Source organism: Nocardiopsis sp. NPDC006139 (assembly GCF_040614155.1).
Taxonomy (GTDB): Bacteria; Actinomycetota; Actinomycetes; order Streptosporangiales; family Streptosporangiaceae; genus Nocardiopsis; species Nocardiopsis changdeensis.
On record NZ_JBEXTT010000012.1, the window covers coordinates 1 to 55,991 of the forward strand.

53 protein-coding genes, 2 tRNA genes, 1 pseudogene, 1 CRISPR repeat array and 1 riboswitch (1 of these 58 running past the window's edge) are annotated in these 55,991 nt (G+C 72.7%); of the genes and pseudogenes, 34 read left to right on the top strand and 22 right to left on the bottom strand.

What is annotated here, in order from left to right; all coding sequences use genetic code 11:
• Positions 1 to 121: 121 nt before the first annotated feature.
• Positions 122 to 1,939 carry a methionine--tRNA ligase gene (gene metG, locus ABZ249_RS17285; protein WP_355263546.1) on the bottom strand — a complete coding sequence of 606 codons (1,818 nt, stop codon included), beginning with the start codon at positions 1,937 to 1,939 and terminating at the stop codon, positions 122 to 124.
• Positions 1,940 to 2,125: 186 nt separating this feature from the next.
• Between metG and ABZ249_RS17290 the strand changes: the two genes are divergently transcribed.
• Both ABZ249_RS17290 and secD read left to right on the top strand, forming a co-directional pair.
• Complete coding sequence (locus ABZ249_RS17290) at positions 2,126 to 2,569, top strand: hypothetical protein (RefSeq protein ID WP_255647171.1); 444 nt, start codon at positions 2,126 to 2,128, stop codon at positions 2,567 to 2,569.
• A gap of 136 nt (positions 2,570 to 2,705) precedes the next feature.
• The gene (gene secD / locus ABZ249_RS17295) at positions 2,706 to 5,339 is read left to right on the top strand and encodes a protein translocase subunit SecD (RefSeq protein WP_355263549.1); all 2,634 of its coding nucleotides are present in this window, start codon (positions 2,706 to 2,708) and stop codon (positions 5,337 to 5,339) included.
• 76 nt (positions 5,340 to 5,415) lie between these two features.
• On the opposite strand, the gene ABZ249_RS17300 is transcribed toward secD, so the two are convergent.
• Positions 5,416 to 6,081 (bottom strand): AIM24 family protein, encoded by a 666-nt coding sequence (locus ABZ249_RS17300; protein WP_220564811.1) that lies wholly within the window; start codon positions 6,079 to 6,081, stop codon positions 5,416 to 5,418.
• A 66-nt stretch (positions 6,082 to 6,147) separates the two neighbouring features.
• Positions 6,148 to 7,050: a 16S rRNA (cytidine(1402)-2'-O)-methyltransferase gene (rsmI, locus tag ABZ249_RS17305; protein ID WP_355263553.1), complete on the bottom strand. Its 903-nt coding sequence runs from the start codon at positions 7,048 to 7,050 to the stop codon at positions 6,148 to 6,150.
• 107 nt (positions 7,051 to 7,157) lie between these two features.
• Between rsmI and ABZ249_RS17310 the strand changes: the two genes are divergently transcribed.
• The 3 genes from ABZ249_RS17310 to ABZ249_RS17320 all read left to right on the top strand — a co-directional run bounded on the left by ABZ249_RS17310 (position 7,158) and on the right by ABZ249_RS17320 (position 9,846).
• Complete coding sequence (locus ABZ249_RS17310; protein WP_355263556.1) at positions 7,158 to 8,807, top strand: phospholipid carrier-dependent glycosyltransferase; 1,650 nt, start codon at positions 7,158 to 7,160, stop codon at positions 8,805 to 8,807.
• 298 nt (positions 8,808 to 9,105) lie between these two features.
• Positions 9,106 to 9,312 carry a cold-shock protein gene (locus ABZ249_RS17315; RefSeq protein ID WP_220564808.1) on the top strand — a complete coding sequence of 69 codons (207 nt, stop codon included), beginning with the start codon at positions 9,106 to 9,108 and terminating at the stop codon, positions 9,310 to 9,312.
• 219 nt (positions 9,313 to 9,531) lie between these two features.
• A complete protein-coding gene (locus tag ABZ249_RS17320; protein WP_220564807.1) occupies positions 9,532 to 9,846 on the top strand; it encodes a sec-independent translocase in 315 nt (104 codons plus the stop codon).
• 6 nt (positions 9,847 to 9,852) lie between these two features.
• Here the strand turns inward: ABZ249_RS17320 and ABZ249_RS17325 are convergent, their stop codons facing one another.
• Positions 9,853 to 10,377 carry a hypothetical protein gene (locus ABZ249_RS17325; RefSeq protein WP_355263560.1) on the bottom strand — a complete coding sequence of 175 codons (525 nt, stop codon included), beginning with the start codon at positions 10,375 to 10,377 and terminating at the stop codon, positions 9,853 to 9,855.
• Between the two features lie 928 nt (positions 10,378 to 11,305).
• Here ABZ249_RS17325 and ABZ249_RS17330 point away from each other — a divergent pair.
• Positions 11,306 to 12,031, top strand: coding sequence for a response regulator transcription factor (locus ABZ249_RS17330; protein ID WP_355263563.1), 726 nt, complete (start codon positions 11,306 to 11,308; stop codon positions 12,029 to 12,031).
• Between the two features lie 835 nt (positions 12,032 to 12,866).
• Here ABZ249_RS17330 and ABZ249_RS17335 read toward each other — a convergent pair.
• The 7 genes from ABZ249_RS17335 to galU all read right to left on the bottom strand — a co-directional run bounded on the left by ABZ249_RS17335 (position 12,867) and on the right by galU (position 18,336).
• Positions 12,867 to 12,940, bottom strand: a tRNA-Ala gene (locus tag ABZ249_RS17335).
• A 69-nt stretch (positions 12,941 to 13,009) separates the two neighbouring features.
• Positions 13,010 to 13,597 (bottom strand): hypothetical protein, encoded by a 588-nt coding sequence (locus tag ABZ249_RS17340; protein WP_355263566.1) that lies wholly within the window; start codon positions 13,595 to 13,597, stop codon positions 13,010 to 13,012.
• Between the two features lie 392 nt (positions 13,598 to 13,989).
• On the bottom strand, positions 13,990 to 14,709 hold the full coding sequence (locus ABZ249_RS17345; RefSeq protein ID WP_355263569.1) for a GNAT family protein: 720 nt from the start codon (positions 14,707 to 14,709) through the stop codon (positions 13,990 to 13,992).
• Positions 14,710 to 14,916: 207 nt separating this feature from the next.
• Positions 14,917 to 15,429, bottom strand: coding sequence for a MogA/MoaB family molybdenum cofactor biosynthesis protein (locus ABZ249_RS17350; protein WP_355263572.1), 513 nt, complete (start codon positions 15,427 to 15,429; stop codon positions 14,917 to 14,919).
• Positions 15,422 to 15,925, bottom strand: coding sequence for a cyclic pyranopterin monophosphate synthase MoaC (gene moaC, locus ABZ249_RS17355; protein WP_355263575.1), 504 nt, complete (start codon positions 15,923 to 15,925; stop codon positions 15,422 to 15,424). Before moaC ends, ABZ249_RS17350 begins: the two co-directional genes overlap by 8 nt.
• Before the next feature lie 100 nt (positions 15,926 to 16,025).
• Positions 16,026 to 17,252: a gephyrin-like molybdotransferase Glp gene (glp, locus tag ABZ249_RS17360; protein WP_355263578.1), complete on the bottom strand. Its 1,227-nt coding sequence runs from the start codon at positions 17,250 to 17,252 to the stop codon at positions 16,026 to 16,028.
• A 130-nt stretch (positions 17,253 to 17,382) separates the two neighbouring features.
• Positions 17,383 to 18,336, bottom strand: coding sequence for a UTP--glucose-1-phosphate uridylyltransferase GalU (gene galU, locus ABZ249_RS17365; RefSeq protein WP_220564800.1), 954 nt, complete (start codon positions 18,334 to 18,336; stop codon positions 17,383 to 17,385).
• 138 nt (positions 18,337 to 18,474) lie between these two features.
• Here galU and ABZ249_RS17370 point away from each other — a divergent pair, with 138 nt between their 5' ends.
• From ABZ249_RS17370 to mscL, 4 genes are all read left to right on the top strand, one after another.
• Positions 18,475 to 19,083, top strand: a complete 609-nt coding sequence (locus ABZ249_RS17370; protein ID WP_355263581.1) for a 5-formyltetrahydrofolate cyclo-ligase — start codon at positions 18,475 to 18,477, stop codon at positions 19,081 to 19,083.
• Positions 19,084 to 19,255: 172 nt separating this feature from the next.
• Entirely contained in the window at positions 19,256 to 19,597 is a 342-nt protein-coding gene (locus ABZ249_RS17375; RefSeq protein ID WP_220564798.1) for an FmdB family zinc ribbon protein, read from the top strand.
• Between the two features lie 479 nt (positions 19,598 to 20,076).
• Complete coding sequence (locus ABZ249_RS17380) at positions 20,077 to 20,730, top strand: Flp pilus assembly protein CpaB (RefSeq protein ID WP_355263585.1); 654 nt, start codon at positions 20,077 to 20,079, stop codon at positions 20,728 to 20,730.
• A 166-nt stretch (positions 20,731 to 20,896) separates the two neighbouring features.
• Positions 20,897 to 21,304, top strand: a complete 408-nt coding sequence (gene mscL / locus ABZ249_RS17385) for a large conductance mechanosensitive channel protein MscL (RefSeq protein ID WP_220564796.1) — start codon at positions 20,897 to 20,899, stop codon at positions 21,302 to 21,304.
• An 80-nt stretch (positions 21,305 to 21,384) separates the two neighbouring features.
• Here mscL and ABZ249_RS17390 read toward each other — a convergent pair whose 3' ends face one another.
• Positions 21,385 to 22,497 (bottom strand): D-alanyl-D-alanine carboxypeptidase family protein, encoded by a 1,113-nt coding sequence (locus ABZ249_RS17390; RefSeq protein WP_355263588.1) that lies wholly within the window; start codon positions 22,495 to 22,497, stop codon positions 21,385 to 21,387.
• A gap of 433 nt (positions 22,498 to 22,930) precedes the next feature.
• Here ABZ249_RS17390 and ABZ249_RS17395 point away from each other — a divergent pair.
• Positions 22,931 to 23,003: transfer RNA gene (locus tag ABZ249_RS17395), tRNA-Arg, on the top strand.
• 236 nt (positions 23,004 to 23,239) lie between these two features.
• On the opposite strand, the gene ABZ249_RS17400 is transcribed toward ABZ249_RS17395, so the two are convergent.
• Both ABZ249_RS17400 and ABZ249_RS17405 read right to left on the bottom strand, forming a co-directional pair.
• Positions 23,240 to 23,464, bottom strand: coding sequence for a hypothetical protein (locus ABZ249_RS17400; RefSeq protein ID WP_355263591.1), 225 nt, complete (start codon positions 23,462 to 23,464; stop codon positions 23,240 to 23,242).
• Between the two features lie 84 nt (positions 23,465 to 23,548).
• On the bottom strand, positions 23,549 to 23,875 hold the full coding sequence (locus ABZ249_RS17405) for a DUF4352 domain-containing protein (RefSeq protein WP_355263594.1): 327 nt from the start codon (positions 23,873 to 23,875) through the stop codon (positions 23,549 to 23,551).
• Between the two features lie 189 nt (positions 23,876 to 24,064).
• Between ABZ249_RS17405 and ABZ249_RS17410 the strand changes: the two genes are divergently transcribed.
• Positions 24,065 to 24,295 (top strand): calcium-binding protein, encoded by a 231-nt coding sequence (locus ABZ249_RS17410; protein ID WP_220564794.1) that lies wholly within the window; start codon positions 24,065 to 24,067, stop codon positions 24,293 to 24,295.
• 80 nt (positions 24,296 to 24,375) lie between these two features.
• Here ABZ249_RS17410 and ABZ249_RS17415 read toward each other — a convergent pair whose 3' ends face one another.
• From ABZ249_RS17415 to ABZ249_RS17430, 4 genes are all read right to left on the bottom strand, one after another.
• Positions 24,376 to 25,146, bottom strand: coding sequence for a class I SAM-dependent methyltransferase (locus tag ABZ249_RS17415; protein ID WP_355263597.1), 771 nt, complete (start codon positions 25,144 to 25,146; stop codon positions 24,376 to 24,378).
• A 113-nt stretch (positions 25,147 to 25,259) separates the two neighbouring features.
• The gene (locus ABZ249_RS17420; RefSeq protein ID WP_355263600.1) at positions 25,260 to 26,495 is read right to left on the bottom strand and encodes a phospholipase D-like domain-containing protein; all 1,236 of its coding nucleotides are present in this window, start codon (positions 26,493 to 26,495) and stop codon (positions 25,260 to 25,262) included.
• Positions 26,496 to 26,632: 137 nt separating this feature from the next.
• Positions 26,633 to 27,418: a class I SAM-dependent methyltransferase gene (locus ABZ249_RS17425; protein WP_355263603.1), complete on the bottom strand. Its 786-nt coding sequence runs from the start codon at positions 27,416 to 27,418 to the stop codon at positions 26,633 to 26,635.
• 52 nt (positions 27,419 to 27,470) lie between these two features.
• Entirely contained in the window at positions 27,471 to 28,088 is a 618-nt protein-coding gene (locus ABZ249_RS17430; protein WP_355263606.1) for a methyltransferase domain-containing protein, read from the bottom strand.
• A 98-nt stretch (positions 28,089 to 28,186) separates the two neighbouring features.
• On the opposite strand from ABZ249_RS17430, the gene ABZ249_RS17435 reads away from it, so the two are divergent.
• The 15 genes from ABZ249_RS17435 to ABZ249_RS17505 all read left to right on the top strand — a co-directional run bounded on the left by ABZ249_RS17435 (position 28,187) and on the right by ABZ249_RS17505 (position 45,888).
• Positions 28,187 to 28,654: a MerR family transcriptional regulator gene (locus tag ABZ249_RS17435; protein WP_355263609.1), complete on the top strand. Its 468-nt coding sequence runs from the start codon at positions 28,187 to 28,189 to the stop codon at positions 28,652 to 28,654.
• Between the two features lie 214 nt (positions 28,655 to 28,868).
• Positions 28,869 to 29,873 (top strand): STM4015 family protein, encoded by a 1,005-nt coding sequence (locus ABZ249_RS17440; RefSeq protein WP_355263612.1) that lies wholly within the window; start codon positions 28,869 to 28,871, stop codon positions 29,871 to 29,873.
• Between the two features lie 96 nt (positions 29,874 to 29,969).
• Positions 29,970 to 30,992, top strand: a complete 1,023-nt coding sequence (locus ABZ249_RS17445; protein ID WP_355263615.1) for an STM4015 family protein — start codon at positions 29,970 to 29,972, stop codon at positions 30,990 to 30,992.
• A 193-nt stretch (positions 30,993 to 31,185) separates the two neighbouring features.
• Positions 31,186 to 32,178, top strand: coding sequence for an STM4015 family protein (locus ABZ249_RS17450; RefSeq protein ID WP_355263618.1), 993 nt, complete (start codon positions 31,186 to 31,188; stop codon positions 32,176 to 32,178).
• Between the two features lie 58 nt (positions 32,179 to 32,236).
• On the top strand, positions 32,237 to 33,235 hold the full coding sequence (locus ABZ249_RS17455) for an STM4015 family protein (RefSeq protein ID WP_355263621.1): 999 nt from the start codon (positions 32,237 to 32,239) through the stop codon (positions 33,233 to 33,235).
• A 168-nt stretch (positions 33,236 to 33,403) separates the two neighbouring features.
• Complete coding sequence (locus ABZ249_RS17460) at positions 33,404 to 34,423, top strand: STM4015 family protein (protein ID WP_355263624.1); 1,020 nt, start codon at positions 33,404 to 33,406, stop codon at positions 34,421 to 34,423.
• Between the two features lie 2 nt (positions 34,424 to 34,425).
• Entirely contained in the window at positions 34,426 to 35,547 is a 1,122-nt protein-coding gene (locus ABZ249_RS17465; protein WP_355263626.1) for an STM4015 family protein, read from the top strand.
• A gap of 1,234 nt (positions 35,548 to 36,781) precedes the next feature.
• Positions 36,782 to 37,609 (top strand): hypothetical protein, encoded by an 828-nt coding sequence (locus tag ABZ249_RS17470; protein ID WP_355263629.1) that lies wholly within the window; start codon positions 36,782 to 36,784, stop codon positions 37,607 to 37,609.
• A gap of 41 nt (positions 37,610 to 37,650) precedes the next feature.
• Positions 37,651 to 38,472: direct repeats of the CRISPR family, unit length 29 nt; unit sequence GGAGCCATCCCCGCGTGCGCGGGGAGCAG.
• A 342-nt stretch (positions 38,473 to 38,814) separates the two neighbouring features.
• Positions 38,815 to 39,864, top strand: coding sequence for an STM4015 family protein (locus tag ABZ249_RS17475; RefSeq protein WP_355263632.1), 1,050 nt, complete (start codon positions 38,815 to 38,817; stop codon positions 39,862 to 39,864).
• 5 nt (positions 39,865 to 39,869) lie between these two features.
• Complete coding sequence (locus ABZ249_RS17480; RefSeq protein ID WP_355263635.1) at positions 39,870 to 40,931, top strand: STM4015 family protein; 1,062 nt, start codon at positions 39,870 to 39,872, stop codon at positions 40,929 to 40,931.
• Positions 40,928 to 42,049 carry an STM4014 family protein gene (locus tag ABZ249_RS17485; RefSeq protein ID WP_355263638.1) on the top strand — a complete coding sequence of 374 codons (1,122 nt, stop codon included), beginning with the start codon at positions 40,928 to 40,930 and terminating at the stop codon, positions 42,047 to 42,049. Before ABZ249_RS17480 ends, ABZ249_RS17485 begins: the two co-directional genes overlap by 4 nt.
• An 8-nt stretch (positions 42,050 to 42,057) precedes the next feature.
• Positions 42,058 to 42,903: an STM4013/SEN3800 family hydrolase gene (locus tag ABZ249_RS17490; protein WP_355263641.1), complete on the top strand. Its 846-nt coding sequence runs from the start codon at positions 42,058 to 42,060 to the stop codon at positions 42,901 to 42,903.
• The gene (locus ABZ249_RS17495) at positions 42,900 to 44,219 is read left to right on the top strand and encodes an STM4012 family radical SAM protein (RefSeq protein ID WP_355263644.1); all 1,320 of its coding nucleotides are present in this window, start codon (positions 42,900 to 42,902) and stop codon (positions 44,217 to 44,219) included. The genes ABZ249_RS17490 and ABZ249_RS17495 overlap by 4 nt, the downstream gene beginning before the upstream one ends.
• Positions 44,219 to 45,076 carry an STM4011 family radical SAM protein gene (locus ABZ249_RS17500; protein WP_355263647.1) on the top strand — a complete coding sequence of 286 codons (858 nt, stop codon included), beginning with the start codon at positions 44,219 to 44,221 and terminating at the stop codon, positions 45,074 to 45,076. Before ABZ249_RS17495 ends, ABZ249_RS17500 begins: the two co-directional genes overlap by 1 nt.
• Before the next feature lie 8 nt (positions 45,077 to 45,084).
• Positions 45,085 to 45,888 (top strand): HAD family hydrolase, encoded by an 804-nt coding sequence (locus ABZ249_RS17505; RefSeq protein WP_220564772.1) that lies wholly within the window; start codon positions 45,085 to 45,087, stop codon positions 45,886 to 45,888.
• 367 nt (positions 45,889 to 46,255) lie between these two features.
• Here ABZ249_RS17505 and ABZ249_RS17510 read toward each other — a convergent pair whose 3' ends face one another.
• Positions 46,256 to 46,570 (bottom strand): multidrug efflux SMR transporter, encoded by a 315-nt coding sequence (locus ABZ249_RS17510; protein ID WP_355264089.1) that lies wholly within the window; start codon positions 46,568 to 46,570, stop codon positions 46,256 to 46,258.
• A gap of 36 nt (positions 46,571 to 46,606) precedes the next feature.
• Positions 46,607 to 46,670: riboswitch (guanidine-III (ykkC-III) riboswitch) on the bottom strand.
• A 448-nt stretch (positions 46,671 to 47,118) separates the two neighbouring features.
• Here ABZ249_RS17510 and ABZ249_RS17515 point away from each other — a divergent pair.
• The 7 genes and pseudogenes from ABZ249_RS17515 (at position 47,119) to ABZ249_RS17545 (ending at position 54,613) form a co-directional block, all read left to right on the top strand.
• Positions 47,119 to 47,514: a DUF485 domain-containing protein gene (locus tag ABZ249_RS17515; protein WP_355263650.1), complete on the top strand. Its 396-nt coding sequence runs from the start codon at positions 47,119 to 47,121 to the stop codon at positions 47,512 to 47,514.
• Positions 47,514 to 49,193 (top strand): cation acetate symporter, encoded by a 1,680-nt coding sequence (locus ABZ249_RS17520; protein ID WP_355264092.1) that lies wholly within the window; start codon positions 47,514 to 47,516, stop codon positions 49,191 to 49,193. The genes ABZ249_RS17515 and ABZ249_RS17520 overlap by 1 nt, the downstream gene beginning before the upstream one ends.
• A gap of 397 nt (positions 49,194 to 49,590) precedes the next feature.
• Positions 49,591 to 50,607, top strand: coding sequence for a histidine kinase (locus ABZ249_RS17525; protein ID WP_220564770.1), 1,017 nt, complete (start codon positions 49,591 to 49,593; stop codon positions 50,605 to 50,607).
• Entirely contained in the window at positions 50,604 to 51,434 is an 831-nt protein-coding gene (locus tag ABZ249_RS17530; protein ID WP_220564769.1) for a LytTR family DNA-binding domain-containing protein, read from the top strand. Before ABZ249_RS17525 ends, ABZ249_RS17530 begins: the two co-directional genes overlap by 4 nt.
• Positions 51,431 to 51,775, top strand: a pseudogene (locus ABZ249_RS17535) (hypothetical protein); the annotation flags it as partial. The gene ABZ249_RS17530 and the pseudogene ABZ249_RS17535, both read left to right, overlap by 4 nt.
• A 200-nt stretch (positions 51,776 to 51,975) precedes the next feature.
• Positions 51,976 to 53,628 carry a cation acetate symporter gene (locus tag ABZ249_RS17540; RefSeq protein WP_355263654.1) on the top strand — a complete coding sequence of 551 codons (1,653 nt, stop codon included), beginning with the start codon at positions 51,976 to 51,978 and terminating at the stop codon, positions 53,626 to 53,628.
• A 262-nt stretch (positions 53,629 to 53,890) separates the two neighbouring features.
• On the top strand, positions 53,891 to 54,613 hold the full coding sequence (locus ABZ249_RS17545) for a hypothetical protein (protein ID WP_355263657.1): 723 nt from the start codon (positions 53,891 to 53,893) through the stop codon (positions 54,611 to 54,613).
• A 61-nt stretch (positions 54,614 to 54,674) separates the two neighbouring features.
• Here ABZ249_RS17545 and ABZ249_RS17550 read toward each other — a convergent pair whose 3' ends face one another.
• From ABZ249_RS17550 to ABZ249_RS17560, 3 genes are all read right to left on the bottom strand, one after another.
• Positions 54,675 to 55,460, bottom strand: a complete 786-nt coding sequence (locus tag ABZ249_RS17550; protein ID WP_355263660.1) for a hypothetical protein — start codon at positions 55,458 to 55,460, stop codon at positions 54,675 to 54,677.
• A gap of 296 nt (positions 55,461 to 55,756) precedes the next feature.
• Entirely contained in the window at positions 55,757 to 55,951 is a 195-nt protein-coding gene (locus ABZ249_RS17555) for a (4Fe-4S)-binding protein (protein ID WP_355263663.1), read from the bottom strand.
• A protein-coding gene (locus ABZ249_RS17560; protein ID WP_355263666.1) for a hypothetical protein crosses the window boundary here: on the bottom strand, positions 55,948 to 55,991 show its end. It continues 130 nt past the right edge of the window; the window shows 44 of its 174 coding nt (coding positions 131–174); its start codon lies off the right edge, out of view; its stop codon occupies positions 55,948 to 55,950. Before ABZ249_RS17560 ends, ABZ249_RS17555 begins: the two co-directional genes overlap by 4 nt.

A 55,991-nucleotide genomic window follows, 5' to 3' on the forward strand; every position in this document is an offset into this window, starting at 1 on the left:
TGTGCACCTCGACACCGGCCGGCGGAGCGATGTCCGCGGCGGTCACCACACCCGGGCCCTGCTTGCGCAGGTACATCAGCACCGGCTCGTCGTGCCCCGGGCCCGGCCCGGGCCGCGCGTCCTACGCGGCGCCGCCCTCCAGGCGGGCCAGCTCCTCGTCCACGACGGACGGGTCGAGCTTGGCGAACAGCGGCTCGGGGCGGCTCAGCGGGGTGCCCGGCACGATCGGGATCGACTCCCAGCGGGCGGCGTTGTCGGCGTAGTCGCCGGTGATGACCGGGTAGTCGACCTTCTCCGCCGAGCCGCCGATGGTGTCGTGGCCGGTCTCCAGGCGGGGCATGCCCGTCCAGGTACCCTCGCCGCCCAGCATCGCGTACACCTTGTTGGCGGACTCCGGCAGGAACGGCGTGAGCAGGGTGTTGGCGTCCTGGACCAGCTGGAGCGCCACGTGCAGCACGGTGGCCATCCGCTCCGGGTCGGTCTTCTTCAGCGCCCACGGGGCCTGCTCGGAGATGTACTTGTTGGCCTCGGCGACGGTCCGCATCGCCTCCTGGAGCGCCGCCTTGAACTGCGAGCGCTCCAGGCGGGCGCCGACGGTGCCGAACGCGGCCGCGGACGCCTCCAGCACCCGGCGGTCCTCGTCGGTGAGACCGCCCGCCGCGGGGATCTCGCCGAGGTTCTTGGCCGCCATGGAGATGGAGCGGTTGACCAGGTTGCCCCAGGCCGCCACCAGCTCGTCGTTGTTGCGGCGCACGAACTCGGCCCAGGTGAAGTCGGTGTCCTGGGTCTCGGGCCCGGCGGCCATGATGTAGTACCGCAGCGCGTCGGCGGAGTAGCGCTCCAGGAAGTCGCGCACGTAGATGACCACGCGGCGCGAGGAGGAGAACTTGCGCCCCTCCATGGTGAGGAACTCGCTGGAGACCACCTCGGTGGGCACGTTCAGCGCGCCCAGCGGGCCGGGCTCGCCGCCCCGGTCGCCCCGGCCGCTCGCCCCCAGCAGGATGGCGGGCCAGATCACCGAGTGGAAGACGATGTTGTCCTTGCCCATGAAGTAGAAGGACTCCGGGTCCTCCCCCTGCCACCAGCGGCGCCACGCCTCGGGGTCACCGGTGCGCTCGGCCCACTCGATGGACGCGGACAGGTAGCCGATGACCGCGTCGAACCACACGTACAGCCGCTTGTTGGCGTTGTCGCTCCACCCGTCCAGCGGGATCGGCACGCCCCAGTCCAGGTCGCGGGTGACCGCGCGCGGCTGGAGGTCGTCCAGCAGGTTCATGGAGAACTTCAGGACGTTGGGGCGCCACTGGCCCTCCTTGCCCTTGAGCCACTCCGAGAGCACGCCGGCGAAGGCGGGCAGGTCGAGCATGAAGTGCTCGCTGTCCACGAACTCCGGGGTCTCGCCGTTGATCTTGGAGCGCGGCGAGATGAGGTCGATCGGGTCCAGCTGGTTGCCGCAGTTGTCGCACTGGTCGCCGCGCGCGCCGTCGTAGCCGCAGATCGGGCAGGTGCCCTCGATGTAGCGGTCCGGCAGGGTGCGCCCCGTGGACGGGGAGATGGCGCCCTTGGTGGTGCGCGCGAAGACGTAGCCGTTGTCGTACAGCGTGGTGAAGAGCTTCTGCACCACGGAGTAGTGGTTGCCGGTGGTGGTCCGGGTGAACAGGTCGTAGGACAGGCCCAGGGCCACCAGGTCCTCGGCGATCACCCGGTTGTAGTGGTCGGCCAGCTCGCGGGCGGTGACGCCCTCCTGGTCGGCCAGCACCTGGATCGGGGTGCCGTGCTCGTCGGTGCCGCTGACCATCAGCACGTTGTTGCCCGACATTCGCTGGAAGCGGGAGAAGACGTCGGAGGGGACTCCGAAGCCGGACACGTGGCCGATGTGGCGCGGTCCGTTGGTGTAGGGCCAAGCGACCGCGGTCAGGATGTGGCGATTCGACGACATGACCTAAGCCTAAAGCCGACGACGCCCTGACACGCACTCCATTACCGGGCCCCGCGGGTACGCGCTCCGGGACGGGAGATTCCCCGGGGACCCCGGGTACCCGTATGCTCTGCTGGACGAACACGCGCGCAATGTGACGCATGCGACTCGGCGCCCAGCGGCGCTCCCGGACCTGAGGCGGTGGTCATCACGGCTCCCCGTGCCCTGACCCGTGCCCGTGCCCGGGCCCGCCGCGCCCTGGCCGCCCCGCTGGTCGCGGGGGTGGCCCTGCTCGTCGTGTTCTCGGTGCCGGGGATCGGCGCGGGCGAGCCCGTGCCGCCGGCGCTGCCCTCCTACGGGGTGGCCAGCGCCCCCCGCCCCGCGGACGCCGACCCCGGGCACGACCGGGTGGAACAGGCCGGGCACGACGACCACCGGGTCACCGTCGGTCCGCCGCCCTCGACCTGTGACACCAGGTCCGGGGTGCGCGACCTGCCCGACGTCCTGCCCGTCCCCGTCCTGAGCCTGGCCTCCTGGGACCAGCCCTGGTGGCCCGCCGACCCGCCGGGCGCCGAACCGGTGCCCGAACAGGGGGTCCCGCGGGACCTGCCGCCCACCCGGGCCCCGCCTCTCACCGCGCTCCCGTCCTGATCCCATCCCCGGACGCCGCATCCCCCGGCCTCCGCGCCCGCAGCGCGTCCGGATCTCCATCGGCTTTTTCGCAGTGAGAGGTAACGACCCCTTGGCCACGTCCACATCGACATCGACGGGAACGGGGGGGCGCTGGTTGCGCGCCCTCGTGTCCCTGCTCGTGATCGCCGTCGCCTTCGGCGCGGCTTGGTTCATCCCGCCCCGCCTGGGCCTCGACCTGAGCGGCGGCACACAGATCGTCCTGGAGACCCAGGACGGCCCCGACGGCACCCCGGCCAGCGCCGAGAACACCGACCAGGTCGTCGAGGTGCTGCGCCAGCGCATCGACCGCCTCGGTGTGGCCGAGGCGACCATGTCCCGCTCCGGTGAGAACCGCATCATCGTGGAGCTCCCCGGCGTTCAGGACCCCGCCGAGGCGGCCCAGATCGTCGGCCAGACCGCGCAGCTGTCCTTCCACCCCGTGCTGGGTGTGGGCCAGGCCGGCGGCCAGGGCGTCCAGGCGCCCGGCGACTTCGCCAACGCCCCCGAGGGCGAGGCCGACGAGGCCCGCGCCCCGCAGGACACCGAGGAGGCCCCCGCCGAGGAGGCCCCCGCGGAAGAGGGCGGCGAGGGCGCCGGCGGCGCCGGGGAGATGAGCGACGAGGAGCTCCAGGAGCTGCTCAACGGCATGGGCGGCGGCCAGGGCCAGCAGCCCGGCCAGGCCGGCCCCAGCGCGGAGAACCCCGAGGACGTCGTCATGACGCTCCCGGACTCCGACGGCACCAACCTCCAGCTCGGCGAGACGGTCATCAAGGGCGACCGGGTGTCCAGCGCCGAGGCCGCGCTCGACAGCGTCAACCGCGCCCAGTGGACGGTCAATGTCAGCTTCCGCGGCGAGGGCCGTGAACAGTGGCAGCAGCTGACCGCCGACGCCGCCTGCTACCCGCAGGGCGACCCGCGCCGCCGGGTGGCGATCGTGCTGGACAACCAGATCATCTCCGCCCCGGAGGTGAACCCGGAGATCGGCTGCGAGGTCGGCATGTCCGGCGGCCAGACCACGATCACCAGCCCCACCTTCACCCGTGAGTCCGCCAACGAGCTGGCCGTCCTCATCGAGGGCGGCTCCCTGCCGCTGCCGGTGACCGAGGTCCAGCGCCAGACGGTCGGCCCGACCCTGGGCGCCGAGGCCATCCAGGCCAGCGCGATCGCCGCGATCCTGGGCATCGCCTTCACCGCCCTGTACATCACGCTGGTCTACCGCCTGGTCGGCTTCCTGGCGTCGCTGGCCCTGGCGTTCTACACCCTGATCGCCTACGGCGCCCTGGTGGCGCTGGGGGCGACGCTCACACTGCCCGGCCTGGCGGGCTTCGTGCTCGCGATCGGTATGGCCATCGACGCCAACGTGCTGATCTTCGAGCGCGCCCGCGAGGAGTACCAGCGCCAGCAGGCCGTCTACCAGGCCAACCGCGCGTCCGGGATGAAGGAGGGTGACGACGACGGCAAGGGCGGCGGCGCCCTGGCCCGCCGCCGGCGCCGCGCCGTGCCGCCGAGCCTGGAGAAGTCCTTCGTGGAGGGCACCGGCAAGGCGTGGAGCGCGGTGCTCGACACCAACGTCACCACGCTGCTGGCCGCCGGCCTGCTGTTCTTCCTGGCCTCGGGCACCGTCCAGGGCTTCGGCGTCACCCTGAGCATCGGTACCGTCGTGTCGATGTTCTCGGCCCTGGTCATCGCCCGCGTGTTCGTGGAGTGGGCCGTGCGCCGCGCGGTCATCCGCAAGCACCCGGCCATCAGCGGCCTGGACCGGATCGGCCCGGTCCGCGCCTGGCTGGTCAAGAAGAGCCCCGACCTGATGAAGCACCGCTCCAAGGGGCTCGTCGTCGCGGGCCTGCTGGTGGTGGCCGCCCTGGTCGCCCCGCTGGTGCAGAACGTCAACCTGGGCGTCGAGTTCACCGGCGGCCGGGTCCTCGAGTACGAGATCACCGGCGACCGCCAGGTGAGCGTGGACGAGGCCCGCGCGCTCGTCTCCGGGCTGGGCTTCCCCGGCTCGGACACGGCCGTGGTGCAGGAGGCCGGCGACGGCGACATCTCCGTCCGCACCGGCGAGCTCAGCGACACCGACGCGGCGTCGATCACCGACGCGCTCGCGGAGGAGACCGGCGGCGTCGAGGTGGTGAGCGACGAGCTCATCGGCCCGAGCATGGGCGACGAGCTGCGCAACCGGGCGCTGATCGCGCTGGGCGCGGCGCTGGCCCTCCAGATGATCTACCTGGCCTGGCGCTTCCGCTGGTCGTTCGGCGTCTCCACGATGCTGTCGCTGGCGTTCAACATGCTGCTGGTGATCGGCCTGTTCATCTGGCTGGGCAAGCCGATCGACGGCGTGTTCCTCGCCGCGATCCTGAGCGTCATCGGCTTCACCGTCAACGACACGGTCGTGGTGTTCGACCGCGTCCGCGACGAGTGGGCCCGCGACGACAAGTCCCCGTTCACGGCCATCGCCAACCGGGCGATCATCAACACCCTGCCCCGTACCGTCAACACGACCGTCGGCGGCTGGATCATCCTGGGCTTCCTGACCTTCCTCGGCGGGTCCTCGCTCCAGGACTTCTCCATCGCGATGCTGGTCGGTCTGACCACGGGCGTGGTGTCGACGGTGTTCGTCGCCGTGCCGCTGGCCGTGTGGCTGCAGAAGTGGGACAAGACCCCGCCGCCGCACGTCATCAAGGAGCGCAAGGCCAAGCAGCGCGTCGCCGCCAAGGCGGCCCGCGAGGCCGACGACGGAGCCGTCGTCTAGCACTCCCCTCTCTCGGGAGGAACAGCGGAGGGCCCCCGGGGACGCGACGTCCCCGGGGGCCCTCCCCGTGCGGTGCTCAGCCCGCCTGGACGGGGACCGGTGCGCCCTCGGAGGCCTGCACCAGGACGAAGCCCTGGCCCTGGAGCGACAGCTGGAACGCCTCGCCGCTGCCGCGGCCGATGAGCGCGCCGGCCTTCATGGTGCGGCGCACGCCGGTCTGGAGGGTGCTGGACCAGGCGACGGCGGCGTCGGTGTCGACGAAGGTCGGCTGGTCGATGTTAAGCAGCACCGGGGTGCCGTGGCAGGCGATGGCGATGCGCCCCTGGCCGGTGAACGTGGTGTTGAACAGCCCGCCGGCCGCCATCCCGGCGCCCTGGACGCGCTTGATGTCCCAGGCCAGGCCCGGCTCGAAGGCCAGCACGTTGTCGCCGTTGACGGTGATGGAGTCGTGGCCCTCCAGGTCGATGAGGTGGACGTCCCAGGCGTCGCGGGCCAGGAAGACGTCGCCCCGGCCGCTCACCTTCATCAGGGGCATGCCCTCGCCGGTGAACGCCTTCTTGAGGAAACGGCCGACGCCGCCCGCTCCCTGGTAGTCGAAGTCCACCTGGCCCTGGTAGGCGATCATGGCGCCCTGGCGCGCGAAGATCTCCCCGTTCAGGCCCACCCGGAGCATCTTGTGGTTCTGGAGGTGCATCCCGGGCTGACTGATCTCCTGGGCCTGCTGGAAGAGCTGGCTGCGCATGCTTGTCCTCTCATCGCGAACGGTGTCCCGCCGGGTTGGACGCCTCCCGGGGGGAAAAGTTCCCGTTCACCCCGCGGTGTCTCCTGTGGCTTCGGTGTCTCCTGTGACGCCGTGCACCAAATCGTAGACACGGCGCTTGGGAACACCCGTCTCCTTGGCCACCCGGGCGATCGCGTCCTTGCGGCGGACGCCCTCCTCCTCCAGGGCGTGCACCGCCGCCAGCAGGTCGCCGTCGGCGGCCGCCCCGCCCGCGGGCCGGGCCCCCTCGACCACCACGGAGATCTCGCCCCTGACCCCCCGGGCCGCCCAGTCGGCCAACTCGGCCAGCCCGCCGCGGCGCACCTCCTCGTAGGTCTTGGTGAGCTCGCGGCAGACCGCCGCGCGGCGGTCGGGCCCGAACGCCTCCGCCATCGCCGCCAGGGTGGCGGCCACCCGGTGCGGGCTCTCGAAGAACACCATGGTGCGCCGCTCGGCCGCGAGCTCCGCCAGGTACCCCGCCAGGCCCTTGCGCGGGGGGAAGCCCTCGAAGCAGAACCGGTCGGTGGGCAGGCCGGAGACCACCAGCGCGGTGGTCACCGCCGACGGCCCGGGCACGGCGGTGACCGGGATGCCCTCGGCCGCGCAGGCCGCGGCCAGCCGGTAGCCCGGGTCGGACACGCCGGGCATGCCCGCGTCGGTGACGACCAGGACGTCCCGGCCCTCGCGCAGGTCGGTGAGCAGCTCGTCGGTGCGGCGGCTCTCGTTGGCGTCGTAGTAGGACACGACCCGGGCGCCCTCGGCACCGCCGGGGCGCACGCCGGCCCGGGTGGCGAACTGGCGTAGCCTTCGGGTGTCCTCGGCGGCGATGACCCGGGCCTCCTCCAGGACGCGCAGCAGCCTGGGCGGCGCGTCCTCGAGGTTGCCGATGGGGAGCCCGGCCAGGGTCAGGGTCCCGACCCTCCGCTTAGCATCGCCCTCAACCACTGTCATCCCCGTCCTGTCACGCTACGGTGGCATCTATCACGCCACCCGAAACCTGTCTCACGGTCCGTCCACAAAGGGACACAACCCTCTCCGACCCCAACCTACGAGCCGAGATGACCACCACCGCATTTTCCTCCGAGGTCGAGTCGACCCCACCCGCTCCCCCACGCCCCTCGCCCCTGCGGGCCAGGTTCCTGCCCGCCGACCCGACCCCGGCGTGGATCGCCTGGCTGGGGGCCGTGCTCGTCGCCGCCTTCGCCGGCGCCCTCCGGTTCGTCGGCTTCGGGGAACCCCCCCGGATCTACTTCGACGAGACGTACTACGCCAAGGACGCCTACGGCCTCCTGAACTACGGCTACGAACACGAGACCGTCGAGGAGCCCGTCGACGCCGACGCCCTGCTCCAGGACGGCGCGACGGCGGACATCTTCACCGGCGGCGGCGACTTCATCGTCCACCCGCCGGTCGGCAAGTGGATGATCGCACTGGGCGACCTGCTGTGGGGGGCGCTGCCGTTCGGCGAGTCGATGACCCCCGAGGCCTGGCGGTTCGCCTCGGTCCTGGCCGGCATCGCCTCGGTCCTCATCCTGGTCCGGGTGGCCACCAGGATGACCCGCTCGGTGCTGCTGGGCTGCACCGCCGGCGTGATCCTGGCGCTGGACGGCCTGCACTTCACGCTGAGCCGCGTCGCGATGCTCGACATCTTCCTCACCCTGTGGATCCTGGCCGGGTTCGCGTGCCTGGTGATCGACCGGGACAAGACACGGGAACGCCTGGTGCGGCTGGCCGAGGCCGGGGTGGACGTGGCCTCCGTCGGCTGGTTGGGGATGCGCTGGTGGCGGCTGGCCGCCGGGCTGTGCTTCGGTCTCGCGGTGGGGACCAAGTGGTCGGCCCTGTTCTTCATCGCCGCGTTCGGCCTGCTCACCGTGGCGTGGGACTACGGGGCGCGCAGCAGCGCAGGCCAGAAGCGCCCGGGCCTGCGGTGGCTCGGCTTCGACGCGATCCCGGCGTTCGTGCAGACCGTGGTGGTGGCGGGGATCGTCTACCTGGTGTCGTGGTCGGGGTGGCTGTTCACCCGGGGCGGGTACAACCGGGACTACGCCGACGGCCTGGCCCCCGACTTCCTGCCCGGTTTCCTGGCCGCGCCGGTGGAGGCCCTGCTGAGCCTGTGGAACTACCACACGCGCATGATGGGCTTCCACGAGAACCTCAGCAGCGACCACACCTACATCTCCCAGCCGTGGGAGTGGATCATCATGCGGATGCCGGTGATGTTCCACTACAACGGCGAGGCCGTGGGCTGCCCGAGCGGCGACTGCGTGACCTCGATCGTCTCCATCGGGACGCCGGTCGTCTGGTGGCTGTCCATCCTCGCCCTCACCGTGCTGGTGGGCTGGTGGGTCACCTTCCGCGACTGGCGGGCCGGGGCCGTGCTGCTGGGCGTGGCCGCCGGCTGGCTGCCGTGGTTCGCGTTCCCCGACCGCCCCATGTTCCTGTTCTACGCGCTGCCGATGCTGCCGTTCCTGGTGCTCGCGATCGTGCTGATGCTGGGCCTGGTGATGGGCGCCGGGGAGGAGAGCCCGCGGTTCTCGCCGTATCTGCGGGCGCTGGGCGGAATCGTGTTCGGCGTGGTGATGCTGTTGATCATCGCGCACTTCGCCTACCTGTACCCGGTGCTGGCCGCCTATCCGCTGGACCAGGAGATGTGGGACGAGCGGCTGTGGTTCCGGGTGTGGATCTACGGGCGCGACGCGCTGGCCTGACCCGCGCGGGAGGAGCGGGCGTTCTCCATTAGTGGCAGCACCGAAAGAAATCAATGCTTTCGCGTAGCCGAAACAGGACAGACCGCCGACGGGGATTCCCCCGCCGAAAGCCTCGGCAGGGGACCCCCCTCCCTGGTACTGTCTGCAACTGGTTGCTGTTGTAGTTTCCATGGATGCCCGAGGCGCCTCGCGGAACTTCACGTGGGCGCTTTTGCGGGGGACCGTTCTCTTCACTTCGGCGCCCGGCGACCCGGGGCCAGCAGGGTGCGGCCCCGTTGTAGTCCCCAAGGGAGAGCACATGGCTCAGGGCACCGTGAAGTGGTTCAACTCTGAAAAGGGTTTCGGGTTCATCGCCGTCGAGGGCGGCCAGCCCGACGTGTTCGTGCACTACTCGGCGATCGCGGGGACCGGCTTCCGGAACCTGGAAGAGGACCAGCGGGTCGAGTTCGAGGTCATCCAGGGCCCCAAGGGCCCGCAGGCCGCGGACGTCCGCCCCATCGCCTAGACAGATCGTGGCGGGTCCCGGCGGCCCGGCGGAACCGTCCAGGCGGGCGTTTCCCTCCACAGGCGTTCCCGACCCCCGCCCCTGCCCAGGGGCGGGGGTCGGCCGCGTCCCGGCTGTTCCACGGGTGTCCGCGTTGTGATCCGGGCACGGTTACCCAAGCGCACCGATACCGGTTAACCTGCTTGAAGCCGGTCGGTATCCCGAGAACGAGGATCGCGCATGTTCAACATCAGCGGAGGAGAGTTCGTCGTCCTCCTTCTGCTCGCGCTGTTGATCTTCGGCCCCGACCAGCTCCCCAAGGCCGCCCAGCAGGTGGGCCGGGTGCTGCGCCAGCTGCGCACGATGGCGAACTCCGCCAGCAAGGACATCAAGGAGGGCCTGGGGCCGGAGTTCAAGGACTTCGAGGTCCAGGACCTCAACCCCAAGCGGTTCGTGCAGAAGCACTTCTGGGAGGAGGGCGAGGACGAGCCGCAGCTCAAGCCGGCCGCCCGGCTCAACGGCCGCCGTCCCCCCTTCGACGACGAGGCGACCTGACCGGCCTCAGCCGGCCAGCATCAGGACGAACAGCCCCAGCCCCAGCAGGATCAGCGAGCCCACGATGACGGCGGGCGAGCCGAAGGCCAGCACGAGCACCTCCGCGGCCATCGCCCCGCCGATCGCGGCCGCCGCCCAGGGCCAGCGCGCCTCCGGCGACCAGCCGTTGCGGCGCTCGCGGGCGACGGTCACACCGAAGGCGAGCGCGATGAGCGCCCAGAACAGCAGGTGGGCGACGATCCGCGCGGAGGGCTCGGTGTAGTCGGCCATCCCGCCGACGACCATCACGTACAGGACCGTCCCGGTGGCCAGGCGCCAGTACCCGTGACCGCGTTCGACGGGGATGTCGCGCAGCCGGGCCGGGGTGGTGCGGCGGAAGCGCTCGGCCGCCATGGGCCGCGGTTCGGGCTCGGGCGGCGGGGGCGGCCCGGGGCGGGGACGGGGAGGCTCGGGCGGCGGCTCGTACCCTCCGACGGGCTCGGGGCCCTCCGGGTACTGGTGGCCACCGGGGTACTGGGGGGAGTCGGACACGGTCCGCCCCTTCAGGTCGGCGCTGTCCGGCCTGCGGCCGGGGACTCTCGCCCCTCCCCTACCCGGAGCCCGCCGCCGTCAAATCCCCCCACGTGAGAAGGCCCGGCCGCCGAACGACCGGGCCCCGGGCTGCTCGCGCTACATCCAAACCCAACCGCTCTCTTGGGCGTGCGAGGTCTGCTTGATCATGGCATGTACCTTTCGTGCGTTTTCAGCCCATCCCTGGACCACCTTGGACCACCCGCCCGTCCCCGACAAGACCCTCATCCGAATGTTCACCCTTTTATGACACAGATGGACACAAGGGACGTAAGGGTGACGAATCAGCGGAGCGAGTACCTCCGGAACCCCAGTTCAGCGGCACCGCCTTCGCGATCGCAGTTCACACCCTCCCCGACCACCTGCAAAAACAGGATCAGCCAAGGGCAAAAATACCCCACCCCCCTTCACCGAGAGTGACACCGCGGGAATTACCCCATTCCCATTCGCCGCCACCCCGGAGCCCGAAATTCGGAGCCTTTTCCCTGGACACCGGGAGCCCGCCGATAAACCTCCCGGGACGCGGCGATCCCACCCCGAGTAAGACCTCCCGAAGACCCGCTACTCTCCGTGATCACCTTGCGACAGAGGTTCTCGGGCCCCAGGGAAATCCCGTGACTCCGGCCCCCTGTTATGGACGCACTAAACCTCGGTATATTGCCAGTCACTTTCAGGGGAAAGCCTCACGTCACCCTTCCCCGGCATCGCCGGTCCGCCCGTTTTCTGGCGTACTGCGCCGTATACCACCGGGTAAGTTCCGGGATCGTCCGCGCGGATCACGGAAAGCCTGCCTAAAGTAGGAGGGACCCGCCCGAGTCCCCGGCGTACGGGGTCCGAGCGGGACGTGGAGTCTCCCTCCCGGCCGCCACGTGCAAGGAAGGCACCCGTCGTGAGTCCGCACCCCCCGAGTCCGCCGCCCTACACCCGCTCGCCCGACGGCGTCCCCGCCGACGGAGCCGACCGCACCATCCGGGTCATGGTGGTCGACGACCACGCCTTCTTCCGGCGCGGCCTGGTGTCCGTCCTGGACGAGGAGGCCGACATCGACGTGGTCGGTGAGGCGGGGGACGGCGAGGAGGCCGTCCGGCTCGCCGCCGACTCCCGCCCGGACGTGGTCCTCATGGACGTGTGGATGCCGCACGCCCGCGGTATCGAGGCCTGCCCGCGCATCCGCGAGGCGGTGCCGCACACCAAGTTCATCATGCTGACCATGAGCGACGAGGAGTCCGACCTCTTCGACGCGCTCAAGGTCGGCGCCAGCGGCTACCTGCTCAAGGAGATCGCCGTCACGGACCTGCCCCGGGCGGTGCGCAGCATCGCCGACGGCCGCTCCTTCATCAACCCGACCATGGCCACCCGCCTCATCGGCGAGTTCGCCGAGCTGGCCAAGCAGGAGAGCACGCCGGAGCCGGCGGCCATCCCCCAGCTCACCCCGCGGGAGACCGAGGTCCTCAAGCTGGTCGCCCGGTCGCTCAACAACCGGGAGATCGGCGAGCGCCTGTTCATCACCGAGAACACCGTGAAGAACCACGTCCGCAACATCCTGGAGAAGCTCCAGGTCCACTCCAGGACCGAGGCGGCCATCTACGCCGTCCGCGCCCAGTACGCGTCCTGAGGGCTATCCTGGCTCCGTACCGGCCCCCGCACAGGGGATAGCCGCTTCGCCGGTGACACTCGGGGCTCCGGTCCGGAATCGAGACCCCGCCGAAGGGGATATCCGCCCGGCCCCGCCGGGGGCCCGTGCCACGCACGGCCCCCGGCCCCACCCCGAGCCCCACCGCTCCAGAGGCCCCCGCCACACGACAGGAAAGCCTCGCAGGTCCAAGCGCCCACAGGCACAGCCACACCCCTGCGAGAGCCCCCGCGCACACACCGCCCAGGAGCCTCTCCAAATCGCTCCACGGACGCAGCCACACCCGGCACGGGAGTCCCGCGCACACACCGCCCAGGAGCCTCTCCAGATCGCCCCCAGGCGCAACCACACCCGACACAAGAGCTCGGGCACACGCGCCCCACGAGCCTCCCCCGGCCCGGCCCACCCCACAGGCACGACCGCACCCGGCACGGGAGCCCCAGCCCACACACGGCCCCGGACTGCCCCAGATCGCCCCTTCGGCCCGGCCCACACCCCGCACAAGAGAACCCGCGCGCAGCCCCGGCACAGACCCCCTGCCGTAGAGCAGCCCAGAGCCACCCCCGAACACACCCACAACCGGCACGGGTCCCTATCGACAGCCTCAGGGCACACGCGCCCCACAGGCAGTTCTCAGACCACCCCACGGGCACCGCCCATGGCCGATGTAAGAGAACCCCCCGCCCCGGATCCGGGGCACGCGACCCCCGCCACAGGGGGTCACCTCGGGGGGTTCGGGGGGTCTCCCCCCGGTAAACACGAAGGACGACCCTGCGAGGCGGCCGAAGGCCGCCGAGCAGGGTCGTCCCGAGTCCTGTGGAGCTATGGGGATTTGAACCCCAGACCCCCTCGATGCGAACGAGGTGCGCTACCGGACTGCGCCATAGCCCCTTGAAGACGAGTTAAGCCTAGCAGGCTTCCGGGGGTGCTCCGAACCGGTTCCGGGGCACCCCCGGGACGTCAGTCCCCGGCCGCCCGCAGGCGGGCGTCGGCGTACTGGTCGTAGACCTGGCTGCGGCGGTCGCGCAGGGCGATGATCTCCGCCTCGCGTTCGGCCTCGCGCTCCTGCCGTTCGGCCAGCCTGCGGGCCCGCAGGGCCGCGCGGCGGCGAGCCCGCAGGACCGCGGCCCGCTGTTCGGCGTCGGCCTTGGCGGCCTCGCGCAGCAGCACCAGGTGTCCTCCCAGCAGGAGCACCGGCGGGATCGTCACCCACCAGGGCCCCAGCCCGAAGGCGACGGCGATCGCCGTGCCCGCGGTGAGCAGGGTCAGCACGGTGGTGCGCCGGCGCCGCCGGGCGATGACCCGGGAGCGGCGCTCGTTCGCCCGCGGGGCGGGGAGCGGCGCGGGCTCGGCGGCGGGCGCCGCCTCCTCCTCGTAGTCCTCGTCCTCGCCCTCGGAGGCCTCGGCCTCCGCCTCGGCCCCGGTGTCCTCGTCCTCGCGCCGCGGCTCCTCGGGGACGGCGTCCACCGAGTCCTTCCGCAGCAGCATCGGGACGAGGACGATGAGCCATACGACCACGATGGCCAGGTACAGAGGAGAGCTGCTCATCACCCCTCCTCACGATGACGGCCATTGAACGTTGTCCGACACTTCGTCGACACCGCCCCGCGCGGTCCGTCCGGGGAGGGGAACGTCCGTCCCGGGGACGTGGTTCCCGACCTCGGACCTGTCCGGGAGGTCTCCCGGGCATATCCGCGCGCTGCCCGCATCGTCAATGCGTCTATGTTCCGCACGGTACGACCCCGTGTCCATAAATGCGCCACATTCTGACCGGAGTGTCGCAAGATTGTGGACCCTCAGTTTCGGTCGTCCGGCACGGCTGAGCGTCGACGCAGGTCAGAGGGTGACTGCGCAGAGCAATGCCATTTCAACGCAAAGTAATTGATCAATGTCGTTAAAGAGAGGTTTAAGTTCCGGTCACACCCGTGATGGTGCCACGTTCAGTTCGGCCCGGGGCTCGGACTCGCCGGGTGGCGGGGATCTCCGCCGCCGTTCGGGTCCTGTGGCCCCAATGGGGAACCGGGACCGGAATCGGACTCCGGCGGAGTCCCCGAGGCTCTGCCCAGGCGCCACCGGTGCAGCAGCCCGTCCGGCACCTCCTCGGCCGTGAGCGCGTAGCAGATGTGGTCCCGCCAGGCCCCGTCGATGTGGAGCTGGCGTCTGCGCACTCCCTCGTCCCGGAAGCCGAGCTTGGTCGCGACGCGCCTGCTGGCCCGGTTCTCGGGGCGGATGTTGGCCTCGATCCGGTGCAGCCCGACCTTGAAGAAGGCGTGGTCGACCGCGAGTGCCACGGCCGTCGGGGTGATCCCGCGGCCCGCGTGGGCGCCGTCGATCCAGTAGCCCACCTGCGCCGACCGCGCCGAGCCCCAGACGATGCCGCCGACGGACAGCTGCCCGACGAAGCGACCCTCGTAGTACACGGACCAGGGCATGGACAGGCCCTGGCGGGCCTCCCGCCGGATGGCCTGGATCATGGCGACGTAGGGGGACAGCCCGGTGCCGCGCAGCGGCATCTCCGGGTAGGTCGGCTCCCAGGGCCGCAGCCATTCGGCGTTGCGGGCGCGGGTGTCACGCAGTGCGGTGGCGTCGCGGAGCCGGAGCGGCCGGAGTTCGACCGGACCCTCCCGCAGGGTGACGGGCCACCCTTGTCTGCGATTCACGACCGTCCCTTCGCCGGCACCCGCCGGTTCCGGCTCCGGCGGGGTACTCCAGTATTCCACTCCTCGGACACGGCGTGTCGGGAGTCACCCTGGCCCCGGAAACGGATGGTCCCTAATGGCACTGGTTCCGCACCGGAAAGGAGTGCCGAGGTCAAGGAATTCTCTCTGAACGGAATGCCCGAGATGTGATTCCCGTCATTGTCCGGTTCATTCGGAACGCGGGTGATCCGTGCCACTCAGCTGGTCGAGGGCGTGGCCCAGGACCGGCTCCAGGACGTCCATTCCGTCGCTCGCCCCGCCCCGCGACCCGGGCAGGTTCACCACCAGGACCCGCCGGTCGCCGCGCACGATCACCCCGGCCAGGCCGCGCGAGAGGATCGCGGTGGGCACGCCCTTCTCCCGCCCCGCGGACCGGATCGCCTCGGCGATCCCGGGCACCTCGTACGCGAGCAGGGAACGGGTCGCCTCGGGGGTGAGGTCCTGCGGCGTCACCCCGGTGCCGCCGGTGGTCAGCACCGCGTCGGCCCCCTCGGCCACCGCGCGCTCCAGGGCCTCGGCGACCGGCGGGCCGTCCGGCACCACCCAGGGGCCCAGCGGCTCGAAGCCCAGGGCCCGCAGACGGTCGGCGATCACCGGGCCGGAACGGTCGGGGTACACCCCCGCCGCCGCCCGGTTGGACGCCGTCACCACGGCCACGCGCCGCGCGGGGGCGTCACTCACCGCGCCTCCAGTGGCCCTTCTTGCCGCCGGTCTTCTCCTCCACCCGGACCCGGGTGACCTCGGCCTCGGGATCGACGGCCTTGACCATGTCCACCAGGCCCAGGGCCGCGGTCATGACGCTGGTCAGCGCCTCCATCTCCACCCCGGTGCGGTCCGCGGTGCGCACCGTCGCCCGGATGTCCACGCCCTCGTCGACGACGGTCAGCTCCACGTCCACGCCGTGCACGGCGATGGGGTGGCACAGCGGGACCAGGTCGGGGGTGCGCTTGGCGCCCTGGATCCCGGCGATCCGCGCCACCGCAAGGGCGTCGCCCTTGGGCACCCCGCCGCCGCGCAGCGCGGCGACGGCCTCGGCGCTGAGCAGTACGCGGCCGGTGGCGGTGGCGGTGCGGGCGCTCACGTCCTTGGCGGAGACGTCGACCATGCGCGCCGCCCCCGACGCGTCCAGGTGGGTGAGTCCGCCGGGACTCCCGTCCGACCGTGGGGTGTCGCTCATGGTCCGTCGGTCCTTCCGTGTCCGTGGCCCTCCGGGCCCGTCGGGCCCTCCATGAAGGTACGGCACACGGGCACCGGGCGTCCCCCGGACCCCGGCGGGGTCAGACCGGTTCGGGCAGGACCAGGGCCTCCACCGCCGCCCCCGACGGCAGCTCCGTGACGTCCTCGGGCACGACGATCAGCGCGTTGGTGGTGGTGAGCGCCGTCAGCTGGTGCGACTCCTGCCGGGTCAGCGGCACCACCGCGGCCTCCCGCCCCGGGGCGGCGGGCTCCAGCACGCCGCGCAGGTAGGAGCGGCGCCCGGGCGGCGAGGCGACCGGCGCGGCCAGCCGGGCGCGGACGCCCTCCAGCGGGGCCGGCGGCAGGCCGCGCAGGCGGCGCAGCACCGGCAGGACCAGCACTTGGAAGGAGACGAACGCGCTCACCGGGTTGCCCGGCAGGGTGATGATCGGGGTGCGGTCCGGGCCGATGACGCCGAACCCCTGGGGCTTGCCCGGCTGCATCGCCACCTGGGCGAACTCGACGGTGCCCTGGGCGCTGAGCACCTCCTTGACCACGTCGTAGGCGCCCATGCTCACCCCACCGGTGGTGATGAGCAGGTCGGCGCGGACCAGGAGGCCCTCCAGGGTGTCCAGGACCTTGGCCGGGTCGTCGCCGACGAACCCGTGGCGGTGCACCTCGCAGCCCGCGTCACGGGCGGCGGCCGCCACCATGAAGCTGTTGGACTCCCAGATCTGGCCGGGGCCCAGCGGGCGGCCGGGCTCCACCAGCTCCTCGCCGGTGGAGAGCACCACCACGCGCGGGCGGGGGAAGACCGGGACGGTGCGTCGGCCCACGGCGGCCAGCACGCCCATCTCCCCGGCGCCGATGCGCGCGCCGGGCTCCAGGACCACCGTTCCGGCCTCGATGTCGCCGCCCGCCCGGCGGATCGCGTTGCCCTCCCGGACCGGCCGGGAGAAGGCGGCCCGGGCGGTGCCGCCGTCGGTCCACTCCACCGGGACGACCGCGTCGGCGCCGACCGGCAGGGGCGCGCCGGTCATGATGCGGGCGCACATGCCGGGGCGGATGGCCGCCGGGGACGGGTCGCCCGCGGGGATGTCGGCGACCACCGGGAGCAGGACCGGGGCCTGGGGCGAGGCGTCCGCCAGGTCGGCGGCCTGCACGGCGTAGCCGTCCATGGAGGAGTTGTCGAAGCCGGGCAGGGAGACCGGGGAGGCGACCGTCCCGGCCAGGACGGTGCCGTGCGCCTGGAAGAGGTCGACCTCGACCGGCCGGGGGTCGTCCACCACGGCCAGGATGTCGGCGATGTGCTGTTCGACGCTCTTCACGGGGGCTCCTCCGATTCGCGGCCAGGGTGCGGGCGCCCGGGGGCGCCCACGCCCATTGTGGCCGGGCACGGGCCGGCCGGCGGTCACCCGCCCCCGGTCCGTGCGTCACGCCCGCCGCACCGCCGGGGGATCACTCCCCGGAGCCGCTCCCCCGCCCGTCCGCCGGGGCGTGCCGGTCGACGAACTCGCGCAGCCACGGCAGCAGCTCGTCGGCCAGGTCCGGGCGGCGGCAGGCGAAGTCCACGACGGTGCGGATGTAGTCGGCCTTGTTGCCGGTGTCGTAGCGGTGGCCGCGGAACAGGACGCCGTGGACCACCCCGCCGTCCTCGGGCTTGCGGCGGGCCAGCTCGCGCAGGGCGTCGGTGAGCTGGATCTCGCCGCCCCGGCCGGGCGGGGTCTCGTGCAGCACCGGGAAGACCGCCGGGTCGCAGATGTAGCGGCCGATGATCGCCCAGCGGCTGGGCGCCTGCTCAGGGGCGGGCTTCTCCACCAGGTCGGTCACCACGACGACGTCGTCCTCGTCGGTGGCCTCGATGCCCGCGCAGCCGTAGAGGGAGACCTGCTCGGGCTCGACCTCCATGAGCGCGACCACGCTGCCGCCGTGCTTGGCGCGGACCTCGATCATGCGGCGCAGCAGCTCGGCGGACTCGATGAGGTCGTCGCCGAGCAGGACCGCGAACGGGTTGTCGCCCACGTGCGCCTCCGCGCACAGCACCGCGTGCCCCAGGCCGCGCGGCTCCCCCTGGCGGACGTAGTGGACCTGCGCCAGGTTGCTGGGCTCGCGGACCGAGCGCAGCCGCTCGGCGTCGCCCTTGGACTCCAGCGCCTCCTCCAGCTCGTAGGCCCGGTCGAAGTGGTCCTCGATGGAGCGCTTGTTGCGGCCCGTGATCATGAGGACGTCGTTCAGGTCGGCGGCGACCGCCTCCTCCAGGACGTACTGGATCGCGGGCTTGTCCACGATCGGGAGCATCTCCTTGGGGGTGGCCTTGGTGGCCGGGAGGAAGCGGGTCCCCAGACCGGCCGCGGGTACGACCGCCTTGGTCACGGGGGCGGGATCGGGGTTTGGCAGGTCGCTGGGATTCATGTCGGCACTCTAGGGCAGTCTCCGGCCGCCCACGATGCACCCCGGTGTTCCGGGTGTCGAGAAGTTCCGGTTGTTTCGGGTCCGGGTAGGGCGAAAGCCACCCGCCGTTCACCGGCGGCGCGCTGACAGACTGGCCGCATGGACGAGACGACACGGTCGGAGAAGCGGCGCATGCGGCGGGAGGTCCTGGCGGCGCGCCGGGCGATGGACCCCGGGGAGCGCGAACGCGCCGGCTCGGCCGTGCGCGACACCCTCACCGCGCTGCCGTGGCTGGCCATGAGCGGGACCGTGGCCTGCTACTACTCGGTGGGCACCGAGCCGGACACCCGCAGGCTCGTCACGGCGCTGTGGAAGCGGGGCACGTACGTGCTGCTGCCGGTCTTCCTGCCCGACGGGAACCTGGACTGGGCGGCCTACGACGGCCCCCAGAGCCTGGAGCCCGCCGGGCACGGGCTGCTGGAGCCCACCGGGCGCCGCTACGGGACCGGGGCCCTGGCCACCGCGGACGCCGTGGTGTGCCCGGCGCTGGCCGTGGACCGCTCCGGCGGGCGGCTGGGCCGGGGCGCCGGGTGCTACGACCGGGCGCTGTCGCTGCGCGGGCCGAACTGCCCGGCGATCGCCGTGGTGTACGAGGGCGAGTTCGTGGACGCGGTGCCCCGCGAGGAGCACGACCTCCGGGTGGACGCGGTGGTGACCCCCGGCGGCCTGCACGTGTTCGGGTCCGGCGTGTGGCCGGACCGCCGGTAGCCCCCGCCGGGCGGCGGGATTAAGCGGGCGCCGGAGGGCGTTGACAGGGAGGATCGCGCTCCGGTCGGCGACGACGCCCGCGACCGGTGTCCCCACTGTCACGTCCCCGGTCGTCGAGCGCGTACTATTTAGCAGTCAACGGGCGAGAGTGCCAGCAAGGAGGACCCGAACAGTGCCTACGTACCAGTACGCGTGCACCGAGTGCGGCGCCCAGATGGAGGTCGTGCAGAGCTTCAGTGACGACGCCCTGACCGTCTGCCCCGAGTGCGAGGGCCGACTGCGCAAGGTCTACTCGGCCGTGGGCATCGTCTTCAAGGGCTCCGGCTTCTACCGCACCGACAGCGGCAAGACCTCCAACAGCTCTTCCCTGACCGGCTCCAGCGCCACCACCGCCCCCGCCTCCGGCAAGGCCGAGTCCACGGGTTCGGAGTCCTCCTCGTCGTCCTCCTCCGCCAAGAGCGAGAGCACGAGCGGCAGCACCGCCACCGCGACCACCGCCGCGACCGGCGGCTGAGGCCGCCGGCCGTTGACCGAACTCCTCCGCGCCGCCGAGTGACTCGGCGGCGCGCGGTGCGTCCGGCCCCCGATCACCTCTGAACCGCCTTCGGCCGTGACCGCTCCGGCCTCCCCCGACCGTCCCTGAACCACCTTCGGCCGGGCCCCAGAGCCGCACCGGCCGGAGACGCCGCGGTTCACACCGGCCGATGGCCGGCAACCCCTCAGGCTCCACTCCGGTCGACTGTTCCGAAGGCCCCTGCGGCCCCGCACCGGCCGGAATCGCCGGGCCCCCACCGGGACCGCCGCGGGCCGTTCCGGAGGCCGCTCCGGCCCCGTGCCGGCCGAGATCGCTCGGGGGCCCTGCCGGGACCGGTCCGGCCTTCTCCGACCGCCTCTGAGACGCACAGGACAGAGAAGTGACGGGGGCCCGGACGAGGCGGAAAAGGGCCTGTGGACAACCCGTCCGGGCGGGTCCGGCGGACTTATTTTGGGGGCATGACCGAGCCCCCTCGTCCTCCCTACCGGCACCGCGGCGCGCTCACCCGCTTCGTGGACCGGCACCGGCGGACCCTCGCCGCCCTGCTGACCGCCGCAGCGCTGACCGCCGCCGTCCTGGCGGTACGCCCGCCGCCGCCCGCCACCGTCGAGGTCCTGGTCGCCGCCCGGGACCTGGACGCCTCCGGGCCGCTGGCCGCCGGCGACCTCGCGCCCACCTCCCTGCCCACGGCCCTCGCCCCGCGGGGCGCCCTGGAGCCGGGCACCGCGACCGCGGGCCGCTCTCTCAACGCCCCCGTCCGCCGCGGGGAGGTCGTCACCGACGCCCGGCTGGCCGACCCACCCGCCCTGCCCTACGGCGACGGCCTGGTCGCCGTGCCCGTGCGGGTCGCCGACCCCGGGGCGGTGGCGCTGCTCTCCCCCGGCGACCGGGTGGACGTGCTGGCGGCGCGGGGCCGCGACGAGTTCGCCCCCGCCCGCGCCGGACCGGCCGCGGAAGTGGTCGAGGGCCGCCCGGTGCTGGCCGTGCCGTCCGAGAGCGACCACGGCGGCGAGGGCGGTGCACTGATCCTCATCGCGGCCAGCCCGCAGGAGGCCAGGGAACTGGCCGGGCACGCCGTCGACTCCCGGCTGTCCATCACCATCCGCGGCTGACCGCTGACCTTGCGTCCATCACCATCCGCAGTTGACCACTGACCTTTTGTGGTGAAAGCTGGCCGGGCGCCCCGCCCGCCTCGTCCCGTGCCCCCGGCGCGTGCGGCCACGGACCCCCGGCGGGGGCGCGTTCCGCACAGCAAACGAGACACGTAGGGCTTTTGCCATGGATGGATTCAAGAAGTTCCTGCTCCAGGGGAACCTGGTGCAGCTCGCGGTGGCGGTCGTGATCGGCACGGTCTTCGCCAACCTGGTCACCGCGTTCACGGAAGGGTTCATCACCCCGCTGATCGGCATCTTCGGCGGGATCCCCACCTTCAGCGACCTCTACTTCGAGATCAACGGCAGCCGCTTCCTGTACGGCGCGTTCATCGACGCGGCGATCTCGTTCCTGCTCACCGCGTCGATCGTCTACTTCTTCGTGGTGCTGCCGGTAGCCAAGCTGATGGAGCGCTACGTCAAGGCGGAGGAGGCCACCACCCGCGAGTGCCCCCACTGCTTCACCGAGATCAACAAGAAGGCCGAGCGCTGCCCGGCCTGCACCAGCCAGGTCGTCCCGGAGACCGCCGTCTGACACGCCGCGGGGGCGGCCAGGTCGGGCCGCCCCCGGTCCGTCCCCGCGTCCCCGCCCGGGGCGGGTACGCGGAGCGCGACTCAGCGGGTGTACTCCCAGTGCCAGGGCTCGAACGGACTCGACTTGGCCCAGGCCGGATGGATCCAGCCGTGGTCGGCGCCGTTGGTCTCCATCCAGTTCCATCTCTCCGAGCGGAAGTTCTGGATGCCGCACCCCAGGTCGATGGCCTGCCCCAGCCCGTGGTTGCTGGTGCCCGGGACCGCGGCGAAGCCGGGGGGCTGCTCGGCGTAGACGCGGTGCTGGTTGGGCAGGTCGCGGTAGGCGCTGTTGATGCACATGTTCTCGCCGAAGCGCTCGATGTACTTCACGTTGAGTTCGAGGAAGTCCACGGCGGCGTCGGCGCGCAGGAACTTGCCGTCGTAGAGCTCGCACAGGGCCTCCGACGGCAGCAGGCCGTTGGGGTAGCCGCTGGCCAGCTCGGCCTTGCTCGGGTCGCAGTTGGCGGCGGCCATGTAGGAGTCGGGGTCGATGCCGCGCGCCTCCAGTTCGTCGGTGAGCGCCTGCGTACTCTCCTCCGACCGCGTGCGCAGCCGCTCCACCTCGGCCCCCAGCGCCGCCTGCTCCAGCTGGGTGGTGGTCTGCAGCTCCTGGGCCTGCCCGGCCAGCTCCACCTGCTCGTCGCGCAGGTCGGTGGCGTCCTGGATGAGCACCTCGTTGTTCTCCGAGAGCTTGGCCGCGTACGACTGGGTCTGCAGGTCCTCGTCGAGGTCCCCGGCGACCAGGACGCCCAGAGGCCCGGCGCTGGGCTGCTGGTACAGGGTGCTGGCCAGCTGCGCCAGCGGCTCGCGCATCTCGCCCAGCTCCAGCTCGGTCTGCTGCAGCTCGTGGATGGTCTCCACGAGTTCGCCCTGGGCCTCCTCCAGCGCCTCCTGCCGCTCCGTGTACTCGGCGGTGGCGTCTTCCAGTTCCTCAGCGGCGGCCTCGGCCTGCTCGCGCAGCTCCTCCAGGCTGGCTGCGGCCGGCGCGACCGCCACCGGCGGCGGCGGGACCACCATCAGACCGGTGACCAGCAACAGGGTGAGGGCCCGGGCGAGCCCGGCGTGCCAGCCGCGGCGGGAGACCGCGGACGGCGCACCATCCGCCGGTTCCGATACGCGGGGTCCCCGCCGCGCCGAATCAGAGGTGAACGGCACGAATGCTCCTCCGGCTGCTTCTAATCCTCGAACGCCTACCCGTGGCCGCAACGCAACGTACTACATGTCCACTTGCGGTCACGCGAGAACGGTCGGCCGAGTCGCGCGTAATCCGGGAGGGCACAACACCCCGTTCTGCGCGCACCGTTCGGCCGCCGATGTCGTCGCTGGTCATTGCGGTGCCGTAGGTCACACGAACCGCCCGCACCACGCCGCGCGGGGACGGAACGGGACCAAACCAGACAGCCCTCGTGAACAACATCACACCGCCACCAGGACAACCAATCGTAGGTCAGAGTACTCCGCCATGCACGCAGAGTCCCCCACTCGGAGGGCCGTGACACTCTTCGACACCCCGAGTACGCCCATCCTGGGTTAGGCTTGGCCCGGTGGCGGGGCAACGCATACCTGCGTCGGCCGCCCACCGACCCATGGCTCCATAGCTCAGGGGATAGAGCACCGCTCTCCTAAAGCGGGTGTCGCAGGTTCGAATCCTGCTGGGGCCGCATGGTGTGACCTGCGAGGGCATCGCAGAGTCAGCACGGGAGGAGCCCCGTGGGTCGCGATTCCGGTCGCGACCCACGGGGCTCCCGTCTCTACACGTCATCCGGCAGTACCGACCCCATCCGGTCGTTGGCGCCTCGGGCGAGCGCGCCGGACGCGCGGATGTACCGCTCGGTCCGGCCGGTCTGCGAGCGGCCGAGGATCTCCCGGACGGTGCGCGCGTCCGCGCCCGGCCCCGTCAACAGGGTCGCCGCGGTGTGCCCGTGGAAGTGACCCGCTGGGCGCGGGCGGCCGCCGGCTCGCGGGTGCGCACCGTGCGGCGCCGGATCCCTCGTGGTGTTCCCGGGCCCGCCGGTCCGGGGCCGTAGCGGCGCGCCTCGACGCAGCCGCCGGCGTCCACCTCGTCGAGCAGGTGGCGGAAACCCGTGCGCGCCTCATCGCTCTTCACGATCGTTCGCCTCATGCCGCCAGACCCCCACGTGTCATACGACACCGGCAACACGAGAGCCCCGACCGGGGAACGGCCGGGGCTCTGCGGGGGCGGGGGTCACTCGACGGTGGCGGTGACCGGGTCCTCCAGGCCGAACAGCTCTTCCATCGTCACGGCGGCCACGTCGACCTCACCGACGAGGGCGATCTGGCCGGACGCCTTCTGGCCGGGCTGGAGGGTGACGGCGTCCAGCGGGTTGTCCAGGTCGGCGAAGATCGCATCCGACCAGTCGCTGACCACGGTGCCGTCGGCCAGCTCGGCGGAGAAGTAGATGGGGTTGACCTCGATCGAGTCCTCGCTGTCGTTGACGATCTCGACGTTGACCACCGTGTAGACGGTGTCGTCCAGGGTGTCCCCGGTGGTGCCCCCGTGGGTGGCGGTCATGGTGACCGCGGGCTCCTCCTCGGCGGGCTGCTCGGGCTCCTCCTCCGCGGCGGAGCGCCCCGGCCCCGGTCGGCCGTTCGCCAGGTGCCGGCACGGACTTCTCCCCGGAACGCCGTGTCGTGGTGACAACGCAGAGTGACCGACCGATGATGGCTGCGGGAGCAGCAGCACCATCCGGGGGGCCACGGGATGAAGGATGCGGGCGGAGCGCGCCGCGACGACCACGACGACGAGCCGAGGTCGCAGACCCGGTCCAGCCGGCGCGGCGGCTCGCCGTCGGCCATCGCCGGGGCCCTGCGCCGCACCCCGCACCCCGGTCCGCAGCACTGGGGCGGCCCGCGCCCGCGCAAGGCCGACCCGGACCCGTTCTTCTCCAGCAAGCTGGTCCCGCCCCCGGGCGAGCGCCCGCGCCGCCGCTGAGCGGCCGGCCAGACGCAGATGGGCGCCGTGGGGGACCCCACGGTCACCGGGCGGGGGCTTCCCCGCCCGCAGGCGCCGCGTCAGGGGCGGCGGGGGCGCAGCACGTAGCCGACGTAGCCGTACTCGCCGCCGTGCGCCCGGTACAGCTCCGCCTCGCGGCGCACGTCCTCGGCGGCCGCGGCCGCGTGCGCGTCGCCGGGGTCGGACCGCGCGGCGCGGGCCTCCAGCGGCGCGTAGTACGACTCCAGCCAGTCGGCGGCGGGCAGCAGGTAGGTCGCCAGCACCGTGTACCCGGCCGCGGTCGCCGCCGCCACGTTCTCCGCGGTGGTGTGCAGCGGGTACGCGGCGTCCCAGTACGCCCGGGCCGCCGCGGAGGGCTCGTCGGTGGTCCACCCGCACTCGGTGACCACCAGGGCGCCCCCGGGCGAGAGCAGCCGCCGCCAGGAGCGCAGCGCCTCGCCGAACCCGATGTTGTAGGCGGCGCCCTCGCTCCACACCAGGTCCACCGACCCGTCGGGCAGGTCGTCCAGCGACTCCATGGACCCCTGGCGGGCGGTGATCCGGTCGGCGGCGCCCGCCGCCGCGGCCGCCTCCTCCAGCCGGCGCAGGAACGGCGGGTAGATGTCCACCGCCGTGATCCGCGCGCCGGGCAGGCGCTCGGCGAGCACCAGGGAGGCCGCGCCGGTCCCGCTGCCCAGGTCCAGCACCCGCGGGTGCCCCGGGAGCGGACCCGCCAGCGACAGCAGCAGCTCCGTGGTGGCCCGCGAGCCGGGGCCCTGGCGCTCCTGGTCCTCGTGCAGGGCCAGCGCGGCCCTCAGGGACGGGTCGTCGAAGTCGAACTCGAACGCCATTGCTCGCGGGGCCCTTCCAGCCGGGTGCCGAAAGCACCGAACCTACCAGCGCGAACGCCCCCGCACCCGCCGGTGACGCATCCGCCGGTGGCGGTGCCCGCCGGCGCCCGTCCTCAGAGGAAGGGCCGCCAGGGGGCGAGGACGATCTCGCTGAACTTCGCGGCGAACGGCCGGCGGCTCCACTCCTCCTCGGTGAGCTCCCGGGCGTTGGTGAGGTCGTTGGCGAACACGTCCTCCAGGTGCCGGGCCACCCCCTCGTCGAAGATCTCGGCGTTGATCTCGTAGTTGCCGGTCAGGCTCAGCCGGTCGACGTTGGCCGTGCCGATGGTGCTCCACCGCCCGTCCACCGTCGCGGTCTTGGCATGCACCATGGCGTCCTGGTACAGCCACAGCCGCACCCCGCCGCGCAGCAGCACGGAGTACTGGCCGCGGGCCATCCAGTCGGCCAGGACGTGGTTGGAGTTCTCCGGGATGAGGATGTTGACGTCCACCCCCCGCCCGGCCGCGTCCACCAGCGCCCGCTGCAGCTCCCGGTCCGGGATGAAGTAGGCCTGGGTGATGAGGATCCGGTCCTTGGCTCGGTCGATGGCCTCCAGGAACATCGCCCGGATCGGGTAGATGAGCTGCTCGGGCACGTTGCGGTGGACCCGGAACCGGGCGTCCCACTGCGGGTCGCCCAGCATGCCGGGTTCGGGCAGGCGCGCCCCCCGGTTCGCGTTCCAGAAGTCGACGAACGCGTTCTCCAGCTCCCACACCGCCGGGCCGTCCACCCGCAGGTGGGTGTCGCGCCACTCGGTGGCGTACAGGGAGCCCACGTTGTAGCCGCCGACGAACCCGATCTCCCCGTCGACGGTGAGGATCTTGCGGTGGTCGCGGCCGGACTTGCGGATGTTGAACAGCAGCACCCCGGGCCGGAACGCCGGGTAGCGCAGCACGTGGACCTCGGGCGGGAAGTCGAAGAACGACCGGGGCACCACCAGGTTCGCGAACCCGTCGTAGATGACGTACACCTCGACGCCGCGCTCCGCGGCGTCGATGAGCGCCTGCTTGAACTCGTTCCCGGCCCGGTCGTCCTTGACGATGTAGGACTCGAAGAGGACCCGGCGCCGGGCCCCCCGGATCGCCGCGAGCATGTCCTCGTACAGGTCCTCGCCGTAGGTGTACACCGTGGCGGTGGTGTCGCCGACGGGGAGCGCCTCCGGGGCGGTGCGCGGGAAGTACGCCCGGTGCGGGCGCACCTTCCGCCGCCAGTGGTTGACGCCCATGAGCGTCGCCGCCACCGCGATCTGGGTCGCCAGGAGGCCGAGCAGCCCCCATTTGACCGCGGACTTGATGGTGGAGCGTCGCAAAGTCGCCTCCCGAGCAGGACGTCCGCCGCGCCGGGCGTCCGGTCCCCGTGACCGCCGTTTCCGGCACAAGGTGGACCCCCACCGTAACGCGCGGCCACCCGCCCGGGACGGCACACCCTGCCATGTCCGGATTCGTGTCAGCCGCGCCGGCGGCAGACCAGCAGCTCGGTGGTGGGGCTCTCCCTGCGTTCGCGCACCAGGCGGCGCTCCAGCGGGTAGAGGGCGGCCCCGGCCAGCCACCCGGTGGGGGCGGTGAGGGTGGCGGCGCGCAGCGCCCCGCCCCAGGCCTTGCGCCAGGGTGCGGCCGCGTCCACCTGGGCGTTCATGAGCACCAGCATGGGCACCCGCAGGCGCAGGTCGAACCCGGCCTTGTCGAGGGTCCCGGCGATCCACTCCAGGGTGCGGTTGACCTGGTGCTCCCCGCGCTGCTCGGGGCGCTGGAGGCAGTTCTCGGAGATGACGAGCGTCCCGCCGGGGCGCAGCACCCGGGCGAACTCTCCGATCGCCGAGGTGTAGCGGTCGTCGTCGGTGATGTGGAAGAGGACGTCCATGCAGGACACGGCGTCGAAGGAGGCGTCCTCGAACGCCTCGAGGTGGGAGGCGTCCTGGCGGACGAACCGGTGGTCGGGGAAGCGCTCGCGCAGCCGCGCCACGGCGGCGTCGGTCATGTCGCAGCCGGTAACGTCGGCGGCGCCCAGCCGGTCCCAGAGCCGGACGTAGAAGCCGGTGCCGCTGCCCACGTCCAGGACGCTCGGGTCGATGAGGCCCAGGCGCCCCACCCGGCGCAGGAACACCTCCTCGCGGACCTTGTACATCCAGGTGTTGAAGGGACGCCCCAGGGCGCGGTAGCCGACACCGCTCTCGGTCCAGTCGCCCTCGAGGCGGCGCTCCCAGAAATCGCGCAGTTCACTGTGTGTGGCCATGGCACCACTCTCACACCGGGGAGGCGCGGATGTCCCGCCACGACACCGCGTGTCATCCGGCGATCGGCCCCTCCCCCGCCGAGCCGGGGCGGTGGGCGACGACCCTCTCCAGGAATCCCAGGACGGTCCGGTCGTACCGGTCCACCTCGAACCCGACCTCCAGCGCCACCGCGCGGGGCAGCCGCCGCGGCCGCTCCTTGCGGGCCTCGCGCCGGCGCCAGGGGGCCTTGGTGTACTCGATGTGGTCGACGAGCAGCAGCCGCCCGCCGGGGCGCAGCACCCTGTACATCTCGGCCAGCGCCCGGCGCTGGTCGGGGATGGCGCACAGGGACAGCGCGCACAGGACGGTGTCGAACGCCCCGTCGTCGAACCGCATCTCCTGGGCGTCGCCCTCCACCAGCGTGACCGGGCGGCCGAGCGCGGCGGCCCGGCGGCGGGCCCGGGCGAGCATGGCGGGGCTCAGGTCCAGGCCGGTGAGCTCGATCCCGTCGGGGTAGTACGGCAGGTCGTGGCCGGTGCCGACGGCCACCTCCAGGGTCCGGCCGCGGGCCAGGCCGCACAGCCGGGCCCGGGTGCCTCCGAGGACCAGCCGCTGCACGCGCTCGCCCCGGTCGTATCCGGCAGCCATCCGGTTCCAGTCGCCGCGGACCCGTTCCGTGTGCTCGTCCATGGTCGTCTCCCCTTTTCTCCGGGATACCCGTCCCGTTCTCCGGGATGCCTGTCCCGCGCCCCTTGACACGGGGCCCCAGTGTGGAACTTCATGTGGACATGAGGTCAAGCACCGGGAAGCGGAACGGCGGGGAACTGTCCATCGGGGACCTGGCCGCGGAGTTCGGGCTGGGTCCGCACGTGCTGCGGCACTGGGAGGCGATGGGGGTGCTGGTGCCCGTCCGCCGGGTGGGCGGGCAGCGCCGGTACGCCCCGGAGCAGCGGTTGCAGGTGGCGCTGGTGCTGAGCGCGCAGGACGCCGGGATGAGCCTGGAGCGGATCCGGGAGCTGGGCGGGGCCGACGCCGAACGGCGCGGGGCCGCGCTGGCCGAGCACCTGGCCGAACTGGACCAGCGCCTGGAGCGGCTGCGGGCGGCCCGGGAGATGGTGGCGCACGCGGTGGCGTGCGAGTCCGGGGACGTGCTGGAGTGCCCGAACCTGCGGCGGATGCTGGAGGAGGCGGTGGAGTCCGGCTGCCACGCCCGGGCGGGGAGGACCGGGCACGCGGTGAGGGCGGTGGGGCGGTGAGGAAGGCGGGGACCGGGCACACGGCGGGGCGGTAGGCACGCGGTGGGGGCCGGACACACCGTGGGAACGGTGGGCGCGGTGGGGCGGTAGGCACGCGATGGGGGCGGCGGGGACCGGGCACACGGCGGCACGGGACCGACCGGCCGGTCCGCGTTCGTCGCCCGGCTCTGCTATTCCTGGGTTCCCTGCTCCCCCTACTCCGAGGAACCCCCTCATGTTCAACTCCTATCTGACCGAGTTCGCGGGGCTTCCCGTGTTCGAGTACCGCCCGCAGGACACGGCGGCCGACCCGCTGGCGGTGCTCGCCGCCCTGCGCACCCCGGGGGCGTACGCCTGGCGGCTCGCCGACGACGACGGCTCCGAGACGTCGAAGGACCGGGGCGGTGTCGGGGCGTACTTCGAGCGGTTCGCCGCCGAGTCGGCCGCGCCGGAGGTCACGGCCCTGGTCATCGGGAACATCCAGGACACGATCAACGTGAACGACTCCGCGCCGGTGCGCGACGCGCTCGTCGCGCAGGCGCCCCGGCTCACCGGGCTGCGCTCGCTGTTCTTCGCCGACCTCACCTACAGCGACAGCGAGGTGTCCTGGCTGAACCACGGCGACCTCGGCCCGGTCCTGGACGCCCTGCCCGGCCTGGAGCGGTTCGCCGTGCGCGGCACCGGCGGGATGGACCTGGCGGTGGACGGGCACCCCGCGCTGCGCTCCCTGGTCCTCCAGGGCGGCGGCCTCCCGGCAGAGCTGACACGGCGGGTGGTCACGGGCCACTACCCGAACCTGGAGCACCTGGAGCTGTGGATCGGCGTCCCGGGCTACAGCGGCGACACCGCTCCCGAGGACCTCGCCCCGCTGCTGAACGGCGAGGTCCACACCGGGGTCCGGTCGCTGGGACTGCGCAACGCCCAGTACACGGACCGGTGGGTCCGCGCGCTCGCCGACTCCGCGGTCCTGGAGCGCCTGGAGGAGCTGGACCTGTCCAAGGGCACCCTCACCGACGAGGGCGCGCGCGTCCTGCTCGATGTCCCGGGTTTCCGCGAACTGCGCCGCCTCGACCTGCATCACCATTACATGTCCGAGGACATGGAGCGGCTCGTCCTGGAGACCTTCACCGCCGCCGGCGTCGAGACCGACGTGTCCGGGCGGGAGGAACCCGACGACGCCTACGACGAGGACGACGAAGAGGACTGGGACTTCCGGTACTACCCCGCCGTCGGCGAGTGAGAGGCCCCCGCCCCGCGACACCCTGAACCTCCCCGAAGCACCCTGAGCCTCTCCGAGCCCCGAACCCCCGAACCGCGCACCCGAAAGGCGCCGACCTTGGCCTTCAACGAACACGTGACCGAGTACGGCGGACTGCCGGTGTTCGAGTACCGCTCCCCCGAGGGAATGGCCGCGCAGCGCGCCTGGACCGAGAAGTACCCCCGGGGGCACCGCGAGATGACGGACCCGCTGTCGATGCTCGTCGCCCTGCGCACCCCCGAGGCGTACGCCTGGCGGCTGCGCGACTCCGAGGGCTGGGAGCCCCGGGAGGGCGAGTTCGTGACCCGGTACTACGAGCGCTTCTGCTCCGAGGTCCCCCCGGAGAAGGTGTCGGCCCTGGTGGTCGGCAACTACGAGGAGACCATGGACATGGACGAGCCCGAGCTCATCCGGGACGCCCTGCTGGCGTGCGCGCCCCGCTGGACCGGCCTGCGCTCCCTGTTCTACGCCGACCTCACGTACGAGGAGTACGAGGCCTCCTGGTTCACCCACGGCGACCTGTCCGCCATCCCGGCCGCCTTCCCGCGTCTTGAGCGCCTGACCATCCGCGGGACCGGCGAGCTCTCCCTACCGGTGGAGGAGCACCGCTCCCTGCGCTCCCTCGGCCTCCAGGGCGGCGGGCTCCCGGCGGCGCTGGTGGAACAGGTGCTGGCCTCCCGCTACCCGGCCCTGGAGCACCTCGACCTGTGGCTGGGGATCGAGAACTACGGCGGCGACACCACTCCCCGGGTCCTCGCCCCGCTGCTGAACGGCGAGGTGCACGCCGGCGTGCGGTCCCTGGGCCTGCGCAACGCCGAGGACACCGACCTCTGGGTCCGGACCATGGCCGACGCCCCGGTCCTGGAGCGGTTGGAGGCCCTGGACTTCTCCATGGGCACGCTCACCGACGAGGGCGCCCAGATCCTCCTCGACGTGCCCGGATTCCGCGGGCTGAGCCGCCTCGACCTGCACCACCACTACATGTCCGAGGAGATGGAGGCCCGCGTCGTCGAGGCCTTCACCGCCGCGGGCGTCCGGGTCGACGCCTCCGAACGCTTCAAGGGGAGCAAGGACGACATCTACCCCTCGGTCACCGAGTGAACCCGTCCCGGGGGCGGGCGCGGGAGCGGGGGTGGGAGCGGGGGCGGGCCCGGGAGCGGGACCGCCCCCGCGCCTGCTCCGGCGTCCGCGTTCGCCTCCGCCCGGGCGTCCGGTCCTGTATCCGAGCCTGTATCCGGCTTCGTCCCCGGAACCTCCCCTGTGACCACCCCCGACGACCTGGAAAGGCCCGGCCTTGAGTTTCGGCTCCCATCTGACGGAGTACGCGGGGCTGCCCGTGTTCGAGTACCGCTCCCAGGAGGCCATGGCCGCCGGGGGCGCCAGGGCCGGGGACCCGCTGGCGATGCTCGCGGCCGCACGGACCCCGGGCGCGTACGCCTGGCGGCTGGCCGACGCCGGGCGCCTGGAGTCCAAGGAGGGCGAGTACGTGACCCGGTACTACGAGCGGTTCTGCGCCGACGTGGACCCGGCCGCGGTGACGGCTCTCGTCCTCGGCAGCCTCGAGGACACGATGAACGCCGCCGACCCGGTGCCGGTCCGGAACGCCGTGCTGGCCTGCGCGCCGCGCTGGACCGGCCTGCGCTCGCTGTTCTACGGCGACGTCACCTCGGAGGAGTACGAGGTCTCCTGGCTGGACCACGGTGACCTGTCCGGTGTCCTGAACGCCCTGCCGGGCCTGGAGCGCCTGGACGTCCGCGGGACCGGTGAGCTCTCCCTGCCGGTGGAGGAGCACCGCTCCCTGCGCTCGCTGACCCTCCAGGGCGGCGGGCTCCCGGCGGCGCTGATGAGGCAGGTGCTGGCCTCCCGCTACCCGGCCCTGGAACACCTGGAGCTGTGGCTGGGCATGGAGAACTACGAGGGCGACGCCACCCCGGCGGACCTCGCCCCGCTGCTGAGCGGGGAGGTCCACGCCGGCGTACGGTCCCTCGGCCTGCGCAACGCCGAGGAGACCGACCCCTGGGTTCGGGCGCTCGCCGACTCCCCGGTCCTGGAGCGCCTGGAGGTCCTGGACCTGTCCCTGGGCACGCTCACCGACGAGGGCGGACAGATCCTCCTCGACGCCCCCGGATTCCGCGATCTGAGCCGCCTCGACCTGCACCACCACTACATGAGCGAGGAGATGGAGACCCGCGTCGTCGAGGCCTTCACCGCCGCGGGCGTCCGGGTCGACGTGTCCGAGCGCGTGGACGCCCGCAACGGCTACCCCTACCCGGCCGTCGGCGAGTGACCTGAGGGCGGAGCGGGCGTAGCAGGAGGAGCAGGAAGAACAGGAGGAGGACGAGGACATGGTCGATTTCTGGGACTACACCCCCGTGTTCGCCGGGCTGCCCGTGGTGGCGTTCGACGAACTGCGGCACCGTCCCGACGAGCCGCGCTTCGCCGCGGCCCTCGCCGACCCCGCGTCGGTCGCCTGGCGGCTGGGCCCGCCGCACGACCCCGGCTGTGCCGAGCACGGCCCCTGGTGCCGGTGCCGGGAGGAGGACTTCGACGAACACCTGGAGGCGTTCTTCGGCCGGGTGGACCCGGCGAGGGTGCGGGCGCTCATCGCGGGCGGGTTCGGGCTGGAGGTGTCCGAGAGCACCGCGGAGTACCGGGACCTGTTCGTCGACCACGCCGACCGGCTCACCGGGCTGCGGTCGCTGTTCTTCACGGAGTACACCACCGGGGACAGCGAGATCTCGTGGATCGTCCAGTGCGACATGGTGCCGCTGCTGGACGCCTACCCGGGGCTGACCGACCTGACGGTGCGCGGCGGCGGGGACGAACTGAACCTGGGTGTGGCCGAGCACCCTTCACTGCGGTCGCTGACGCTCCAGAACGGCGGCATGCCCGGCGCCACGGCCCGCAGCGTGATGGGGGCGGGCCTGCCCGCCCTGGAGCACCTGGAGCTGTGGCCGGGCGTGGAGGAGTACGGCGGGTCCGTCACGGTCGACGACCTCGCCCCGCTGCTCGACGGGCGGGTCCTCGGCGGAGTCCGGTCCCTGGGCCTGCGCAACGCCGAGCGGACGGACGAGTGGGTGCGGGCGCTCGCGGGCTCCCCGGTCCTGGAGCGCCTGGAGGTCCTGGACCTGTCCCTGGGGACCCTCACCGACGAGGGCGCGCGGGTGCTCATGGAGACCCCGGGGTTCCGGGGGCTGCGCCGCCTCGACCTGCACCACAACTACATGACGGAGGAGACGGCGGCCCTGGTCCGCGAGGTCTTCACCGCCGCGGGGACGGAGGTCGACGTGGAGGAGCGCATGGAGGGGGCGCCGTGGCGGGTCTACCCGGCGGTCTCCGAGTAGGTGGAGGGGGTGGGGCAGGCGCGGTGAGCCTAGTGAAGGCGGATTGGGAGTGACGGATCGGATGGCGGCGGGGTGGGGGCCGGGTAGGCGGCGGGTCGGCGCCCCGATCCGTCACCGCAGGCTGCTACACATGACTCACCCGATACCCCTGTACCAGGAGCGACCCTGATGATCGGCGATCACCTCAGCGAATTCGGCGGACTGCCGGTGTTCGAGTACATCTCCCCGGCGGGGATGGCCGCGGAGCCGGATCGGTACGGCCGGCGCCCGGCCCCCGACGCCCTGGCCCGGCTCGCCGCGCTGCGCACCGTGCGCGACTACGCCTGGTGGCTGGGGGTCGACAGCTACGAGCCGGAGGAGGAGTTCCGTGAGTACTTCGCCTCCTTCGTGGAGGAGGCGGACACGGCCCTGGTCCGGGCCATGGTGATCGGCGCCTCGGGCTCCTCCGAATCGCCGGAGCCCGGCGCCCCGGCCCGCGACGCCCTCGTGGAGCACGCCGCGGCGTTCACCGGCCTGGAGTCCCTGTTCATCGGAGACCTCACCGCCGAGGAGCAGGAGATCTCCTGGATCCACCAGCCCGACCTGGCCCCGGTCCTGGCCGCCCTGCCGTGGCTCACCGAGTTCGCGGTGCGCGGCACCGGCGACCCCTACATGCACGAGAAGAGCCAGTTGGGCCTGGACATCGGACGGCACGACGCGCTGCGCTCCCTGACGGTGGAGAGCGGTGGCCTGCCGGCCAGGGTCGCTCGAAGCATCGACTCCGCCGAGCTGCCCGCGCTGGAGAACCTGGAGCTGTGGCTGGGCGTCGACGACTACCGCGGCGACACCACCCCGGCCGACCTGGCCCGCACCCTGTCGGGCGAGGCGTTCCCGCAGCTGAACCACCTGGGGTTGCGCAACGCCGAGGACACCGACCTGTGGGTGCGCGCCCTGGCCGAGGCGCCCGTGGTGGGGCGGGTGCGCTCCCTGGACCTGTCGATGGGCACCCTCACCGACGAGGGCGCGCAGGTGCTGCTGGACACCCCCGTCTTCCGTGAGCTGGGGAAGCTGGATCTGGAGCACCACTACATGTCGGAGGAGATGGAGGCCCGTGTCGGCGCCGCCTTCGCCGAGGCGGGTGTGGAGATCAGCGTCGGCGACCGGCAGGAGCAGGACGGGGACTGGCGCTTCCCGGCGGTGACGGAGTGACCGTGTTCGGGCCGAGGTCGCACCTGAGCCGGGTGGCCGAGTTCGGCGGGCTGCCGGTCGTGGAGTTCACGGACCCGCTGTCGGTGCCGGACGAGGAGGAGGGTGTCGTCCACCCGCGCCAGGCGGGCGAGGCGGAGCTCGCCGACCCGGGCGGTTTCGCGTGGCGGCTGACCGTCTCCGAGCCGTGGCGGGACGATCCCGAGGGAGAGGGCGACCCGCTCGGGGAGGCGGACGAGGCGGAGGAGGCGGACGAGGCCGGCGAGGAGGAGGGCGACGAGGACGGATACGCCCGCGAGCACATCATCCGTTACCTCGACCGGTTCACGGAACAAGTGCCTCTGGAAGCGCTGCGGGCGCTCATCGTGGGCTACCTGTCCGAGTACGACGACTCCTACGGCATGCTCGCCGAACCGGCCGTCGAGGCGCTGGTCGGAGCTGCCCCGAGGCTGGCCGGGCTGCGGTCGCTGTTCTTCGGCGAGGTCACGTCGGAGGAGCAGGAGCTCTCCTGGATCCGGCTGTGCGACCTGGCCCCGCTGGTGGCCGCGCTGCCCGGGCTGAGCGAACTGGTGGTGCGCGGCGGTTCGGAGGAGCTGGGGCTGCGGCTGGAGAGCCGGTCGCTGGAACGCCTCACCGTGCACAGCGCGGGGCTGCGCCCGGAGGTGGTCGAGGATGTGTGCGCCTCGGAGCTGCCCGCGCTGCACCGGTTGGAGTTGTGGTTCGGGAGCGAGTGGCACGCGGGCGGGCGGGTCACGCCGGAGGGTCTGGAGCCGCTGCTGTCGGGTGGGGCGTTCCCCCGGCTGCGGCACCTGGGTCTGCGCAACGTCCCGGGGCTCGATGAGTGGATCCCGGTGCTGACGGGGTCGCCGGTGGTCCGGGACCTGGACGTCCTCGACCTGTCCCTGGGGGACCTGTCCGACGAGGGCGCGCGGGCGTTGGTCGACGGTGCGTCCGCTTTTCGGCGGCTTCGGTACCTCGACCTGAACCACCATTACCTGTCGGAAGAGGTGGAGAAGCAGGTGGCCGGGGTGTTCCGGCGGCGGGGCACGGTGGTGGACGTGTCGGCGCGACGCGAGCCCGCGCAGTGGAAGGACGGGCCGCACCGGTACACGGCCGTCACCGAGTAGGTGGGGTGGTGGGGGTGGGTGGGTGGGGCGGGGCGAGGCGGGTCCGCGTCCGTGCTCACGTCCACCAGCCGCACAGGGCGGTTCGGGCGGCGGTCATCTCCCCGCAGGGCTTCGCCTGGCTGCTGGGCGCGGGTGGCTGTGCGCGAGAGGGAGCCCTGGCAGGGGCTCCCGGAGGGAGTGGACGGCTCCCGGGGGTACCTGGCTGCGTGCCCGGCGGCGTTCGCCCGGTGGGCGGAGCCGGACCGCCGCTACGTCTCCGGATGGATGGATATAGCTGATGCCGCGTGTACGCGCGGCCTTCACCCCGTGGGTGGAGGTGTGCGGTCCAGTGGCCGGACTGGGGCTGGGGCTGGGGTCGCGGGGACGTGCGGCAACACCCCCTGGGGCAAAGGCAGCGGTTCTTCCTCCAACCCCCACTGGCTGAGGTCGCGGGAGCGCGCGGCCTTCACCCCCTTGAGGCGGAGGTGCGCGGTCCGGTGTCCGGCCTGTGGCCGGGGTCGCGGGAACGTGCGGCCACACCCCCTGGGGCGGGGGTCGCGGTCCTTCCTCCCCGACCCCCCCTCTGGCTGAGGTCGCGGGTGCGTGCGGCTTTCACCCCCGCTCCCGTCCGTACCGCGGTCATCCGCGGGAGTAGGCGACAGCGTGGAGCGCCCGCACCGCCGCCGGCGCCCCCAACCTTTCCAGGCGGTGCGGGTGCGCGCGCCTCGCGCGGACCCGTCCCCGGAAAGCGCACCCCCACCACCCACCATGTGCGCCCAACGCACCCCTCCGGTGGTCTGCCGGGCGCCGACTGCGCGGGGACGGATCCACGCTCCGCGGCTGTACCCTCCAAGCGATTCAGCTCTTGGAAACCAGTCACCCGTGGCTGCGACCACAGACCGCCGTTCCCAGGCGGTGCACGTCTTGGAAACCTCACAGTCCCTTTCACCCCCTGGGGCCCGGGCCGAGTACCGCCCTACCCGAACCCCCTGGGGTCGAGGTGGGAGATCACCCGCGGCCCTCACCCCCTGCGGCGGGGGCCCAGCGACGCCCTCCGGCAATGGCTGAGGGCTCCAGGCGGGTGAGCAACCCTCTTCGGTCAGGTCCCATAGGAACGTGCCGCCTTCGCCCCTTGCGATGGACGCCGAACGATTCCCTCCGGGGGTGGTTGAGGGTCCCGGTCGGGTGGACGAACGGCTGGGGGGCGGTCAGAACGATCGGTGGAGCAAATGCGCATATCGCCTAGGGTGCTGGGGTGAGCAGACGTCGGGAGTTGAATCTGGCCGTGGTCGTGCAGACCGCGGCCGCGGCCGCGGTGGTGCTGGCGGTGGGCGCGTTCCTGATCGTGTTCTGGCTCGGGCCAGGGGTAGGGGCCGCTCTGGTCACGGCCGGCGCCGTGGTGGTCGCCGTCGTTGTGGCGGCGGTGGGGTTCGTGCTGTTCAAGCTTCGTGAGGGGCCGAAGGACGCGGAGGTCGTCGCGGCTTATCTTCCGGTGCTGACCGCCGAATGGTCGCAGGCCGCCGAGGAGGCGAAGCGTCTGTCCGGGGCGGGGGATGTCGTTGACCGCGATGTGTTGACCGGGCACCTCTGGGCCGCCGAACAGGTGCTTTTCAACCAGGAAGCTCCCGTGCGGACCGCTGACGGGATCACCAGGGCGAGCGGTCACATCGCCGAGGCGCGGTACCTCCTTGCGGTCGCCGAAGCACTCGGCCGGGGCGGGCCCAGACCGCACCGGGGTGCGCCCTGTTTCTTCGATCCCGCGCACGGGCCGCTCACGGACAAGGTCCGGTTCAACCCGGAGGGCGGGGCGGACCGTACCGTCTCGGCATGCCGTTCGTGTCGTGCCTTGGTCGAGGCCGGGGAGGTTCCGCCGAGCAAGCAGGTGGCGGTGGGTGGGATACCGACCGACTACTGGCGCGCGGGGTGGGTGTCGGTTCCTTACGTTGATGGGTATTGGCAGCAGCGCCGGTTTCCGGACCATGAGCTGCATCGGCTTCGCCGTGGCCTCAAGCTGACCTGGGACCCTGCCGAGACGGAGCTTCCCGCGCACCTGGACCGCGAGCCGCCCTGGTACGCGGGATAGGGGTTTCCTGGACACGAACCGGAGCACTTCAGGTCTGGTCCGGAGCCATCCCCGCGTGCGCGGGGAGCAGATGCCGGAGTGGTCCTACATGGCCGCCAGGGCGGAGCCATCCCCGCGTGCGCGGGGAGCAGCTCCCTGGCGGGGGTGACGGCGTGAGCACCCTGGAGCCATCCCCGCGTGCGCGGGGAGCAGTAGACCGCTGTGGTCCCCGGTGGTCTGCTGTAGGAGCCATCCCCGCGTGCGCGGGGAGCAGTGGGCGGCTGCCGAGTCGGACCGGATCCTCAGGGAGCCATCCCCGCGTGCGCGGGGAGCAGGCGGCCGCGGAGGAGTACGCGACCTTCGACGAGGAGCCATCCCCGCGTGCGCGGGGAGCAGCCTCCCCGTCGCCGGCTTCGCTGCCCTGGCGGGGAGCCATCCCCGCGTGCGCGGGGAGCAGTGGGGCCCCGGCAAGGAGTTCGACGCGTTCGCGGAGCCATCCCCGCGTGCGCGGGGAGCAGAGAGCAGGTTGGTCGGTCAGAGGCCGTTCGGTGGAGCCATCCCCGCGTGCGCGGGGAGCAGCGCTGGAACTCCAGCTTCCACACGCCGATCAGGGAGCCATCCCCGCGTGCGCGGGGAGCAGCCAGGATGGTCTCCGAGGCCTGGTAGGTCATGGGAGCCATCCCCGCGTGCGCGGGGAGCAGTGCGCCGGGTGCATCAGGGGTGGCCACACCCTGGAGCCATCCCCGCGTGCGCGGGGAGCAGCGTTCCAGGGGCGAAAGTAGCCCACACGCTACGGAGCCATCCCCGCGTGCGCGGGGAGCAGCCCCAGCAGGACGCCAACCGCATGGCGGCCGAGGAGCCATCCCCGCGTGCGCGGGGAGCAGGCTCGTTGACCTGCTCGGATTACAACGTCAACCAGCCGAATTTGCAAGTTCCCAAGAAACGGACATTCCACCCGGTAACGTGTTGCTCACTGTAGCGGCCAAGCACAGCGCCAGCAGCTGATTCACCTATCCGCTTTCGGGGCCGGGGCGGGGCGGCCGGGCGGTGTTCTTTCTCCGGGGTGCGAGCGGATGCGGCCCTTGGTGGGGCGGGGGCTTTCGTGCATCCACCCCTCCGGGGGACGGAACGTCGCCGGGGGCTGCTAAACCTGGAACCCCCCGAAACCCCAGCTGGCGGAGTGCGTTCCGCCGTGCTCCCTCCACCGTCCCGGCCCCGAGGTCCCCATGCCCATCCATCACCACATCACCGAGTTCGGCGGGCTTCCCGTCGTCGACTTCCCCTCCTGGGAGGTTCTGCGCGGGTCCGAGTACCCGGTCCGGGACGATTGGGCTCCCCCCTCCCCCGCGCCCGCGCTGCCCGCCGCCGGGTCGGTCGCGTGGCGGCTGCGCACCGCCTCCTCCCCCCAGGTGTGGCGCGGCGACGAGGCCGGCCGGGTGCGCCTGCCGCACCTGGAGACCGTCGCCGGCTACCTGGACCGGTTCTTCGCGGAGGTCGCCGTCGAGGAGGTGACCGCCCTCATCCTGGCCGACCTGCCCGGCCACGACTACGACACCCACATGGACGAGACCGTCGACGTCCTCCTAGAGCGCACCGGCCGGCTGGCCGGGCTGCGCTCGCTGTTCGTCGGCGAGATCCTCCCCGCGGAGCGGTCCGTCTCCTGGATCAGGAAGTACGACATCGCGGATCTGGTCGCCGCCCTGCCCCGGCTGCGGCACCTGACGGTGCGCGGCGGCGCCGACGGCTTCGGCATCGGGTTCGGGCGGCACGAGCACCTGGAGGAGCTGGTCGTGCAGAGCGGGGGCCTGGACCCGGACCTCCTGCGGCGGATCGTCGGCCTGGACCTGCCCGCCCTGCGGAACCTGGAGCTGTGGCTGGGCGACGAGGACTACGGCGGCGGCGCGGCCCCCGACGACCTCGCGCCCCTGCTGTCCGGGAAGGCCTTCCCCCGCCTGGAGCGCCTGGGCGTGCGCAACGTCCGGGGCCTGGACGACTGGGTCCACGCGCTGGCCGACGCCCCCGTGCTCTCCGGCGTCCGCGAACTCGACCTCTCCCTGGGCACCCTCACCGACGACGGGGCGCAGGGGATCGTCGACCGGGCCGCCGCCTTCGCCCACCTGGAGCGCCTGGACCTGCACCACCACTTCCTCTCCGAGGAGATGTGCGCCCTGGTCGCCGACGCCCTGCCCGGGGTGGCCGTCGACCTGTCCGACCCCAGGGAGCCCGAGGACGAGGACGAGGACGAGCTCTTCTACTACTGCGCCGTCTCGGAGTGATCCGCATGCCCAACAGCCACCACATCGAGGAGTTCGCGGGGCTGCCCGTCGCGGAGTTCGCCTCCTGGGAGGGCATCCGCGACGACTTCGACACCGCCATGCGCTGGGCGTACAACCGGGGGGAGCTCCACGAGGAGCTGCCGCCGTCCTACGAGCCCCTCTTCCGGGCGCTGGCCGATCCCGGCTCGTACGCCTGGCGGCTGCGCACGGTCTCGCCGCGCTACCGCAGGCCCTTCGAGACGCTGCCCGAGTACCTCGACCGCTTCACCTCGCTCGTCCCCGGGAAGAAGCTCCGCGCCCTGGTGGTCGGCAACCTGGTCGAGGACGAGGACGACATGGACGCGGAGCGGGTCGCCGGGGAGCTCGTGCGGCGCGCCGGGGGGTGGCCCGAGGTCCGGTCGCTGTTCTTCGGGGAGGTCCTCCAGCAGGAGAACGAGATCTCCTGGATCGACCTGTGCGACCTCGCGCCGCTGGTCGCCGCCTTCCCCAGGCTGCGCCGCCTGGTGGTGCGCGGGGGCTCCCGGGAGCTGGGCCTGCACCTGCCCGAGCACCGGTGGCTGCGCGAGCTGACGGTGGAGAGCGGCGGCCTGCGCCCGGAGGTGGTGCGGGACGTGTGCGCCTCGGACCTGCCCGGGCTGCGGAGCCTGGAGCTGTGGCTGGGCGACGAGGACTACGGTGGCGGCGCCACCCCCGACGACCTCGCGCCGCTGCTGTCCGGCGGTGCCTTTCCCAAGTTGGAGCACCTGGGCCTGCTCAACACCCGCGGTGTGGACTCCTGGGTCGCGCCGCTGGCGGGCTCGGAGGTCCTGGCCCGGGTGCTCTCGCTCGGCCTGGACCTGGGCGACCTCACCGACGAGGGCGGCCGCGCGATCATCGAGCACGCCGGCGCCTTCGCCCACCTGGAGCGCCTGGGTCTGCACCACCACTTCCTCTCCGAGGAGGTGCAGGCGGGCATCCGCGCCGCCCTGCCCGGGGTGGACGTGAACCTGTCCGCGCCCCAGGAGCCCGAGGTGTACGACCACGGCGACACGACCGAGCTCCACTACTACACGGTGGTGTCCGAATGATCCGCGAACGCCCCCTCGTGGTGGTCGGCGTCCCCGGCAACCGGCGCCTGGACCTGTTCCGGGCCGCCGCCGCGGCCTCCGGGTGGCCCGAGCCGGCCGTCCTGCCCTGGTACGACCTGGCGGCGGGCCCCGTGGAGATCCCGGCCGGCGCGCTGGTCCGGGTGGACTCCCCCGGCGGCGACGTCGCCACCGAGCGCCTGCTGCGCGGCTGGGACCACGACCCCGACCTCTACCGCGCCGAGGGCACCGGCGACCACCACGCCGGGTTCCGGGCCGCCCTGGCCCGCCTCGCCGACGCGGTCGCGGCGGCTCCCGGCGCGCACCTGCTCCAGAACGTGGACGACCTGGTCGTCATGTGCGACAAGCGCCGCTGCCACGCCCGCCTGGAGGCCGCCGGGGTCCCGGTCCCGCCCGCTCCGGACGCCCCGGTCCGCGACTACCGGGAGCTGCGCGCCGCCATGGAGCGGCACCGCTGGCCCCGGGTGTTCGTCAAGCCCGCGCACGGCTCCTCGGCCTCCGGGGTGATCGCCCTGGCCACCGCCCCGGGAGGCCGCGTCCGCGCCATCACCTCCGCGCACCTGACCCGGGACGGGGACGGCCGCCCCGCCCTGTTCAACAGCCTGAAGCCGTGCACCTACACCCGGGAGGAGGACGTCGCCGCCGTGGTGGACGCCCTGGCCCCGGACGGGCTGCACGTGGAGCGGTGGGTGCCCAAGGCCGGGTTCGCCGGGAAGACCATCGACCTGCGGGTCGTGGTCACCGCCGGGAAGGCGCACCACGTGGTGGTGCGCTCCTCCGCCACCCCCATGACCAACCTGCACCTGGGCAACGCCCGCGGCGACCTGGAGGCCCTCAAGGCCCGGGTCGGCCCGGCCGCGTGGGACGCGGCGATGGCCGTGGCCGAGGCCGCCGCCGGGTGCTTCGACACCCTGCACGCCGGGGTGGACCTGATGGCCACCCCCGGCTGGCGGTCGTTCGCGGTGTGCGAGGTCAACGCGTTCGGCGACCTCATCCCCGGGGTCCTGCACGAGGGCCGCGACACCTACGCCGAGCAGCTGCACGCCCTGGACACCGGCCGCCGCCCCGTCCCGCCCGCACCGGTCGGCAGCGCATCCTGAGAGAGAACATGGACACCACCCTTCCGGACATGAACGCCGTGGTGGGCACGCACGACATCCTGCTGCTCACCCTGGACACCCTGCGCTACGACGTCGCCGTCGAGCTGGCCGAGGCCGGGCGCATCCCCAACCTGGCCCGGCTCCTGCCGGGCGGCCGGTGGGAGGAGCGGCACGCCCCGGGCAGCTTCACCTACGCCTCGCACCTGGCGATGCTCGCCGGGTTCCTGCCGACGCCCGCCGCGCCGGGACCGCACCCGCGGCTGTTCGCCGCCGCCTTCCCGGGGAGCGTGTCCACCGCCCCGCGCACGTGGACGTTCGACACCCCCGACCTGGCCTCGGGGCTGGCGGCCGCCGGGTACCGCACGGCCTGTGTGGGCGGCACCGGGTTCTTCAACCGTAGGTCGGCCGTGGGCTCGGTCATCCCGGACATGTTCCAGGAGAGCCACTGGGAGGAGTCGTTCGGCGTCGCCGACCCGCACTCCTTCGAGAACCAGGCGGCGCGGGCCGTGCAGGTCGCCCGGTCCGGGGAGCGGCCGCTGTTCCTGCTGCTCAACGTGGCGGCCCTGCACCAGCCCAACTGGTTCCACCTGCCGGGGGCGACCCGCGAGGCCGGGGACACCCGGGAGAGCCACGCCGCCGCCCTGGAGTACGTCGACCGGCACCTGCCCCCGGTGCTGGAGGCGATGGCGGCCCGCCGACCCTGCTTCGCGATCGTGTGCTCCGACCACGGCACCGCCTACGGCGAGGACGGGCACACCGGGCACCGGATCGGCCACGAGGTCGTGTGGACGGTGCCCTACGCCCACTTCTTCCTGCCGCACGGATACACCACCGCCGAGGAGGCCACCGCGTGACGACCCTGCCCCTGGCCACCGATTCCCCGTACCGCTCCTACGTGTACGCCTACCCGCACAAGAGCGCCTACCGCCCCTTCGCCGACCGCCCCCTGCTGGCCGACCTGTGGCGGGACGAGGACGTGCGGGCGCTGTCGCTGTACCTGCACATCCCGTTCTGCGAGATGCGCTGCGGGTTCTGCAACCTGTTCACCCGCTCCACCCCGCCCGCCGAACAGGTCTCCGCCTACCTGGACGCGTTCGAGCGCCAGGCGGGGACCGTGGCCGCCACCCTGCCCGACGGCACCGGGTTCGCCCGCGCCGCCCTGGGCGGCGGCACCCCCACCTACCTGGAGGCCGACGAGCTGACCCGGGTGTACGACGTGCTGGAGTCGGCCTTCGGGGTGGACCTCACGGCCGTCCCGATGTCGGTGGAGACCTCCCCGGCCACCGCCACCGCCGACCGCCTCGCGGTGCTCCAGGAGCGCGGGGTCACCCGGATCAGCATGGGCGTGCAGAGCTTCATCGACTCCGAGGCGCACGCCGCCGGGCGCCCGCAGAAGCGCGCCGAGGTCGACCGGGCGCTCGAACTGATCCGCGCGCACACCACGGCCGACCTCAACGTGGACCTCATCTACGGGATCGACCGCCAGGACGAGCGCACCTGGGCCTACTCCCTGGACACGGCGCTGGAGCACGCACCGGAGGAGGTCTACCTCTACCCGCTCTACGTGCGCCCGCTCACCGGGCTGGGCCGCCGGGGCCGCTCCTGGGACGACCACCGGCTGGCCCTGTACCGGCAGGGCCGCGACCACCTGCGCGAACGCGGCTACGAACAGGTGTCGATGCGCATGTTCAGGCGCGCCGACGCCCCCCGGGCCCAGGGCCCCGACTACTGCTGCCAGACCGACGGCATGGTGGGCCTGGGCTGCGGCGCCCGCTCCTACACCACCGCCGCGCACTACTCCTTTGACTACGCCGTCGGCATCGGCCAGGTGCGCTCGATCATCGCCGACTACATCGGGCGCGACGCCGCCGACTTCGCCCGCGCCGAGGTGGGCTTCCTGCTGGACGACGACGAACGGCGCCGCCGCCACCTGCTCCAGTCGCTGCTGCGCACCGAGGGCATGGCCGCCGGCGACTACACGTCCCGGTTCGGCTCCCACCCGCGGGAGGACTTCCCGGACCTGTTCGCCGCCCTGGACCGGCGCGGCTGGCTCGCCGAGGGCGACCGCCTGCTGCTCACCGAGGAGGGCCTCGCGCACTCCGACGCCGTCGGACCGCTGTTCTTCTCCGACCGGGTGAACGCCCTCATGACCGAATACGAGGCCCGCTGATGCTGACCCTTCTGTACCGGGGGCCGCTGGCCAGCTGCGACTACGACTGCCCGTACTGCCCGTTCGCCAAGCGCCGCGACAACCCGGAGACGCTGCGCGCCGACCGCGCCGCCCTGGAGCGGTTCGAGGACTGGGTGGCGGCCGCCGACACCCGTATCTCGGTGCTGTTCACCCCCTGGGGCGAGGGGCTGGTGCGGTCCTGGTACCGCAGGGCCCTGGTCCGGCTGAGCGCCCTGGAGCACGTGGAAAGGGTGGCCATCCAGACCAACCTGAGCGGCCGCCTCGAATGGCTGGCCGACTGCGACCTCTCCTCGACGGCGCTGTGGACCACCTACCACCCCGGCCAGGTCACCCACGAGCGCTTCGCCGCCAAGGCCCGCCGCCTGGTCGAACTCGGGGTGCGGTTCAGCGTGGGCGTCGTGGGCGAGCCCGAGCACCTCGAAGCGGCCCGGCGCATGCGCGCCGACCTGCCCGAGGACGTGTACCTGTGGGTCAACGCCGCCGAGGGCCGGACCTACACCGACGACGAGGCCGCCCGATGGCAGGCGCTCGACCCGCACTTCCACTACAGCCGCCACCCGCACCCCAGCCTGGGCGTGCCCTGCCGGACGGGCGACAGCGTGCTCTCCGTGGACGGCGACGGCAACGTGCGGCGCTGCCACTTCGTGGACATCCCCATGGGCAACCTCTACGACGGCTCGTTCCGGGAGAAGCTGGGCCGCAGCGGCTGCCCGCTCGCCACCTGCGACTGCCATATCGGCTACGTGCACCTGGAGTCGCTCGACCTCTACGACGTGTTCCGCGGCGGCGTACTGGAACGCATCCCGATACCGGAGCGTCACCGGATCCGGACATAATCCGGAACATGGTCTTTCCCCGGGTCATCGCGACCGACCTCGACGGCACCCTCCTCGGCCTCGACGGCCGTGTCTCCGAACGCAACCGCCGAGCCCTGACCGCGGCCGTGGCCGCCGGCGTGAAGCTGGTCCTGTCCACTGCGCGCCCGCCGCGCACCACCCACCACATCGCCTCCCTCTTCACCTGCTCCGCGGTGCTCTGCGGCAACGGAGCGGTGGCCCAGCTGCCCGGGGCCGACCCCCTCATCCGGGCGCTGGACACCGCCACCGCCGGAACCGTCATCGGCGAACTGCGCGGCGCCCTGCCGGGCGTGGGCTTCGGTGTGGAGACGGGAACGGACTTCTACCACGACCCCCACTACGACCTGGAGCCCTGGGTGCCGCGCGACTGGGTGCGCGAGGTGGTCGACTCCACCGACACCCTCCTGGAGCGGGCGCGCCCCATCACCAAGCTCCTCGTCCGCTCCCAGGGGGTCCCGGTGCACATCCTGCACGAGACGGCCGCCCAGGCCGTGGGCACCATGGTCGAGGTCACCTACTCGGGCGGCTTCGGCCTGCTGGAGATGAGCGCCTCGGGCGTGGACAAGGGCAGCACCCTGGCGATGGTGTGCGAGCGCTGGGGGGTGTCGGCGGACGAGGTCGTGGCCTTCGGGGACATGCCCAACGACCTGCCCGCCCTCTCCTGGGCCGGCGCCGGCTACGCCATGGCGAGCGGCCACCCCGCCCTCCTCGACCCCGCCCTGGGCCTGCGCACCGCACCCCCCGCCCACGAGGACGGCGTAGGCCGCATCGTCGAACAACTCCTCACCTGACACCACCCCCGACCGGCCCCCGCCACAACCGCAGGGCATCACAGCACCCCCGCCCCAGGGGGTGAAGGCCGCGCGTACCCACGGCCCCAGGGGGTGGGGGAAGGAAGAACCGCGCCCCGCTCCAGGAGGCGTTGCCTTCCGTGACCGCCGTGCCACCGGCCCCACGGGGTGAAAGCCGCACGCACCCGCCCCCGGGAACACCTTTGCCTGTGTCTGCGCCGAGGGCGCACACACGGGCAAAGGACGAGAACAAGGCTCCGGACCCGAACGATCCCCCGAGCCGATGGACCGGCACGCACCGGCACGGACCGACAACGGGCCGGTCCGGCCGCCCCACCGGTTCAGCGCTCCCGCCCGGCGGACCGGGTCAGTGCAGAAGCTTGAGGCCGATCACACCGGAGACGATGAGCAGCAGGCACAGCGCCTTGGGCAGGCTGAACCCCTCACCCAGGAAGAACATGCCCACCAGCGCGGTGCCGACGGCGCCGATGGCCACCCACACCGCGTACCCCGTGCCCACCGGAATGGTGCGCAGGGCATAGGCCAGGCCGCCCATACTGGCGACCAGGGTGACACCGAAGCTCACGGTCGGCCACAGGCGGGTGAATCCCTTCGACGCGCTGAGCGAGATGGCCCAGGCGGTCTCCAACAGTCCGGATACGATCAGCACGATCCAGGCGATCATCGGTTCCAACCCTCCACGACGAGAACGGTCATTCCGACGCCGTCTTGTCCTGACCGGGTACGGCGCACCTCGTCCGGGGTCCTCTGGGAACCGGGGCCGCGCCTTGGCGCGGTGTTGGTCATGTACAAGCTACAACGGCCCCTCCGCCCGCGCCCTTCCACCCCCCGTGGAGATCCCCCTCACCGGCGCCCCGCCGCCCCCACCACCGACGCCTCCCTCCGATCCCCCGGCAGCCGGGCCCCAAGCCCCGGTCTCCCCGCCGCGCCCCCGCCCCGACCACGCGCCCTCGACCGCTGGCCGACCGTTCGTCCCGTATCACGACCGTTCACCGCACGGTCGGCGACCGCTCGCCGCGCCGCTCCCGCGTTCGGCGCGCACGCCCGCGCGCCCCCTCCTGGTCGGGCAGTGCGACTCCTTACAGTGCCGAGTAATACAGGTCACATTCGAGAAATCGGACGTCAACACCCGAGAAATCGAATGCCGCCCCCCGTACCACCGCGATCACACCCGCACCGTCCAGCCCATCCCCCCGGAGGTTCCACGCCATGACGATCGAGCGGTCCCCGAAGGACCCCTCACCGCCGCCGAACGGCGACGGCTCCGAACTGAGCGCTGAGGCCGCAGTCGCCATGCACTCCGACCCGCGCTTCCAGCTGCTCAAGAAGCGCCTGTACCGCTTCATCTTCCCGGCGAGCCTGGCGTTCCTCGCCTGGTACCTCCTGTACGTCCTGATGTCGGCCTTCGGCCGGGACGTCATGGGCACGGTGCTCTTCGGCAACGTGAACGTGGCCCTGGTCTTCGGCGTGCTCCAGTTCGTGTCGACCTTCGGCATCGCGATCTGGTACACGCTGTACGCCCGCCGCAACCTGGACCCCGCCGCCGCCGACGTGCGCGAAGCCCTCCAGAAGAACCTCCGGAAGAACCAGGGGGACGCCTCGTGATCGAGCTCGCCCAGGAGGCGACGACGAGCGAGAGCTCCCGCCTCGTCACCATCATCCTTTTCTCCCTCATGGTCGCGGCCACCCTCGGGATCACCGTGTGGGCGGGCCGCCAGACCAAGTCCGCCACCGACTTCCACTCCGGCGGCCGGAGCTTCTCCCCGCTCCAGAACGGCCTGGCCATCGGCAGCGACTACATGTCCGCCGCGTCCTTCCTCGGCATCGCGGGCATGATCGCCCTGTTCGGCTACGACGGCTTCCTGTACTCCATCGGCTTCCTCGTCGCCTGGCTCGTAGCCCTGCTGCTCGTCGCCGAGCTGCTGCGCAACTCCGGCCGCTACACCATGGGGGACGTCCTCTCCTTCCGGATGCAGCAGCGCCCGGTGCGCACCGCGGCGTCGGTCTCCACCCTGGTGGTGTCGATCTTCTACCTGCTGGCCCAGATGGTCGGCGCCGGCGCCCTCATCGCCCTGCTCCTGGGCATCCAGGAGGGCCAGACCTTCCTCGGCATGGACGCCGCCACCGCCAAGATCGTCGGCATCGTGGTCGTCGGCCTGCTGATGACCATCTACGTCACCTTCGGCGGCATGAAGGGCACCACCTGGGTGCAGATCGTCAAGGCGATCATCCTCATGGCGGGCGCCGCCCTGCTGACGGTGCTCACCCTGAGCCTGTACGGCTTCAACCTGGGCGCGCTCATGGGCGACGCCGCGCAGGCCAGCGGCCAGTCCGGGTTCCTGGAGCCGGGCCTGCGCTACGGCGTCGAGGTCGAGGGCGACCCGCTCCAGACCATGTGGAACAAGCTCGACCTGATCAGCCTGGGCCTGGCCCTGGTACTGGGCACGGCGGGCCTGCCCCACATCCTCATCCGGTTCTACACCGTTCCGGACTCCCAGAGCGCCCGCAAGTCGGTGAACTGGGGCATCGGCCTCATCGGCGCCTTCTACCTGATGACCCTGGTGCTGGGCTTCGGCGCCGCCGCCCTGGTCGGCCACGAGGCGATCCGCGCGCAGGACGCGGCGGGCAACACCGCCGCCCCGCAGCTGGCGCAGACGGTCGGCGAGAGCATCGGCGGGGAGATGGCCGGGGCGGTACTGCTGGCGATCATCGCCTCCGCCGCGTTCGCCGCGATCCTGTCGACGGTCGCGGGCCTGGTCATCGCCTCCTCCTCGTCCCTGGCGCACGACTTCTACAACTCGGTCCTGCGCCGCGGAAAGGCGTCCGGCACCGAGGAGGTGCGGGTCGCCAAGCTCGCCGCCCTGGGCGTCGGCGTGGTGTCCATCGTGCTGGCGGTGTTCGCCCAGAGCCTCAACGTGGCCTTCCTGGTCTCGCTGGCCTTCGCGATCGCGGCCTCCGCCAACCTGCCCACCCTCCTGCTGAGCCTGTTCTGGAAGCGCTTCAACACGCGCGGCGCCCTGGCCGGCATCTACGGCGGCCTCATCAGCGCCGTCGGCCTGGTCTTCTTCTCCCCGGTCGTCTCCGGGTCGGAGACCGCGCTCATCCCGGGTGCCGACTTCTCCTGGTTCCCGCTGCCCAACCCGGCCCTGGTGTCGGTGCCGATCAGCATCCTGTGCGCCGTCATCGGCACGCTCACCTCCAAGGAGCAGGACTTCGAGAAGTTCGCCCTGCTCCAGGTCCGCGCCCTGTCCGGCGCGGGCGCCGAGAAGGCCTCGGACCACTAGCCCGCCCAGGGCCGGAGCCCCTCACCGGGGTTCCGGCCCCATGACCCCGCCCCATGGACCCACAGAGGATCCGGGACGCCATCGGTGGCCGCACTCCCGTCCGGGGGTGCACCCTGCCTCCGGGTCCCCGGCCACCGCCCCGGCTCCCCTTCCCACCGGGCCCGTCACCCCCACGGGTGGCGGGCCCGCTCCATGCCACCCCGCCCTCCCGTGCTCTTCCCCACCCGCCCCTCCACCCGACATCCCCACAGCGACCGAAAGGTGACCCAGACAACGTGAGCGCCGACACACTTTGCTGGGATATCGTCGTCATGTGTCGTACCGGTGGCCGTCGTGGTTGTCCCCCTCCCGACGTCGCCGTCCCGAGTCGTCGGAGACTCTGGCGAGCGTCGAATTGATGCGCCAGGTCCACGCTCTGGGCGTCGACCTCCGGGACGGGCTGCACGGCAGGAGCGTGCCCGCCGCGGCCAAGCGGCTGCGGCGGCTCCTCGGCGCCGAGGGCGTCGTCCTGGCCGACCTGGACGGCCCGGTGGCCGGCCACGGGAGGCGTCCGGAGCCGGAGGAGGTGGACTCCCTGCTCTCCCAGGTGTTCGAATACGGCAGCAACGTCCGGACCCGGCTCAAGGACGGGACCACGGTCTGCGCCGTCCCCCTCAACGTCGCCGACGAGATCTCCGGGGCCCTGCTCGCCTCCGGCGACCCGGTCGAGGCCGACGTGGAGGCGGCGGCCGCCCTCGTCTCCGACTCTCTGGACCACGCGGCGCTGCGCCGGGCCCGGGCCCGGATCGCCGCCGCCGACCTGCGCACCCTGCGCGCCCAGATCTCCCCGCACTTCGTGCACAACGCGCTGGCCGTCATCGCGGCGCTGGTGCGCACCGACCCGGACCGGGCCCGGCACCTGCTGTCGGACTTCGCCGACTACCTGCGGTACGGCTTCTCCGAGAAGGGCGACTACGCCACGGTCGCCGACGAACTGGAGGCGGTGCAGACCTACCTCGAACTCCAGCGGGCCCGGTTCCACGACCGGCTGGACATCACCGTGCGGATGGCCCCGGAGGTGCTGCCGGTGGCGATCCCCTTCCTGGTGGTGCAGCCGATCGTGGAGAACGCGATCCGGCACGGCCTGGAGCGCAAGGAGGGGCGCGGGCACATCAGCGTCTCGGGGTTCGGCGAGGGGCCGCTGTGCGTCATCGAGATCGAGGACGACGGCGTGGGCATGCACCCGGACCTGGCCCGCGCCCTGCTGGCGGGGACCGGCCCGGAGTCGCGCAGCATCGGCCTGGCCAACGTGGACCAGCGGCTGCGCGCCGTCTACGGACCCGAGTACGGTCTGGTGATCGAGACCGCGTTGGGGGAAGGGACCAAGGTGACCGTGCGCGTTCCGAGGTTCACCAGGGGGGTGGTGGCGCAGTGAAGTCCGCGCTCCGCGTCCTGGTGGTGGAGGACGAGGCGTCCACCCGCCAGGAGATGGCGGCGCTGCTCGGCGACATGCCCGAGGTGGCGCAGGTGCTGGTGGCCGAGAACGGTGCCGCGGCCGTGCGCCTGCTCGGGGTGGAGAGCATCGACGCGGCGTTCCTGGACATCCTCATGCCGGGGCTGGACGGCATGGACGTGGCCCGGGTGCTGAGCGTCATGTCCGAGCCGCCGTCGATCGTGTTCGTGACGGCGTCGGAGGCGCACGCGGTGGAGGCGTTCGGCATCGGCGCCGTGGACTACCTGCTCAAGCCGATCCGTCCGGAGCGGCTGGCCGAGGCGGTGGGGCGGATCGCTCAGCTGCGCCGCCCCGAGGCGGCCGCTCCCCCGGCGGAGGACCTGCACGTGGTGCAGATCGACACGGGCCGCCGGACGGTGTTCGTCAAGCGCGACGACGTGCAGTTCGTCGAGGCGCAGGGCGACTACGTGCGGCTGCACACCGCCGAGGGCGGCCACCTCATCCGGCTGTCGCTGTCCTACCTGGAGGAGGTGTGGGCGTCGGCCGGATTCGTCCGGGTGCACCGGGGCTTCCTCATCGCCATCCCGTGGGTGCGCGACCTGCGGGTGACGTCCTCCTCCGGGCTGGTGGCGGGCACCCCGGCCGGGGACGTACCGGTGAGCCGCAGGCACGGCCGGCACCTGCGCGCCCGGCTGCTGGAGGCGGCCCGCCGGGACCAGCTGGGGCGCGCCGCCAACGCCCAGACCACCGCCCCCGCCCCCCGGCCGCGGGACGGTGAACCCGACGGTTCGGCGCGGCGGACGCCATGAGCCCGCGGCGGGAGAAGCTGACCAGCCCGCAGACCCGGATCGCGCTGGCCCGGGGCAACCGCCCGGCCCAGCACCTGTTGCCGATCCCCGGGCCGGTGGACACCGAGGCGGCGCGGCGGCTCTTCCACCGCCAGCGCCGGACGGCGGTGCGCACGGTGGGGCTGCTGTCGCTGCTGCTGTTCGGGATGAGCGGGGCGTTCGCGCTGTGGCCGCAGCTGACGCAGTCGCGGGTGGCGGGTGTCCCGCTGTCGTGGGCGCTGGTCGTGGCGGCGGTGTACCCGCTGCTGTTCCTGTTGGCGCTGTGGCACGTGCGGTCCGCCGAACGGGCCGAGGCGCGGTCCGCGCGGGCGGCCGCGCGGCAGACCCCCCGACAGCCCGCCCAGCACCCCCCGGAGCACACGGCCGCAGAACACGAGACCACGGAGCCCGAGACCACAGGGCCCACCACCGCCCCGCCCTCCCCCCGCTCCCCGGAGCACACCGCCACGGAGCACCCGCCCGCCGACGGGAAGGACCCCGACAGAAAGGCCCCCGACGAGCCGTGATCTCCGTCCTGGCCATCGGCCTGGTGCTGGTCACCAGCCTCGTCATCGGCATCTACGGGGTCCGCGCGGCCCGCTCCACCTCCGACTTCCTGGTGGCCTCGCGCCGGGTGTCGCCGAACTGGAACGCCCTGGCGATCGCCGGCGAGTACCTCTCGGCCGCCTCGGTGCTGGGCCTGTCCGGGCTGCTGCTCAAGAACGGCCTGGGCACCATGTGGTACGCGGTGGGGTTCTGCGCGGGCTACGTGGCGGTGGTGGCCCTGGTGGCGGGGCCGATGCGCCGGTCGGGCGCGTTCACGGTGCCGGACTTCGCCGAGTACCGGCTGGGCGCGCCCCGGCTGCGCAAGCTGTGCGGCTGCGTCGTGCTGGTGATCATGCTGCTGTACCTGGTGCCGCAGTTCAAGGGCGCCGGGGTGGTGCTGGCGCTGGTCAGCGGCACTCCGTACTGGGTGGGCGTGGTGCTGGCCGGGATGGTGGTCAGCGGGTCGATCGCGGCCGGGGGGATGCGCTCGGCGACGTACGTGCAGGCGTTCCACTACGTGGTCAAGCTGCTGTTCATCGCGATCCCGGCGGTCTACCTGGTGGCGCACGCGGGCGCCGACCTGCGGGCGCAGGCGCTGCACCCGGAGTGGGGGACGCACTTCGCGCAGACGACGCCGGTGGAGTTCACGGTGGACACCACCTTCGGCCTGGACGAGCCGGTGACGGTGACCGCCCCGGACGGCGCGCGGGTGGACCTGGAGGCCGGCGACCACACGGTGGCCGAGGGGACACGGCTCGTGTTCCCGGCGGGGGCGGCGGTGCCGCACCCGGAGGGCCTGCCGGACCTGGGCGGGGAGCGCTGGAGCACGCCGCTGCTGGACTCGGGCGGGTACCCGCTGTTCGAGACGTGGTCGACGCTGCTGGCGATCACGCTGGGCTGCATGGGGCTGCCGCACGTCATCATGCGCTTCCACACCAGTCCGTCGGCGCGGATCGCGCGCCGGGTGGCGGTGGGGGTGATCGCCCTGCTGGGCCTGTTCTACCTGTTCCCGGTGGTGTACGGGCTACTGGGCCGGGTGCTGACCCCGCATCTGGTGCTGTTGCAGGGGACGGACACGGTGGCGGTGGTGCTGCCCGCGCAGGCGGTGCCGGGCGCGGCGGGGACGATCCTGACGGCGCTGGTGGCGGCGGGGGCGTTCGGGGCGTTCCTGTCCACGTCGTCGGGGCTGCTGCTGGCGCTGGCGGGCGGGCTGTCGCACGACCTGTTCCAGGGGAGCGTGCCGCGGCTGCGGCTGGCGGTGGCGGTGGGCGCGTGCGTGGCGGTGCTGCTGGCCCTGCCCGCCGAGAAGATCGACATCAACGTGCTGGTGGTGTGGGCGTTCACGGTGGCGGCGTCGACGTTCTGCCCGCTGCTGGTGCTGGGGATCTGGTGGCGCAGGCTCACCCTGCCCGGCGCGGCGGCGGGGCTGGCCGTGGGCGGGGTGACGGCCACCGGGGCGGTGGGGTGGTCGCTCCTGCTGCCGACCCCGCCGGGGTGGGCGACGGTGCTGCTGGCCCAGCCGGCGGCGTGGACCATCCCGTTGGCGTTCGCGACGATGGCGGTGGTGTCCTGGCTGACCCGGCCGCCGGACTGGGCCGAGCACGCGGTCCTGCGCCTGCACTCCCCCTGAGCCCGCCCCTCGCCCCCGGCCGCAGCCGACTCCACCCGTTCTCGTCCGCATCCGTCCCGGATTCCCCTACGCCCTCCCGCCCCTTCCGCTCGCCCCCCGGTTCCACCCGACGCCCACCCGCCCGGACCCCTCTGTCTCCTCGGCCTCCTCGGCCTTCCCGGGCCCTTCGACCCCCTCGCCCCCCGCCGTGGTGTTCCGGCCCCGTCGGCCGCCGTGAACCCGTACGATCTCCGAGTGTCATACAACGAGCACGAGGAGTGATATGAGGTCCCCCCGCCGCACCCTTGCCGCCCTGGTGACGGGCCTACTGCTGATCGGCGGCGCCCCTGCGGCCCGGGCCGCCGTCCCCGACCCCGGGACTGCGGTCTCCCAGGGTCCCGTGTCGGTCTCCGCCGGGGAGGACGGGGTGCGGGTGGACGCCCCGGGCGTGAACGTGGTGAACGGCCCCGACCGCGTCGAGGTGGAGGTCGGCCGGACCCCCGTGTCCCATGTCCTGATCTGCGCCGACGGGACCCGGGTGGTGGTCCACTCGGGCCGGGCCCCGGACTGCCCGCCGCGTGGGCCGCGGCCCGTCCCGCCGGAGCCCGTGCCGCCGAAGCCGGTGCCGCCCTCTCCCGAGGAGCCGCCCGCGGAGGAGCCCCCGGGCGTTCCGGAGCCGCAGCCCCGCCTGCCGCGCACGCCCGAGAGCCCGCAGGAGCGGCCCGCTCCGCCGCGGGAGACGCCCGCCCCCGGCGCGGAGCCCGCCGTCTCCCCGAGCCCCGGCGCCGCGGCCCCCGCCTCCCCCGAGGAGGAGCCCCCGGTGTCCGCCCGGCGCGAGGTGCCCGTGGAGGCGGCCGCCGCCCTGCCGGTGGCGGACATGACCGGAGGTGGGGCGACCGTCTCTCCGGCCTTCGGCTCGATGCGCACGTCGGCGGTCCTGCTGGTCGTGGTGGCCGTGGCCGCGGGCGCGTCCGCGGGGGCGGCCGCCCGCGCGAGCCGGCAGTAGCCGGCGCTGACCGGTGGCCGCCGACAGCGGTCGGCGGCCACCGACTGCGTTACGGCGGCGGTCAGTGGGCGGACACCGGGGTGGCCAGGGCCTGGTCGATGGCGTCGAGGCCGGCCAGGGCCTCCTCGAACCCGCCCGGGTCGTGGGCCAGGAGCCCGCTGAACGGGTGGCCCATGTAGAACAGCAGCACCACCGTGGCGAACACGAACGCCAGGTTGGCCGCCGCCCAGAAGTAGGCGATCCGGGAGCCGCGCCGGAGCATGGCGAAGGGCAGCACCGCGACGGCGATCGCCGAGAGCGCGGCGATGCCGGTGAGCAGCGGGGGCATGCCCTCGGTGGCCGCGTCAGCGCGCTCCAGACGGGCCTCCCCCAGGGCGTTCAGCTCCTGGCGGGCGGTGAGCCGGTCCAGCCCGTCGCCGGTGTCGGAGACCGACAGGGACCGCACCGACGCCGCCAGGGCGGCGTAGGCGGCGTCGCCCTCCGCGCTGAGCCCCTCGGCCGCCTCCATGGCGGGCCAGTCGTCCTCGATCACGGCGCCCAGGTAGGCGCGCAGCCGATCGCGGACCTCCTCGGACTCGTCCTCGGGCAGGGCGACGGTGCTCCAGTACAGGGACTGGGCGGAGCCGACCTCCGCCATCACCCCGTCCTCGGCGCCCTTGTAGCCCTCCCATCCGATGACCACGCCCATGGCGGCCGAGCCGAGGTAGAGGGCCAGGACACAGGGCGCCACGACGATGCCGACGGCACCGCCCGATTCCCCGTCGTCGACCCGGAAGCGGCCGGCGGCCAGGACGGCCCCCGCGACCATGACGGCCAGGACGGCGAGGATGAGGAGCAGGGTGAGCATTTGGGGTTCCCGAGGGCAGATTTCGTCACTGTCGGTCACATGATTAGCACGTACCGGAATCCCCTTGTGGGAGTTCGTGGAAACACCCGCAAATGTTCGGTTGGCGTTGCGGCCCGAACGCACGGGCCCTGCCACCAGGACCGGAACCCCGCACGCCGCACCCGTCACCGGAACACCCCACCGCCGGAACACGCCCGCCGAAACCCGGGCGGGGCGGCCCCGCCCCCCCGCCTCCCCGGCTCGGCCCGTTGCCCGTCGCCCACCGGCCCTCGAACCCCGGCCACCGCCCCCCGAACTCAGGGCACGAGGGCGACCGCCCCCGACGGGCACGTGTCCACCGCACGGCGGACCGCCGGGTCCCCGGGGTCGGGGGCGTCCCCGCCCACCGGCTCCACCAGCCCTTCTTCGGGGTCCTGGTCGAACACGCCGGGCGCGCCGAGGACGCACATCCCGGCCCCGATGCAGAGCGAACGATCGAGCGCGACCCTCACCGGATCACCCGCCCGTCCAGTTCGACGTCCTCCAGCGCGA

Bases quoted from the DNA above. Each gene is read 5' to 3' on its own strand.
- mscL (WP_220564796.1), top strand. From the start codon at position 20,897: ATGGATGGATTCAAGAAGTTCCTGCTCCAGGGGAACCTGGTGCAGCTC.
- ABZ249_RS17300 (WP_220564811.1), bottom strand. From the start codon at position 6,081: ATGCGCAGCCAGCTCTTCCAGCAGGCCCAGGAGATCAGTCAGCCCGGG.
- ABZ249_RS17480 (WP_355263635.1), top strand. From the start codon at position 39,870: ATGCCCAACAGCCACCACATCGAGGAGTTCGCGGGGCTGCCCGTCGCG.
- rsmI (WP_355263553.1), bottom strand. From the start codon at position 7,050: ATGACAGTGGTTGAGGGCGATGCTAAGCGGAGGGTCGGGACCCTGACC.
- ABZ249_RS17490 (WP_355263641.1), top strand. From the start codon at position 42,058: ATGGACACCACCCTTCCGGACATGAACGCCGTGGTGGGCACGCACGAC.
- ABZ249_RS17310 (WP_355263556.1), top strand. From the start codon at position 7,158: ATGACCACCACCGCATTTTCCTCCGAGGTCGAGTCGACCCCACCCGCT.
- ABZ249_RS17515 (WP_355263650.1), top strand. From the start codon at position 47,119: ATGACGATCGAGCGGTCCCCGAAGGACCCCTCACCGCCGCCGAACGGC.
- ABZ249_RS17415 (WP_355263597.1), bottom strand. From the start codon at position 25,146: ATGGCGTTCGAGTTCGACTTCGACGACCCGTCCCTGAGGGCCGCGCTG.
- ABZ249_RS17485 (WP_355263638.1), top strand. From the start codon at position 40,928: ATGATCCGCGAACGCCCCCTCGTGGTGGTCGGCGTCCCCGGCAACCGG.
- ABZ249_RS17505 (WP_220564772.1), top strand. From the start codon at position 45,085: ATGGTCTTTCCCCGGGTCATCGCGACCGACCTCGACGGCACCCTCCTC.
- ABZ249_RS17500 (WP_355263647.1), top strand. From the start codon at position 44,219: ATGCTGACCCTTCTGTACCGGGGGCCGCTGGCCAGCTGCGACTACGAC.
- ABZ249_RS17405 (WP_355263594.1), bottom strand. From the start codon at position 23,875: ATGACCGCCACCCACGGGGGCACCACCGGGGACACCCTGGACGACACC.
- ABZ249_RS17525 (WP_220564770.1), top strand. From the start codon at position 49,591: ATGCGCCAGGTCCACGCTCTGGGCGTCGACCTCCGGGACGGGCTGCAC.
- ABZ249_RS17430 (WP_355263606.1), bottom strand. From the start codon at position 28,088: ATGGACGAGCACACGGAACGGGTCCGCGGCGACTGGAACCGGATGGCT.
- ABZ249_RS17440 (WP_355263612.1), top strand. From the start codon at position 28,869: ATGTTCAACTCCTATCTGACCGAGTTCGCGGGGCTTCCCGTGTTCGAG.
- ABZ249_RS17425 (WP_355263603.1), bottom strand. From the start codon at position 27,418: ATGGCCACACACAGTGAACTGCGCGATTTCTGGGAGCGCCGCCTCGAG.
- ABZ249_RS17315 (WP_220564808.1), top strand. From the start codon at position 9,106: ATGGCTCAGGGCACCGTGAAGTGGTTCAACTCTGAAAAGGGTTTCGGG.
- ABZ249_RS17340 (WP_355263566.1), bottom strand. From the start codon at position 13,597: ATGAGCAGCTCTCCTCTGTACCTGGCCATCGTGGTCGTATGGCTCATC.
- galU (WP_220564800.1), bottom strand. From the start codon at position 18,336: ATGAATCCCAGCGACCTGCCAAACCCCGATCCCGCCCCCGTGACCAAG.
- ABZ249_RS17380 (WP_355263585.1), top strand. From the start codon at position 20,077: ATGACCGAGCCCCCTCGTCCTCCCTACCGGCACCGCGGCGCGCTCACC.
- ABZ249_RS17320 (WP_220564807.1), top strand. From the start codon at position 9,532: ATGTTCAACATCAGCGGAGGAGAGTTCGTCGTCCTCCTTCTGCTCGCG.
- ABZ249_RS17410 (WP_220564794.1), top strand. From the start codon at position 24,065: ATGAAGGATGCGGGCGGAGCGCGCCGCGACGACCACGACGACGAGCCG.
- ABZ249_RS17475 (WP_355263632.1), top strand. From the start codon at position 38,815: ATGCCCATCCATCACCACATCACCGAGTTCGGCGGGCTTCCCGTCGTC.
- ABZ249_RS17545 (WP_355263657.1), top strand. From the start codon at position 53,891: ATGAGGTCCCCCCGCCGCACCCTTGCCGCCCTGGTGACGGGCCTACTG.
- moaC (WP_355263575.1), bottom strand. From the start codon at position 15,925: ATGAGCGACACCCCACGGTCGGACGGGAGTCCCGGCGGACTCACCCAC.
- metG (WP_355263546.1), bottom strand. From the start codon at position 1,939: ATGTCGTCGAATCGCCACATCCTGACCGCGGTCGCTTGGCCCTACACC.
- ABZ249_RS17400 (WP_355263591.1), bottom strand. From the start codon at position 23,464: ATGAGGCGAACGATCGTGAAGAGCGATGAGGCGCGCACGGGTTTCCGC.
- ABZ249_RS17550 (WP_355263660.1), bottom strand. From the start codon at position 55,460: ATGCTCACCCTGCTCCTCATCCTCGCCGTCCTGGCCGTCATGGTCGCG.
- ABZ249_RS17455 (WP_355263621.1), top strand. From the start codon at position 32,237: ATGGTCGATTTCTGGGACTACACCCCCGTGTTCGCCGGGCTGCCCGTG.
- ABZ249_RS17370 (WP_355263581.1), top strand. From the start codon at position 18,475: ATGGACGAGACGACACGGTCGGAGAAGCGGCGCATGCGGCGGGAGGTC.
- ABZ249_RS17460 (WP_355263624.1), top strand. From the start codon at position 33,404: ATGATCGGCGATCACCTCAGCGAATTCGGCGGACTGCCGGTGTTCGAG.
- ABZ249_RS17435 (WP_355263609.1), top strand. From the start codon at position 28,187: ATGAGGTCAAGCACCGGGAAGCGGAACGGCGGGGAACTGTCCATCGGG.